The following is a 57,671-nucleotide window of genomic DNA, read 5'->3' on the forward strand; positions in this document are numbered from 1 at the left end:
GTTCATAAGCGTTCATAAGCTCCCCAAAAAGCACAAAGTGCTCATCATCGGCTTCCTATCTGCGATGGTCGGAATTGCCCTGATCCCTTCTGAAAAAGCAACCGCTTCTAAAGATAATGACGAAAAAGCCTTAGAAGTTGGAAAACGTTATGAGTTACCGGTAAAAATATCTGAAAAAACAGAGCAACTTACTGAATTAGATGCAGCACCAGCCGTCGCACCTGAATCTGTATCTCAACAGCCTGAATTTGAATTTAAAGATCACAAAGTAAAGAGTGGTGACAGTCTCGCTGTTATTTTTAAACGTGCTGGTTATTCGGCTCAAACGTTACATAATCTGGTCAATACCAACGCCGAAACTCGAAAGCTGACTAAAATACACCCAGGTGAAGTGCTTAGCTTTGCCAGTAATGAAAGTGGTGAATTAGCTCAATTAAAATACATTTTATCTAAAACTGATACCTTGCTGGTTACGCTAAACGGCGAAGGTAGCTACGAAACAAAAATCGAAAGCAAAGAAATTGAAACACGCGAAAAATCAGCGGGTGGTAAAATCAATTCTAGTTTTTGGAGCGCGGGTATCTCAGCGGGGCTTAGCGAACGCCAGATAATGAACTTCGCTGATATTTTTGGTTGGGATGTCGATTTTGCAAACGACATTCGTAAGGGCGATTCTTTCGCTCTGGTATTTGAAAAACACTATGTGGATGGTGAAGAGATCGGTAATGGTAAAATAATTGCCGCGGAGTTTATCAATCAGGGCGAACGCTACAGTGCTGTTCGCCATACTGATGACGAATTCTATACCGCTGAAGGGCGCAGCATGAAAAAAGCCTTCTTAAGAGCGCCTGTAAACTTCAAGTACATTAGCTCGAGCTTCAATCCTCGCCGCCTCCACCCTGTAACAGGCAGAGTGTCTTCTCATAATGGCATAGACTACGCTGCACGTGTTGGTACACCGGTTGTCTCAGCGGGTAACGGTAAGGTACTAAAGTCTGGTTATAACAGACTCAATGGTAACTACGTATTCATTCAACACGGTAGTAAATACGTAACAAAATACCTCCACCTGAATAAGCGCGCAGTAAAAACAGGTCAGAAAGTAAAGCAAGGCCAAAAAATTGGTACTGTAGGCGCAACAGGACGAGTCACCGGACCACATTTGCATTATGAATTCTTGGTAAATGGTGTTCACCGTAATCCTAGGACTGTGAAATTACCAAAATCAGAGCCTCTCCCGCAAGTTGAGCTAGCTAAATTCAAGCCTGTAGCTGAAATGATGTTAGCCAAGCTTGAACGTAATCGAGAGCTCATGCTTGCAGCGACAAGCAAAGACTAGCTACAGCTTGTTCTCTAGCAGCTATTATATCTTGCTACAGTGTTTAAGTTGTTTGCAATAGACCAAAAAAGGTAGCTAAGGCTACCTTTTTAGTATGTAGGAAGCAGTTTTATTTTTGCGAAAACAAAGCCAGTGCACTATTGGTCATTGCCCGAACGCCTGTGGCAATGGCGATAGGATAGTCTGGAGCAAATTTACTAGAGTGCAAAGAAGGTAAAGGCTCACCACTTTTTTGCGCGGCATCGAATACCGCTTGATTCACACCGCCTAGCCAAAAAATGGTGATGGGTATATTCTCATCTGTACGGCCAAACAATCCAAAGTCCTCGCCTGCCATTACCGGCTGAGATAAATCGACATTTTCTGCACCAATTTCCTGCTTAATCGCCGCCGTCACAAATTTCGCTAATTCCGGGTTATTATACGTAGAAGGAATACTTTCGCTGTCATGTACAATCACCTCAGGTAACAATTCGTCAGTTAAACCAGCGCTGTGAGCCACACCAGCCGTAAGACGTTTTATTGCGGCTATTTGCTGGTTACGAACATCTGGATTATAAGAGCGTAATGTAAGCTGTAACTTAACTTCATTTGAAATGATATTATGTTTGGCACCACCGTGAATAGAACCTACTGTGATCACAGAAGGCTCTAAAGGAGATACTTCCCGTGAGGTAATGGTTTGCAAGCCCAGTACAATGCGAGAAGCTAACACAATAGGATCCACTGTTGTATGCGGATAGGCACCATGCCCTCCTTTTCCTTTAACAATAATGTCAACCGAGTCCACATTTGCTAATGCGTATCCTGGTGCAATGGCCACTTTGCCCGCGGCAAGACTGGCACTCACATGCAATGCTAAGATATGATCTGGAGTGACAAAATCATCATATAAGCCTGCTTTTAACATGGCTTTTGCTCCGCCTCCTACCTCTTCTGCGGGCTGAGCGACTAACATCAGCGTCCCTTGCCACTTATCTCTATTGAGCATGAGCTGCTGCGCTGTGCCTATCAAGCTTGTCATATGAATATCATGGCCACAGCCATGCATCACCCCAACCGTTTGACCCGCCTCATCTTTTACTTTTACTTTTGATGCGTATGCTTTTCCAGTCTCTTCAACTATTGGCAAAGCATCGGTGTCAGCTCGTATCATTACCGTTGGTCCTTCACCGTTTCTCAATAAACCAACAACCCCAAAACCACCGATATTTTCTGTCACGTCAAAGCCTAAGGCACGCATCTCTTTTGCAAGGCGGTGCGCTGTTTTTTCTTCTTTGTAAGACAGCTCTGGGTGTTGATGCAAATGCAAATATAAAGATTCAAGTCTCGGCATTGCCTCAGCAACCTGCTGTTTTAAGCTAGCATCAGCATGCCAAGACAGCGTCGTCATAAGACTCAAAGCCAGGGTGGATAAGCGCATAAAGTAAGCTCCATATTGTTTTTTTAAGGATGCGATTTTGCTGGGCAAAAATCAATCATATTTATCTTTCTCTCTTCCTATTTGGATAAGTTTTGCTACCTTTAAAGAGTAGACCATAGGAATCACCATGCCAGAGATAAATATTAATATCAATGAGTTAGAGCCAGGCATGTTTGTTGTCAACGTGACTAAACAGACAGGCTCTGTGGCAATCAAAACAAAAGGTTGGGTGAGAACCCAAACCAGCATTGATAAACTGCAAAGAAGTGGCGTTTTGGAAGTGTCTGTTGATCCCAGCAAACGACTAAGTGACCATACTCCTCATGACGAACCTGCACAAGATAACAGTATTATCACTCCTCAAGTATGCTCACATGATCCTTGGCATACAAAATGTAGCGTTGAAGCTGAAATGAAACAAGCTGTGAAATTGTATGACGAAGCCAAAGCGATACAAAGCAAAGCATTTGAAGATATCAGAGCAGGAAGGGCGATTGAAGTAGACGCCTTCAAAGCAACTGCCAATCACTTTTTCGATTCAGTGTTCCGTAATCAGGATGCCTTAGCGTGTATTGCTCGGATCAGGGAAAAAGATGCGTATCTGTTAGAGCACTCTATAAACGTTTCTATTTTGATGGCTATATTTTGTAAGCATTTGGGATACTCTCGTTCACAAACCGAAGAAATGACAACTGGTGCCCTTTTGCATGATATTGGCAAAATTGAAGTGCCAGATGAAATATTAAATAAGCCAGATAAGTTGAGTTTGGATGAATATCACATCATGAAATCTCACGCAAAGTACAGCTTTGACATCCTACTTAACGCAGGGCTTAGCAAAATCGCCTGCGAAATTGCAGGGTATCACCATGAACGCTTGGACGGCTCGGGATACCCATACGGTAAAGCCGCTGATGAATTGCCTCAACATGTTAGAATGGCAGCCATCATAGATGTGTATGATGCCTTGACAGCTGAACGAGTTTATAAGGAAGGAATGACCCCTATCCGCGCTTTTAAATTGATGCGAGAAGGATGCCCGCACCACTTTGACGAGGTTTTACTCAACCGTTTCATAGGTTGTGTCGGCGTGTACCCTGTTGGTACTTTAGTTAAGCTAACCAGTGGTAAAGTTGGGGTTATTGCTCAAAGTAACCCTAATGCTCCTTTAAAGCCTACTGTTAAGGTGTTCTATCATGCTAAGTACATGCATTACATCGAAGTACAGGATATCGACTTAAATGCCAAAAAAGTCAGTGATGAGTTAGAGTCGGCCGTCAAACCAGAAGAATTTAAACTTGATCTCATCAGGTTTTTTCGGCACTCAATGCTGCCTTAACGCTAAGGCAGCCAATCTTCCATTGCCTCCAAGCTAAACTCGATACCATCGAAATCAAAGCGAGTTTGCTCTGGGGTTATTTCCAAAACAGTCAACGCCCCCAAACTATCTCCCTCATAAAGCGGCCTGTTATTTATTTTAATCCACCTTTCTTGTACGTCAGTCGCATAAATATGCGCTTGATAACGAAGGCTTGGAATACTATTTTGCAATTGTGTGGGCAATAAGCTTATGGGGGTCACTGATGCAGATTCTTTGGTTGTCGACAGCACAGCAGCTTCATCCCGAAGCTCAGTCTCTTTGACAGCCTGTGCGAACGCTTTTTTGAGCTCTTCAGACACACCTGCTAAGTCAGCGCTTTGCGCCTTGGGCTCTGAGCCGAATACTCGATAACCTGCATATTCGCCTTCAGTTTGTATCTCACCTGGGGCGTCGTCTTGTCTGACTGTTTCAAGAGCTTTGGGTTGTACTATTTGCGGTGCAGCCGTTAGCGCATCTACAGGGACTAGTTGCTGCTGATATACCGGTTGGCCTTGATTATCAACGCCAATTTGCACTGACACCCACTGAAAATGCTTATCAGAAGTTATGCTTAGAGAAACTTGAGCAGGGGCTGGCGCGACCTCAGCCGAAGCTGCGTCTGCGACCACATCTAAAGCAGTCTCAGTACGATTAACTTGTATCGTATCACTGTCTTGTGCTTGCTCTGCTAACACTGGTTTATCTGACAACGTAGGCATATTGTTGGTTTGTGGCTGAGCGTTGCTAGAAGCAATATTCTCTGGCATGTTTGCACTATTGGTTGTCTGACCAACAAAGTAGCCCGCACCAAGTGACGCTAATGATAAAAGACTAAACCCAGCGTATGTGACAAGGCGCTTATACAACATCAGCTGCGCTCCTTGTTTTTGGTTTAAATAATCTTGCTCGACATCGCTGCCTTGTTGCGATTGCTTCATTGCGCTCGTTAAATAAGACATACTTCCCTCTATACCAATTTTGCCAAACCAAAACCTGCAACAAACAACATACCTAACCATGCTGTAAACAATAACGGGGCTCGGTTGGTTACTTTATCCGTTGATGGCACTAGGTTAGTTGGCAATGCTTCTTTTGCGGCTTGAATTGTAATTGCTTTGGTGACTTGAGTTTGTGAAGCGGAGTAAGCACCTAACAGGCACCTATCAGCTAATAAATTAATCAGCCTTGGGATCCCCGCTGTTACTTGGTGCATATAGGCAACCGCATCGTGGTGAAATAACGCCTGTTGACATCCTGCTTTTTGCAAGCGGTGCTGAATATAAGCAAACACTTGAGACTCGGTTAATGGCAGTAGATGATAACGAGCCGTGATCCGCTGTGCCAACTGCCTTAATTCATTACGTTGTAGTAACTGCTGCAATTCAGGCTGACCAACAAGTACAATCTGTAATAGCTTTTTGTGGTCAGTTTCTAGATTTGTTAATAACCTAAGCTGCTCGAGTACTTCTGGTGCAAGGTGCTGAGCTTCGTCGATAATCAGCATAGTATGACCACCGCTTTGATGGTTTTGTAGCAATCTGTGCTTGATGACATCTGTCAGTGACTTTAAGGTCGCATTATTTGCTTCATACTCAATATCAAGTTCATCACAAATAGTAGCCAGCAGTTCAAGTTCTGATAATGAAGGGTTCAAAATGAAAGCCACTTGCGTAGACTCAGGTAGCTGGGCAAGCATACTGCGGGTAACGGTCGTTTTGCCTGTTCCTACCTCCCCAGTTAACAGTACAAATCCACCGGCATCGCCCAACCCATAAGTTAAATGGGCAAGTGCTTCCTTGTGACGTTCGCTCAAAAATAAAAATTCAGGATTTGGTGCGATCGAGAAGGGTTTTTCTGTTAACCCAAAATAGCGTAAATACACGACTTGTCTCTTTATTGTTATGATGGTGTCTATAATGGCAAAATCCGATTCAAGATAAAACCTCGAATCACAGAAAATGGTGTATAACAAATGAAAACCTACCTTGTTGGTGGTGCGGTCAGAGATGAGTTGCTTGGTCGACCAATAAAAGAAAGAGATTACGTTGTTGTTGGTAGCACTATCGCTGAAATGAATAAGCTGGGATACCAACAAGTTGGGAGTGACTTTCCCGTATTCTTACACCCTGTCTCAAAAGATGAACATGCACTCGCACGAACCGAGCGAAAAAGTGGACAAGGTTACACTGGATTTATATGTGACTTTGGCCCGCAAACTACCTTGGAAGAAGACTTGCTCCGTCGTGACCTTACGGTCAATGCTATCGCAAAAGATACAGATGGTACGCTTATCGACCCATTTGGCGGCCAGCAAGATATCACAAACAGAGTTTTGCGCCATGTTAGTGCGGCATTTAGCGAAGATCCTTTACGAGTGCTACGTGTTGCTCGGTTTGCAGCTAGATATCAAGATTATGGCTTCACCATTGCTGATGAGACGTGGCAACTTATGAAGCGTATGGTAATAGAAGGCGAGTTACAGACCTTAACCAAAGAGCGGATTTGGCTAGAAATAGAAAAAACGTTAGATGACCGTGGGTTTGGCCACTTTTTATCCACCATTGCAACATTGGGGGCGTTAGCTAATGTTGCGCCTTATATACCAAAATGGAACAACTCGATACACGAGCAATATCAGGCAGCACTTACACAATTCAAGAGTGACAAAACACAAGATCAGTTGGCGCAATTTTGTCTTGCTCTGCACTTTTCAGGAACTAGCATTGCGCAATTAGCCGATGCAAAGTCGCTCAAAGTACCCAATAACTATATTGAAAGCACCAAAGAGCTACTCCTAAATCTCCCCAAAATCGAGAAAAAAAATAAAAAACCTGATGACTGGCTAGAAATTTTACAAAATTTAGATGCTTGGCGTAGACCGGAGAAACTAACACGCTTTTGTTATATTTGTAGCAAGGTAAGTGATAATTTACAGGCGCTTTGTGACAAACTTAGATTGAATTTTTTAGCAACTAGCAACATAGATGTGCAACAGATCATCCACGAAGGGTATCAGGGTAAAGAGATTCAAGCGCAGCTTAAACAGCGCCGTTTAAAAGCTATACAAAATTAGTATGTACACATCAAGAGATAGGCTAAGTTTTAGCCTATCTGAAAAAGTTCCGTCAAAAATGCCCTCCCAAAAACTGTTTGGCTATTTTTAAAACAGCACGAATTACACTTGAGTTACAAATCAGACTACAAAACCGAGTAAATTCCCCTCAAAAACTTGTACCTTTTTCATCAAATTTAAATAAATTGTTTTCAAAATAATAATGACATTTGTAAGCACACACTTACCGTAAAAAAAGCATTACACAAAGAAAGACCTTAACACAATGATTAATATAGCAAAAACCAAAATAGGAACACTAAAATCACAGATTAAACCTTTTATAAACACCTGACACATACACACAAACCCCATGTTTAACAAATATTTATGGTAAAAACGCAGCACCTATATTGTGACATTGCCTCTTTGCAAATGAGAAAGAGTGCAGCGTTCGCTATAAACAAAGTAAATAAGGGTCAAAATGTTGAAGAAGTTAAATCTAGTTACTGCTAGCATCCAAACGGCACTGGTTGCCGGTGCACTAAGCAGTTCAGTAGCTGTTGCTAACGAGCAAACAGAAGCTAAATCTGTTGAGCGTATTCAAGTTACAGGTTCTCGTATTAAGCGTGTAAACCTGACTTCCCCAACTCCAGTTACTGTGATCGGTGGCGTAGAGCTTGAAAACCAAGGTATTACTAACGTAAACGATCTGCTAGCTGAGATGCCTCAAGCAACTGTTGGCTTGTCACCAGAAAATACAACCAGCTATATCTACGCATCAGGCTTAAACACGACTGACTTACGTGGTTTAGGTTCAGAGCGTACCCTAGTGCTTGTTAACGGTCGCCGTTTTGTACCGGGTTCTGTTGGTGATACTGCGGTAGATTTAAACAACATCCCTACTTCAATCATCGAGCGTGTTGAAATTGCAACGGGTGGCGCAGCTGCAGTATACGGTGCAGATGCCGTTGCCGGTGTAGTAAACATTATTACTAAAAAATCATTTGATGGCCTGGAGATCGATGTATCAACAGTTAAGCCAGAACAAAGCGGTGGTGAAGAGTACTTTTTCTCAATTACTGGTGGTCAAGAGCTAGACAAACTATCGTTCATTACCTCATTAAACTATACCAAGAATGAAAGTTACGCGAAAATGGACCGTGACTTCTTCAAACGCGGCATGAGATCTATCTCTAACCCAGCAAATACTGGCGGTAGTGATGGCGTTCCTGCGGATATCCAGTTTAACCACCCAACCGCGTTAGGTTACTACTCAGAGCGTGGTGACTTCTTTGCATGGACTGGTACAAAGACGCGTGAAGCGTTTGAAAACAATCACTACACCTTCGATGCTGATGGCACAATGCGTCCATTCGATTACGGTCTAGGTCTGATTGATGATCCTAATCCTCTTATCTCTGAGCGCGCTGCAGGCCGTTATACGTTTGACGAAGCTAACCCAGGTGATGCTGTATTCAGACACGGTTATAAAGACTACTTCCGCACACCACTTGAGCGTGTAATTGGTACTCTATACGGTACTTACGAACTAAACGATGAGCATGCGCTTACGTTTGATGCAACTTACTCAAAAACTGAAGCAACGACAGAAAGTAGCCCTGCATTCTTCTCACACACTATTCGTCGTGACAGTGCATTTGTAAATGATGCTATGGGTAAGGTAATGGATGATGCTGGCCTTGATTCAGTCACACTTTACCAAGCCAACGAGCACTTGTGGGGTGATCGTGAATATAACCAAGAGCGTGAAGTATTCCGTTCGTCTATCGGTGCCGAAGGTATTATTAATGACGATTGGGGCTATAGCACGTACTTCCAGTTTGGTCGTATTGAGCAAGATACTTTATGGACTGGTGAAGTTTACAAAAATAACCTTGCTTACGCGATTGACTCTGTAGTAGATAGCTCAGGCCAAGTTGTATGTGCACTTCGCGATGCTGATGGCAACGTAACAGGCGCACGTGAAGGCTGTGTACCATTCAACCCAATGGGCGCAACAGGTACCACTCAGGCACAACTTGATTACATTTCAACAACAGCCACACGTTTTGCAAGACATGACCAAGCAGTATTTGGCGCAACGGTTGATGGTGTATTATTCGAGCTTCCAGCAGGTTACGTAAGCGCGGCATTCACAGCAGAACACCGTCGTGAAGTTGCAAAGATCCGTCCATCTGAAAACATGGAAAAGGGCTTAATCAAAGGTAACTCTAGCCTACCAATGGATGGCGAAATTGAAGTGAAAGAATTCTCTGCAGAGATCTCCGTACCACTTCTTATGGATGAATTCCTTGCAACTGACCTAACTCTTGAAGGTGCATACCGTTACATGGATTACTCTGTAACAGGTGGCGATGATGCTTGGAAACTAGCATTAAACTGGGGGGTAACAGACGAACTTCGTATTCGCCTTAACCGTTCTAAATCAGTGCGTGCACCAAACTTAGGTGACCTATACACGCCAAACTCTAAAACATTTAGTTCAGGCCGTGCGGACGTCTGTCGCGCAGACTCAATTGCTGAACTTAGCAGCGATTACAAGTACAGAGATAACATCATCAATAACTGTCAAGCGGCTGGCCTAGCAGCAGGCTGGATGCCTTCAGATGAATGGTTATCTGGCGGCAGCCTACCTGGCTACATACAGGGTAATACTGACCTTGACAATGAAGTATCAAATGACTACACAGTTGGTGTAATTTACACACCAGAGTTCGTTGATGGTTTAGATCTCACGGTTGATTACTGGTCATTTGAAATTGACGGTGCAATTGAATACTTTGGGCGTAACAGCGTTAAGCTATGTTACGAAGCATCTTCTTTAGACAATCCTTTCTGTGGTAACTTTGTGCGTAACAAAGAGACAGGTGAAATCGAAAACTACTATGCGCGTCCAATTAACGCCGCTCAGATCACGAAAAAAGGCATGGACTTTGAATCTGCATACAAGTTTGACGCACTTAACGGAGAGTTCGCCCTTAAGTTAACTGCAACTTACTTAATTGAAGATAATCAGAACTCAACTGGCCGTGAAGAAGACTTCCGCAATTATATGGGTGAAACTGATGATGCACCACGTTGGAAAGGTCGTTTTAGCGCACTATACAGCCATGATGATTCAGCGTATGTAGTTACAGTTAACTACCGTCACAGCACAGTTGATGACAACGAGTGGACGCCAGAAGATAACAACTTCAATGACGTTTCATCATATACAACTGTAGACTTTATGTATAAAACTTACCTACTTGAAGCGCTGCAACTACGTGTTGGTGTAAATAACGTATTCGATAGAGAGCCACCACGTACTCCTGAAACGTACGATAACGGTGAATTCTTTGATGTGAAAGGCCGTCGTCTATCACTGGGTATGAAATATAACTTCTAATCAGTCGTTATTTATACTGTAAAAGCCTCCAACTGGAGGCTTTTGTCTTTTATCGTATTTTCAAGCGATTTAAACAAACTTGAGTATTCACCTCTCCCCGCTTATGATTTAATACTCCTAACAAATTTTCTGACGATAACATTGTGTGGCAGGGCAGCTAAGTATCCATGAAAACAAGCAAGTTAAGTATTCGACTCCTTTGGTATATCACCCCGTTGGTGATCTTACCCTTGCTATTTCTTGGTGGATTCACTCTCACAAACGTCACCAGTTCAACGCAACAACAAGCAAAGCTTATTGTTAGTCGCTTCGTCGAGCAACAACAACAAAAGATGTTCAATTATATTGAGATCTATCAATCTACAACCAAGCTGCTTTCAACCTCTCCTGTACTCAGCGACTTTTTAAATTCAAGCCACCTTGAAAGGATGGAAAAAACCAAACGCTTGGGGGCATTGATGGATGTTTTTGCCAGTTACAGTGAAGCGTATCCCGATATCATCAGCATAAACTTGTTGGCTCCCAGCGGTCAAAGTGCCGCGTTTTATTCTAGCAACTTGGGGGAAGCGCCTCATGCTTATCCTTTCGCAAAACAAATCTTACAAAGCAACTTGCGCCAGCATCAATTTATGGTGGCCTCAAGCGCTGGTACCCAACTGTACTTTGTCCAACAAGTTTATGGTGTTGACTACGAGTTAAAACAGCCGCGGCAACAAGGTTATATTGTTGTTCAAGTTTCTCCCACTTTACTCAGCACCAGTATTCTTGAAGCGCCGTATGATAATACCTTAAACTTACTAGTCGGTATTGACGGTGAAATATTATTTAGCTCCGACACCCACCTTATTGGTAGCTATTTAAGCGCAACGGAAATAAATGAAATCAGCAATATCGCAGATTTAGGTCGGCTAGACTCGATGCAAATCAGCAGCATCGATAACTCTGAACGAATGACTTATAGCGCTCAGCTAAGTGGCGGCTACTTTTATATCTCTACGATCCCCAAATCTTTACTGTACCGTTCTGGCAAAACGATTAGCCTTATCACTGCACTTATCGTCATCTTATCCGTTGTCACTTTACCAATATTAATTTTTATCGTTGTACGCAACTTACTCCTCAACCCTATTGAATTACTTGGTGAAGCCAGTCACCGAGTTGGTGATGGTGATTTAATGGTCGCGCTGCCAGAACACAACTCTGATGAAGTAGGTATTTTGTTTAAAGACTTCAATCACATGATTTATCAGATCCGTACCTTTCAGCGCGAATTAGAAGACTACAAAGAACATCTAGAGGAAAAAGTTGAGAACCGTACCAAGGAGCTAGAAAAAACAAACAGCAAACTTGAAGCTGCCATTATTGAAGCCGAGCAAGCTAATCAGCTAAAAAGCCGATTTTTAGCTAATATGAGTCATGAAATACGCACGCCATTGACCGCCATCATGGGATTTACCGAGCAACTCATACAACACCCGGACTCTCCTACAGCAAAGCAGCATCTCAACACCATATTAAGAAACTCCAAACACTTACTAGAGCTAATTAATAACATTTTAGACCTATCAAAAATAGAGGCTGAAAAACTGGATGTTGAGGAATCAGAAGTGCAACTGATGCCACTTATCAGTGATGTTGAATCTATTATTGAACCGATGACAAATGAAAAATTACTCAGCTTCTCAACAGAGTTTGCTCTGCCTCTTCCGGATAAGCTGTACACTGATATCACGCGCCTCAAACAAATTTTATTAAATATTGCCACTAATGCGGTAAAGTTTACGGAGTATGGTGGCGTGCATCTAAAAGTTGAGTTTGAGCCAACAGCAGAAAAGTTTATTTTCAGTATTAGAGATACCGGGATTGGCATGTCCCGTAGTGAACTAGAACGCGCTTTTAAGCCCTTTGAACAAGCAGATACCACCACAACCCGGCGCTTTGGTGGCACCGGTCTTGGGCTTTGTATCTCTAAAAACTTAGCGCAATTGCTCGGTGGTGATGTCCGTGTGCGTAGTCAACAAGGTAGTGGTAGCTTGTTTGCCATAGAAGTAGCCGGCAACTTTCATGGTAGAAGCTATGATTGGCTTGATGCGCTTGAACGCACTCAACCACAAGAGCTAGATAAGACCCAAGTGGCTGCGGTAAAAGAAATCGATGCAAAAGTCTTAGTTGCAGAGGATAACCCTGATAATCAAGAGTTAATTACCCTACTCCTGTCGAATTGGGGGATCATCCCTGATATCGCCAGTAATGGAGCTGAAGCGGTAGAAATGGCGCTTGTAGAGGACTACCAACTTATTTTAATGGACATGCAAATGCCTGTAATGGGAGGAGAAGAAGCTACACAGATGCTCCGACATGCCGCCTATGATGGCCCAATCATCGCCTTAACGGCTAACGTCATGAAGCATGATATTGATAATCACGTTGAGGCAGGGTGTGATGCTACCCTTGGTAAACCAATAGATAAAGATCAGCTAGGTAAATTATTAATCCAGTACCTAGAAATTCAAAATGATAAAGCCTCTTCTTGGGATGCGTTACTACAAACAGAAAAGTTTTTACAGATCAATCGTAACTATGTAGAAAAGCTCCCTGCACAGCTTACAGAGCTGCAAGCGCTCTACGATGAGCATGAATGGGAATCGTTAAGAGCCTTAGCTCATAGTATTAAGGGCAGTGCGGGCTGTTTTGGTTTTATGAATATTCATGAGGCGGCAGGAGAGCTTGAAAGCAGCCTAAAAAATGTTAAAAGCGGTGATCATCACTATTACTTGCTCAAGCTAACGGAAGCCATACGTTATACATTGCTAATGGATAAAGCCACCAGTAACGGTTAAAGGGTTAGCATTGGTAACGCCATTAATACAGCATCCTCACGACCATCTGTGCTTGGGTAGTAGTGCTTTCTCAACCCCATCTCAACAAAGCCAAAGTGTTGATATAGAGAAATCGCAGCAACATTCGATGCCCTCACCTCAAGAAAGATATTTTCGGCTTGTAATGCGTCAGCTCGCGCTAATAGCGCTTCCATCAATAATTTCGCATAACCACGACCTTGATGCTCGGGATGAATACAAATGTCCATTAAAGTGAGATCTGGTCCTGCTCGTTCAGCAATATAAAAACCAATCAATGTGCTCTCATTGGCAAGGCAAGCATTAAAGTAACGACCATGAAGACAAGACTGCATCGTCTTTTCAGTCCAAGGAAACGCGTGACAGGCGCGCTCAACCTGCATGATTTTCTCAAGCGGAAACTGTAATAACCCACCTTGCTCAATTTGCATTCTGTTGGTTCCAAATTAATTGCCACAATACACGCTTTTGTGCACTACTAAGCTGCGTGCTTGGCAGGCTCAGACACCCTTCAGTAAACTGAATATCTTCTCCCACAACCACTTCCACCGTAGCACCAACAGCAGTTTCAATATCTTGCAAAAGCCTTGCTGAGATTTTGAGCTGCTCTACACCTATAGAGGTATTTAGTTCAGACTGTTTAGCGTCTAAATGGGCAAATGCTGAATTTAACTTAAGTGGTACTATATCGAGAATATCTGCGTAAATTGGATTCATTGCTGTGCAGTTTACTTTTTAAATGGAGTTTACTTTGAAAGTGTACGAAGTGCAAAATAAGAAGTGGCAGGGGCGGCAGGACTCGAACCCGCAACCATCGGTTTTGGAGACCGCTGTTCTACCAATTGGAACTACGCCCCTGCAATGTCGACGCATTATAATGAGCTTTTTAAAAAGGTAAAGTGAAAAAACCACTTTTTTGGTTCAACTGCTTCTAAAATAAGCAAAAGGGCGAATATTTACTATATTCGCCCTTTCCTTTGGCTAAGTGTTAGCTCATTGTGGAAACATTATTCCCACTCGATTGTCGCTGGCGGCTTACCAGAAACATCGTAAACCACGCGAGAAATACCATCAATTTCGTTAATGATACGGTTTGAAACGTGGCCTAATAGCTCGTATGGTAAATGCGACCAACGTGCTGTCATAAAGTCGATAGTTTCAACACAACGTAGTGAGATCACCCAGTCGTATTTACGTGCATCACCCATCACGCCAACAGAGCGTACCGGTAGGAATACGGCGAATGCTTGAGACACTTTGTGATATAGATCTGCTTTATGTAGCTCTTCAATGAAGATAGCGTCAGCACGGCGCAGTAAGTCGCAGTATTCTTTCTTGATTTCGCCAAGTACACGAACACCAAGACCTGGACCTGGGAACGGGTGACGATAAAGCATGTCATACGGTAGACCAAGCTCTAGGCCAATCTTGCGAACTTCATCTTTAAATAGTTCACGCAGTGGCTCAACCAGACCAAGCTCCATATCTTCAGGTAACCCACCGACATTGTGGTGAGATTTGATCACATGCGCTTTACCTGTTTTAGATGCTGCCGATTCGATAACATCAGGGTAAATCGTACCTTGTGCTAACCATTTCGCGTTTACGCGCTGGCTGGCTTGCTCATCGAATACTTCAATAAAGGTGTGGCCAATTGCTTTACGTTTGTCTTCAGGGTCATTTAAACCGTTAAGCGCGTTAAGGAAACGCTCTTCAGCTTCGACCTTGATGATGTTCAGACCAAACTTATCACCGAACATATCCATTACTTGCTGGCCTTCATTCAAACGCAGTAGGCCATTATCAACAAATACACAGGTTAGCTTGTCGCCAATTGCACGGTGAATAAGCATCGCAACCACTGATGAATCAACACCACCAGATAGACCAAGGATAACTTCGTCATCCCCTACTTTCTCTTTGATACGCTCAATTGCATCTTCAATGATTTGCTCAGGAGTCCATAACTTTTCACAACCACAGATATCAATTGCAAAACGCTCAAGTAAACGCAGACCTTGCTGAGTATGTGTCACCTCAGGGTGGAACTGTACACCGTAAAAACGCTTTTCTTCCCAAGACATTGCCGCATGTGGGCAAGTATCCGTTCTCGCTGAAGTTTTGAATGTATCTGGGATTTTAGCAACCTTATCGCCGTGGCTCATCCACACGTCTAGATAACCTGCACCATCTTCGATATGATCCTCAATCGCTTCAAATAGCTTACAGTCACCCACTTTCTCTACTTTTGCGTAGCCGAATTCTTTTTTATCTGAGCTATGTACTTGACCACCAAGCTGCATTGCCATGGTCTGCATACCATAACAGATACCCAGTACTGGCACGCCCGCCTCGAATACGTAATCTGGTGCTTTCGGGCTACCTTCTAGTGTCGTTGACTCTGGGCCGCCTGAAAGAATGATACCTTGCGGGTTAAACTCACGGATCTGCTCTTCTGTCACATCCCAAGCCCACAGCTCACAGTAAACACCAATTTCACGTACACGACGTGCGATTAACTGAGTGTATTGTGAACCAAAGTCTAAGATCAAAATTCGGGAATCGTGGATATCTTTGCTCATTGATAATCTCGTTAGTTAGGAACTAAACAGGATAAAGCCGCATTGCGTCTCTATCAAAAGTAATAAGGGCTAGCAACTTGCTAGCCCAGAAACACGCCTTAAGGCTTAACCCATACGGTAGTTAGGTGCCTCTTTGGTGATCTGCACGTCATGTACGTGAGATTCACCCATACCCGCAGAAGTAACACGTACAAACTGCGGCTTAGTATTTAATTCAGTGATGGTTGCACAACCTGTTAGACCCATTGCACTGCGAATACCACCGATTTGCTGATGGATAATCGTTGCGATTGGTCCTTTATAAGCAACACGACCTTCGATACCTTCTGGTACCAGTTTGTCTGCTTCATTTGATTTTTGGAAGTAACGGTCAGAAGACCCTTCTTTTTGGTTCATCGCACCCAAGCTACCCATACCGCGGTAAGACTTGTAGTAACGGCCTTGGTATAGTTCAACTTCGCCAGGAGATTCTTCTGTACCCGCTAGCATTGAACCCACCATTACACATGCAGCACCAGCTACTAGCGCTTTTACGATGTCACCAGAGAAACGGATACCACCATCAGCAATAACAGGAATGTCACGGCCTTTTAAGCCTTCAACTGCATCAGAGATAGCAGTAATTTGCGGCACACCACAACCAGTCACAATGCGCGTGGTACAGATTGAGCCCGGACCAATACCCACTTTGACAGCGTCAGCACCAGCATCAGCAAGCGCTATTGCACCTTCCGCTGTTGCTACGTTACCTGCAACGATTTGTAGCTCAGGGTAAGCTTCACGGGTTGCTTTAACACGGTCAATTACACCTTGAGAATGGCCGTGAGAAGTATCGATTAGTAGTACATCAACACCCGCTTCAACCAAAGCTGCGATACGCTCGTCAGTACCAGCGCCAACACCTACCGCAGCACCCACGCGAAGACGACCTTGCTCATCTTTACACGCGTTTGGTTTCTCTTGTGCTTTTTGGTAGTCCTTAACAGTGATCATGCCTTTTAGTGCAAATGCGTCATCAACCACAAGGATCTTTTCGATACGGTGTTCGTGCATTAGACCAAGGATCTCTTCGCGAGATGCCCCTTCTTTTACCGTAACTAAGTCATCTTTTTTCGTCATGACCGTTGAAACCGCTTTTTCAAGTTTAGTTTCAAAACGCATATCACGACTCGTCACGATGCCTTCAAGTTGATTGTTGGCACCAACGACAGGGAAACCTGAGAATCCTTTATCCTGAGCAAGCTCCATTGCTTCTGCAATTGTAAGATCAGAAGTTACTGTCACAGGGAAAGAGATAATACCCGCTTCATACGTTTTTACTTTACGTACGTTACGAGCTTGCTCTTCGATAGTCATGTTTTTGTGGATAAAACCAATACCACCTTCTTGTGCCAGAGCGATCGCTAAGCGTGCTTCTGTCACCGTATCCATTGAAGCGGAAACAAGCGGTAGATTTAATTCAATCCCACGAGTCAAACGCGTTTTCAGGTTTGCTGTGTGAGGAAGAACAGTTGAATGAGCTGGTACTAAAAGTACGTCGTCAAAGGTAAGGGCTTCTTTTGCAATTCTTAGCATGTTCGCGGCTTCTCTCAAGTGAACTGAGTATAAGGAATTGCGTGCGAATTTTATCAGCGTTCCTTATGCGAGTAAATAAAATTTAGCAAAAAATATGATAAAGTAACTGTGAATTTTTTATGGAGGCCAACATGGGATACCCCAATAATAATAAAACCTATTCTGTATCAAGACTTAACAGAGAAATACGCTCACTCTTAGAGCAAGGTTTTGCCTCTGTACAACTCACCGGAGAAATTTCAAACTTTGTTGCTCCGGCCTCAGGGCATTGGTATTTTTCTCTGAAAGATGAAAAAGCACAGATAAAAGCGGCCATGTGGAGAGGGAATAATCGCTATTGTAACCACCGCCCAAGCAACGGTCAGCAAGTAGTCGTGCAAGCAAGAGTCTCCGTCTATGAGCCTCGAGGTGATTACCAATTAATTGTTGAACAGCTCGCGCCTGCTGGTGAAGGACTGTTAAAACAGCAGTTTGATGCACTTAAAATGCAGCTTGCTGCACAGGGACTATTTTCAGCCAGTCACAAAAAGCCACTACCCAATATTATCAATCGCGTAGGTGTCATCACCTCTGCCACGGGTGCGGCCATTAAAGATATTTTAACGGTACTAAAACGCAGAGCGCCACAATTACAAGTTGTCATCTACCCAGCACTTGTACAAGGCGAGGAAGCCAAGCAACAAATTTGCAAACAAATTGCGCAAGCCAATGCAAGGCGCGAAGTCGATGTCTTGATAGTTGGCCGTGGTGGTGGCTCATTGGAAGACTTGTGGAGCTTTAACGAGGAATCCGTCGCACAAGCTATTTTTACCAGTTCACTCCCCATAATCAGTGCGGTAGGCCATGAAATAGATACGACAATTAGCGACTATGTTGCGGATGTAAGGGCACCGACCCCATCTGCAGCAGCTGAACTGGTAAGCCCTGACTCAGAAGCGCTTAAGCAGCGTGCTCTACAATTACTACAATACTTACAGCAAGCCTTTGATCGCCGACTTGAGCAAGCATCACAGCGATTAGCAAACTTCGAAGCGCGACTACAATTGCAGCACCCCAAAAATCAGCTGATGCAGCAAGCACAGCGTATTGATGAATTAGAGCAGCGGTTGACCCGTGCGCAAAGTAACCTGCTGCGCCAAAAGCAATCCCAGTATCATTTACTCCAGCACCGTTTCGATAGGCTGCATCCGGAACAAAAAATTACTCACTACAAACAAGTGGTGGATTCGCTGAGTGACAAGCTTTATTCCGCTATGGAGCAAAAGCTTAACCTGCAAAGGCATCGACTTGCCGTTAGTAGCGCCAAGCTTGATAGCGTCAGCCCATTGGCCGTACTTGCTCGTGGTTACAGCATAGCTAAACAAGCTGATACGGTCATAAAATCAGTAAAAGATGTCGACCCAGATAAGCCAATTACCACTCAGTTGGCTGATGGTGAAGTGATATCGCTGGTAAAAAAAATTAAATAAGCAGAGCGCAAGATGGGGAAATAACTCCCCATTTTATCGTGTGATAACCTTACAACATTGCTGAGGTGATTGACTCATTTTCGAGCCGGTCTTCATCTTCAAGGAAATTCTGATTCATACTTTCAGCAGGACATGGGCAAGAAGGCTTGCCAACAACCTTAGCAGGAATACCCACCACTGTTGTATGTGGTGCTACCGGACTTAATACTACAGAGCCTGCGCCAATGCGGGCCCCCTCTCCCACTTCGATATTGCCAAGCACTTTGGCACCTGCACCAATCAGTACACCTGCACGGATTTTAGGGTGACGATCACCTTGTTCGTTCCCCGTTCCCCCTAAGGTTACAGATTGAAGAATAGACACATTATCTTCAATAACCGCAGTTTCACCAATAACTATACCAGTCGCATGGTCAAACATAATACCATGACCGACTTTACAAGCAGGATGGATGTCAACACCGAATACTTCAGAAGTTCTGCTTTGGATAAAACGAGCAAGTTCTTTTCTGTCTTGGCGCCAGAGGCAGTATGCAAGTCGATGTGCTTGGATTGCATGAAAACCTTTCAAATTTAAAATTACGTTGAGATAACTATCGGCAGCAGGGTCACGATCTTTAACTGCTTTTATGTCATGCGCAACATGAGTCAACATGGTATCGCAGTGTACAAATGCCTGATCGAACAACTCTCGGATAGTAAACGCAGATACGACGGCATCGGCAAGTTTATTTGCAACAATAAAACTTAACGCTGCGCCAAGACACTCATGGTTTAAAATACTCGAGTATACGTGGCTTGCCAGTAATGGCTCTCGCGCAACTAGCTCATTGGCTTCTTCGCGTAACTTGTTCCAGATCTCATGTCTCATGTAATGTACTTCCGATAATACTGATGCTTAATATAGTGTAACGCTTAGATTGATTCAGTGTCATGTATTATAAAAAATCAGGCTTCAAACACTTGGTTATATCTAATAACCAATATATTAAAATACGGTTTAGATATACCAAGTAGACCATAGATTCTTACAATTTAGTACTGTCGAGCTAGACAGTTCTTCGTATAATACGCCCCATTGCATACTACCAACGCAGGATCGAGAATATGTCGATAAAGATCAAGACCACAGATAGCAACAAACCAAATGGCACAGGGCTTGCTCGACTTATCAAAGCAACCCATTGCTCAGTGAAAGGGATGAAAGCGGCGTACAAAGAAGAGTCTGCATTTAGACAAGAAACTTGGTTGCTAATAGTGAGTATTCCTTTATCCATTGTGCTAGCGCAAAGCATTGCTCAATGGGCACTGTTAGTCGGTAGTGTGCTGTTAATATTAGTGATTGAACTTATCAACTCAGCAATTGAAGCACTTACAGACAGAGTGAGTACCGAACATCACTTATTATCTGGTCGTGCAAAAGATATGGCTTCAGCTGCCGTGACACTAACATTACTAATTGCATTTCTAATTTGGGTAACCGCAGCGATAGAGTGGTTCAACACCATTACCTAAAATTGTCCGTGACTTTGACACAAAAAATGGCGGCTAAAAACTTAGCCGCCATTTTCATTACTCAGTGCACTGATTATTTAAACACTTTTTCTACATCTAGCGTTTTAATATTCTGACTTGGAATATTCAGTGGATACGTGGCAATTTCAGCATCTTCTGCCAACAGTGCTTCTGGCTTTTTCGTGTTATAGGTCATAGGTGATGACTGCTTATCACTTAAACGTTTTGCCATGTCTTTAGCGTCACCCGTGATAAATACATAGTGAATATTATCGGTCTGCAAATTCTCTTTGATAACACGGTTGATGTCATCAACAGATAGAGACTGCAACTGCTCAGTCACATACTTCACAAATTCATCGGTATTGTAAAATTGACTATCTAACGCATAGCCTAGCTGTCTATCTTGGCTCRCCACCATTTGCGGCACAAAGTTAATTAAGAAGTTACGTGTCGCCTCAAAATCGGCTTTGCTCATCCCTTCTTTGATCAGCTTATCTAGCTCAAATAAGGCAGTACGTGTTGCAAAGTGTGCGTCATTATTAGAGCGCAGTGGGCGTAACCATACTTGGAAGATCTGCTCACTACGGCCTAAGTTTGCGTCTGGCTTGGTTTGGAACATCCCGCGAGGGAAGTATTCAATATACGCATAATCGCCATAGTTCATGCCACGAACTTGACGAATGCGTTGGTACAAGTGGCTGTTAGCACTGCGGTGCTCACCAAAGTATGAGCGCACCAACCAAAGTGCAGCCCAGTCTTTGTTACTACGAGTAGTGTCAATTGGGAAACCAAAAGAGACTGCTGTCGACTTGGCATTTTTCTCTACAATCGTCGCATGACGCCCTAACAATGTTGGCGCATCAGGCACTTGTAAACGTGCTTCTTGGCCTTTTGGCAGTGTTGCAAGATCACTAAACATCTCTTCTTTTAGCTGTTTATCAAGCGCACCTGTAATACCCACGTTAAGTTTTGCTTGGGTAAACTGCTGAGCATAAAACGCTTTCACATCATCCAATGTAATCGCTTCTAGGTCAGATAAATCACCAAAATTGTAGCTTTCGTATGGGTGACCTTGATACAACTCATGATATAGCACTTCTTTACCTAACTCTTCGTCATTCGACGCTTTTAGGCCAGCTTTGATGCTATCAATAAGCTCTTTTTTCAGTCGATTAAAGTCGTCCTCTCTAAAACCTGGTGCCAGCAACTGCTGACTCACAATGCCATACCACTGCTCTGCATTGTCTTTGTGAATACGGCCTCGTAGAGAAATCATTTCTTTATCAATTTGATAGCCAAAACTACCCGCAATTGGATAAAGCGCTTTTTGAATCTCTTTGTAAGATTGTGATTCACTACCACCTTTGGCTATCATTGCAGCCGTCAACGCAGCAAGCCCTTTTTTGCCTTCAGGATCAGCGGCAGCACCGGTATAAAACAGGAAGTTTACATCCACCAGTGGAGAGTTATTGGTTTTATCTAGTACATTAAAATGACGTGTTGCAGGCTTGTCCATTTTTGCAACTAACTTGTCTAGTTCGACTTCTTTATCAAAGCCTGATACGGACTCAAGCGCCGACATAGTCACCGTAGTACGGCTACTATCGACAAAGTATTTATTGGCAATATCACGTATATCTTTTGCAGTTACTTGGTCAGCTGTCGCATACAGCTCATTGATAACCTCAGGATCTCGCTCAAAATGCACATAACGTGCAAGTGTAGAAGCAATTGCTTGCGATGAGTCAAGGCCGTTAATAAAGCTATACTTTGAGTTAGATTTAAGCGCTGCCAGCTTATTTTCGTCGACTAATTCTGTGCGAGCTTTTGCATATGTGTTGTTAATCGCATCACGTACTGTCGCTAAATCTTTTTCGTTTTCCACTTTAACAAATACGTGCAAAAGCCCAGGATCTTTAGTCTCAGGGTTGTAGGTAAACATTTGACTTGCCAGCTGCTTGTCTACTACCAACTCTTGGTATAACTCAGAGTTACTAGAGAAATAAAGCTGCGAGATCAGATCAAGTGCTGCACGATCTTTTTTCTTTGGCTCCCATGCTGCACCTTTATAAGAAACTAGCAACCAGTGCCCTGGCAAGCCGTCATATTTCTCGTGCACATAACGTGCTTGCTCTTGCTTTGGCTCAACTGGAATATCTGCTTGGTAATCACCTCTTTTCCAATTGCCCCAATGCTTTTTCACCATCGCTATGGTTGCTTTAGGGTCAACATCGCCCACGATCACCAGTGATACATATTCAGGCTTATAGAAGCGCTCAAAGAATGTTTTACCATAGGCCATTTGATCAGGCATTGCCTCAATGTCTTCAAAAAAGCCCATCGTGGTATGCTTATAAGTATGTTTGTCGAATGCTTCTTTTCTTACCGCAGAAAGTAACTTACGCACAGGACTTGCATTGTTTTTAAGGTACTCTCCTTTGACAGTGAGCGCCTCGGTACGGAACTGCTCCTCACTGTACGTCAGGTTTTGGAAAATATCGGCTTCGATTTCCAATACTTTATCTAAGTGCTGTTTAGAGAAGTTTAAATGATAGTTAGTAAAGTCATTGGTTGTATAAGCGCGATTATCGACACCTGAATTTTTCAAAATATCTGAGTACACATCTTGAGGATATTTTTCTGAGCCTTTAAACATCATGTGCTCAAAGAAATGAGCAAAGCCTGTTTTGCCGGCTTCAACTTCATTGCGTGAGCCAACTGATACTGGAATTTGTAGTGATACGACATCAGGGTAATTGGTTTTTACTACCATAACACGAAGGCCATTTTCTAACTCTTCGAGTACGTAATCTTGGGCAAATACTTTATTTGACTGAGCGGCTTGAGCACCAGCAGCTGCATTCTGTGTACTATCGGCATTAGTCATTGCACAACCACTAAGCGCTAGGCTCACGGCAAAACTAGTTGCTAGTAATTTGAATTTCATGGATTGGTTCCTAATCATATTTTTATTCTAAATAAGTAGTGATCACTTACTTCAGCAAACTTCTTGATTATGCCCCAAAGCGATACTCGCTTTTGTGGACGCAGATTATGGCTTTAACGCTTCAAGAGAAAATCATTGACCCTAACCAAGGGGTATATTTAATTGGTACCACACCACCAAAGATAGGCACCACACCCGAGCAACTCAAAGCAATCGCAGCTAAGTTGCTAGGACGTTTACATGAAATCGAATACGATGGTGTGATAATTTACGATATTCAAGATGAAAGCAGCCGCACGCAAGTGCCGCGCCCATTCCCATTCAAACACACTGTTGACCCTTGTGAATATAGTCAGTTGATCMGTGAATTATCACACCTTGATGTTATTACCTATAAAAGCGTAGCACAGCGTGACGGTGAAGCATTTAGCAACTGGCTTAGCAGCACTAAACAACAATATGGATTGGACAATCTGGTGTTAGTTGGAAGCCCTTCTTCAACAGGCGATATTAAGCTACCATTATCAGAAGCCTATAAGGTGTTAAAGCACCATCAAGAGGAGTTTTTCTTAGGTGGTGTAACCATCGCGGAGCGTCATGCTAGTAAGCGTAATGAGCACGAAAGATTGATTGATAAAACAGTCCAAGGCTGCCAGTTTTTTGTCTCCCAAGCTGTCTATGATGCCCAAGCAACCATAGATCTGATCACAAGCTATGCTCGTACTTGCAAGCAACAGGGCACGACACCAAAACGTATTATTTTAACTTTTACTCCTTGTGGTGGAGAGAAGACTTTACAGTTTATGCAGTGGCTGGGTATATCCGTGCCGGAGGCGACTAAGTGGCGTATGTTAGATGCAGAAAATACGCTGAGCGAGTCCATTAGAATTTGTAGAGAAAATCTAGATCAAATCTTAAAAAGTTGTTCACACTTAGATATTTCTCTTGGTTTGAATATTGAGAGTTTAACGAACCGTAAAGAAGAAATTGATGCCTCTATCAACCTGTATCGCCTACTCAAAGCAACCATGGAATTGAGCCTTGCAGAAAAACAAATTGCTTAATCATTGTATAAATGAAAAAGCCAGCTTGACTCCACAAACTGGCTTTTACCTAACCGGACTAGAAAGATTAGCTAAAACTTAAGAAAGCGATTAGCCCTACTCCAAGTAATAAACGATATATAACAAATGGCATCATACCCATACGTTCGATAATTTTTAGAAAGAAGAATATACACGCATAAGCTGAAACAAACGACAATACCGCGCCACTTAGCAGGGCATTCCAATCAACCACTTCATCGCCCACTGCCAATTCTAAACTATAGTAAAGCCCCATCATCGAAATCACAGGAATAGACATCAAAAACGAAAATCTTGCGGCACTTTTCTTATCAAGCCCTAGCAATAATCCAGCTGTAATTGTGATCCCAGATCGCGATGTTCCAGGAATAACCGCAGTAATTTGCGCCAGTCCAAGTATCAATGCGCTTTTCCAATTTAGCGCAAACTCGTCTTTGATCTGTTTTGCTTTCACATCGGCATACCACAGCAATAAACCAAAAACGATAGTAGAGATTGCAATAACCCACGCACTGCGTAAGTAGATTTCGACAATATCTTTTAATAGAGGCGCCAGTAATACAAATGGAATTGTCGCAACAACAATACACCATGTCAGGCGGCTCTCTTTTGAATGCTGACCTGAAAACGATTTAAACCAGCCAGATAATAAGCTTACTATGTCGCGCCAAAAATAAATAACGACGGCAAGCAGGGTTCCTACATGAACAGCAACATCAAAAGCCAACCCCTGATCTTGCCATCCTAGTACCTGTGAAGGCAGTAATAAGTGTGCTGAACTAGAAATAGGTAAAAACTCAGTGAGACCCTGAATGATTGCAAGGACAACAATCTCGATAAAACTCATAACTTGGGAAACTCCACTTTCCATAATTTTTGACTTGGGTTGTGATATTCCTGCCACAACTGAGCGATTGATTTCCCCTCAACAGGGTGAATAAAATCAGCGGCAAGTTCAGCTAATGGCTGAAGCACAAAAGCATTTTTGGTTATTTCATCCCTTGGCAGCTGAGCTGGTGATGAACAAATAAGGTGATCATAAAAAAGAATATCGAGATCTAAGGTACGCGGGCTAAACTTTTTTTCGTTGCAGCGACGACCATGATCGTACTCTATCGACTTAAGCCGTGTATAAACCTCATTTAAAGACATTGGCGTGTGTGCAGCAAATACTGAGTTATAAAAATTACTACCGGTAAAACCGACAGCCTCACTCTCAAATACACTTGAATGTCGGTAATTTGGAAAATGCTTTATGAGTGTTTGTAAACCACTTAGTAAGTTTTTTTCTTTCTCAATATTGGAGCCAAGGCTGATAAAAATTTGTGCCATGATAATGCTACTTCTTACGCACAATTTCTACACCCACCGTTTGTGCTTGCGCCACGGCTGCGGGTTTGCTTACTTTTATAAGTACTTGCTGTACATTAAATTCATTTAAAATCATTGCCGCTAGCTGCTCGACTAAAGTTTCGAGTAATTCTACTGGCTTGGCTTGAGTATGCGCGCTAATACGTTCACTGACTTTGGCATAATCCACGGCCAAATTAATGTCGTCGAGGCGCGCTGCGGCGCTAATATCGGTCAACATCTCAACATCAAAGTAAAGGCTTTGTTTACTTTCTTTTTCAAAGTCGTACACTCCTATTATGGCTTCGACGTGTAGCTGTGAGATATAGACTTTATCCATGTAAACTCCAAACATGTTTATCGCTTTTATCTTCCCGCATTAAATAAAGCGCAAGTGCGCTAAATTGCAGGACTTAAGACCGCCGATCATAGCCCAAAACAACGCAATAAAAAATAAGGAAGACAGTGTTAATCAGTTTAATGTGCGTATGTGCTTATTTATTAGGATCGATTTCCTCCGCAATTCTGGTGTGTCGACTGTTCAAGCTTCCAGATCCGCGCTTTAGTGGCTCCAACAATCCAGGGGCGACCAATGTATTGCGGTTAGGAGGAAAGGTCCCTGCTGTGCTAGTGCTTATCTTTGATATTTTAAAGGGCACCATTCCAGTATGGGGTGCCTACTTCTTAAATATCGAGCCTCTTTGGTTAGGCGCTATTGCAGTAAGTGCATGCCTTGGACACATTTACCCTGTGTTTTTTCATTTTAATGGCGGTAAAGCAGTGGCAACAGCGTTTGGGGCACTCTTACCTATTGGTTTATCACTTGGTGGATTGTTGATAAGTACTTGGCTTGTAGTACTGGCGCTAACGCGTTACTCGTCATTGGCAGCAATCGTCGCGGTCGCTGCTGCGCCACTTTATACTTGGTGGATAAAACCATTATATACGTTACCGGTGAGCTTTTTGACCGTCGTCATTATCTTTCGTCACCGAGCTAATATCAAAAGGCTCCTTGCAGGTAAGGAGCCAAAGGTGGGTAAAAAGTCTAAAGATTAACGTAAGATAGCCTACACTTTTTCAAGGCTATCTAGCGGCCAGCGCGGCTTAGTTTTCATATCAAGCGGCGCATACTGCCCGGCCTTTAAGCGCTGCATACCAGCATAAGCAATCATAGCTCCGTTATCCGTGCAAAACTCAGTTCGAGGATAATACACACGACCTTTCATCCCCAGCATCATACGTTCAAGCTTTTGTCTTAGCTCGGTGTTAGCACTAACACCACCAGCAATCACAAGGCTTTTAATGCCCGTTTCTTTTAAAGCACGCTTACATTTTATCGCTAGCGTCTCGACCACAGCAGTCTGAAAGGCATGAGCAATATCCGCTTTGGTTTGCTCATCATCTCCTTCGTTACGAATGGTATTTGCAGCCGCTGTTTTTAAGCCACTAAAACTAAAATCTAATCCGGGTCTATCGGTCATCGGTTTTGGAAAGGTAAAACGCCCCGGCTGACCTTGCGTCGCCATTTTAGCCAGCATAGGCCCCCCCGGATAATCAAGACCCAGTAATTTGGCTGTTTTATCAAATGCTTCGCCAGCAGCATCATCCACTGACTCACCAAGCACTTCATATTCACCAATACCAGACACCTTAACCATCATCGTGTGACCACCAGATACAAGTAGCGCAACAAACGGAAACTCCGGCTTATCATCTTCGAGCATAGGTGCCAGCAAATGACCTTCCATATGATGAACAGCAACAGCTGGTACTCCCCAACCAAACGCTAACGAGCGACCGATTGAAGTACCCACCAGCAATGCCCCGACTAAACCAGGACCTGCGGTATAAGCAATCCCATCTAGATCTTCAGGGCCACAACCTGCCTCTGCAAAAGCAGCTTCAATAAGCGGGATAGTCTTGCGCACGTGATCGCGAGAAGCAAGCTCTGGTACCACCCCACCATAATCTGCATGCACCTTCACCTGAGAATATAATTGATGTGCTAATAGCCCTTGCTCATCATCATAGATAGCAATACCAGTCTCATCACACGAGGACTCTATACCTAAAATACGCAAGTTACTTTCTCCAAACTCTTTACTGCAATCGCTGATTATACGAAATCAGTTACTCAAGTTCCAAACCTATATTAGTTTGTCCGTCAGCAAGAGCTAATTCCTTCAATGACTTCACTGAATCGCTGCTAATTCGCCCCATTTTCTCTACATGCTCAATAAGCTCTGCCAGTATTTCAATTTCGTATTGCATTTGTGGATGTTCGCGTATCAATTCATTTGTCGGTAATACATCCTCAGCCATCAACATAAACTCTATATATTTTGCTACTGTGGCTTGTGAGATTTTAGCGACACTAACAAACTCGTGTTCATCTTTAGCCATTAAGCCTTGCAACATGCCAAGCAGCGCTGTCGCAACATCAATCGCGGGATAGGTACCAAACATATCAAAGTCGCTCAGCTCAGGTACATTTGGCTCAACCTTTTCGACTAGCTTCTCCAAACTGATTTTACTTTTTGGGATCAGAATTTTTTCCCAGATCAAATTCAGCGTATTTCGTAAGACTTGCTCATCGCCAAAGCCTGTTGCTTCGCTAAAAAGCGAGTAATTAGGCAACATTCGCTCAATAATTGCAGCGCCTAACACTGCTTTTTGAAGATAATTTAACTCTCTAATACGTTGAAAGTTATTTGCTTTACTCATGCTTACTTCCACATTGCCAGCAGTATTCAAATGCCGGTCCATTTATTTCAGTACAATGATGACACTGCCAGTCGGCCTGTTTCACAGCACTGTGACGACGTAATTTGTTATAGTTTACCAATAATTTCTCAGCCTCGGGTAACTTTATTGCATAAACAAGCAGCTTGATTGCAGCCTGCTCTAAGGGGATCTCCCCCATAGCGCCAGATAAATGTTCACCTTGTAGGCGCACTTGAATATTCGCTTGCTCTAACATCCCTTTGAGCAAATGCGCTTCAACAAAATCAGTGGTCGAATACACCTGCTGCCAACGAAAAGATGCTACGCTCATATCGCTATACTCATATCGCTATACTCATGCTAAAACCTCACCCTACTTATTTGTTGCTTGATAAAATAGCTTATTATCATCACACTTAGTTACTCTGTTATTCAAAATCAGTACTATTATGACGTTAACCACACCTGGCTTGTTATTTCCGGCCATTTCACTACTACTGCTTGCTTACACCAACCGGTTTTTAGTACTAGCACAGCTTATTAGAGAATTAAATGCCAGAGAAGGCGATACCATAAGACCCTTAGTAAAAGCACAAATTGAAAATTTAAGAAAACGAATAAGACTGATAAGACGCATGCAAGTTTGGGGAGTAATTGCATTTTTATTATGTACACTATCAATGTTTGCGCTATTTCTTGAGGTGTCTTTACTGGGCGTCACGCTATTTGGAGCAAGCCTTTGCAGTTTAACGCTATCGCTTTTGTTATCTCTTTATGAGATCCATATCTCGTGCGATGCAATAGAATTAGAACTGCGAAATATCGAGAAAAAGCCACAACAAGATTAGCACCCTCAATACTGCCGACTATACTAACGTTGAGTCAGCATAAAAAGAGGAGCAATCTGTGAGCGGATTTTTGTTCTCAGATGAAGTGCCAGAAAGCCCTACAAACAATATCGTCGATACCTATTGGGATATACTCGTGGTAGATGATGAAGAGGATATTCATCAAGTCACAAAGTTAGTATTATCTGGCTTTAAATTTGAAGATAAAGCACTTCGTTTTCATCACGCTTACTCTGCACAAGAAGCAAAAGAAATTTTGGCATCACAGCAAAACATTTCAGTAGGGCTGATAGATGTTGTGATGGAAAGCAACCATGCAGGGTTAGACCTGATCCGGTATATCCGTAATGACTTAGAGAACTTTGATATCCGACTCGTTTTACGAACGGGGCAACCTGGCGAAGCACCTGAAGAGTCAGTGATCCGCGATTATGATATTAATGACTACAAAAATAAAACCGAGCTAACTGCTGTTAAGTTAAAAACACTACTTTATTCTGCTTTAAGAGCACATAGGGATATTCAAACCATAGAAAAGCATAAAATGGGACTTGAACGCATTATTGATGCGTCATCCAATTTTTTACAGTGTAGCAATATTCAAGATTTTGCATCAACCATATTATCTCATGTATCCGCAGTAATGGGATTATCAGACTCAGAAATTTATTGTGCCGCAGCCGTTAACCACCAAGCGAATGCCCCGACAAAATTTAAGTTATTGGCCGCGTCCGGTGAGGGGGTTGAACCACACAGTGGATCAATACCTGATAATGTACAAAAGCTCTTTGTAAAAATACATAACAACAAAACTTCACTCAAAACGCGTAATGAATATATAGGTTACTTTCCCTCTCAAGAGGGTAACGAAACAATGATTTATGTGAGTAAAGAAAGTGACTTACATACAATGGACTTTCAGTTACTAGAGTTCTTTGCTAACAATATCGCACTGGCTTACGACAATCTGAAATTGCGCGAGACCGTTAAAGATTCTCAAAAAGAGCTTTCTTATATTCTTGGCGAAGCAGTGGAAAAGCGCTCTAAGGAAACCGGCTCACATGTCAAACGAGTCGCACATTATAGTATGTTGTTGGGGCAGCTATATGGGCTCTCTCATTACCACGCTGAAATCATTAAACTCGCCTCTCCCCTACATGACATTGGTAAAATTAGCATACCTGATCACATACTCAATAAACCTGGAAAGCTTACCGATGAAGAATGGTTAATAATGCAGACCCACGCCCAGCAAGGCTACGAAATCTTGAAAAATTCAACAAATGAGATTTTGCAATGTGGTGCACTAATTGCACATCAGCATCACGAAAAATGGGATGGTTCTGGGTACCCACAAGGGCTAAAAGGTGAACAAATTAACATTGTTGGCAGGATCACGGCATTGGCTGATGTGTTTGATGCATTGGGCAGCGAACGCTGCTACAAGCCAGCTTGGCCGCTCGAGAAAATAATTGAGTTAGTCAACAATGAAAAAGGAAAACAATTTGATCCCAAGTTGGTTGACCTTTTTCTAAATAATCTGGAACAATTTATTGAGATACGTGATAGGTATCCTGACTAACTTTGTAATCAGAATGTAAAAACTTCACTTTCCTTTTCCCGTTTTGTGTATTATTATTGGGAAAAGACGTAATAAATGTGTTTTAGTTGAAATTAAAAGGAATTTCACATGAGATTTGAACAACTCGAGCAGTTCGTTGCATTAGGCAATTTAAGACATTTTAGACAAGCTGCGGAACAAACCCAGATCAGTACCTCAGCCTTAACGAGGAGCATCCAAACTCTTGAAGATGAGATAGGGTGTGAACTTGTGAAGCGCTCCACTCGCTCCGTCAAGTTGACCGAACAAGGTGAACTCTTCTTAAAATATTGTAAAACGACGCTTTCAGAATTGGAGTTGACCAAGAAAACGATTAAGCAAAGTTTATTTGGTCGTGACAACCAAAAGTTAATTATTGGTTACACAAACCAAGCAAGCAGTATTGTCCCGGTTTCTTGTGGTCAGTTTCTAGCGCAATACCCTAACGTCAAAATTGAAATGCAATTGCAAGACGAGCTAGAACTCACTCGTAAGCTACAACTTGGTGAAATTGACATCAGTGTATACCTTCAAAGCGCTAACAGCATCGTGAGTGACATACATTTACCAGATCAGTTAGTTCTATTTGTTTCTAGAAGTCACCCACTTGCTAATCAAGATAGTATTCGTAAAGCAGAGTTAACTCAGTATCCAATGTACGGCTGTTTTTCTCAGTCGAAACAAGTACAAAGCATGCTAAATGAAGCTGTTGAGTCGCTGAATAAATCGACTGGGGTGAAAATAGGTAGTATTGAACAAGTTATTGCTGGCCTGAAAACAAGCAATAGTTTCGCTATCGCGAGTATTGAACATTCAAAATCGATAGCACAAGACCCAAATCTAGTGTTACYGAAGACAAATAAGGCATTAGATAGGGAGCAATTGATCGTACAAACTAATCACCAAATTGGTACCAACGATCATATTAATCATTTGCTTGAATTGATTGAAGATGCTGCATCCTCAAAGAGTAAGCAAACAATCACTTACTAATAAGTATTTAACCTTAAACTTGAATAAGAGGTGGGCTAGCTTGTTTTTAAGTCCATCTTGGATGATTTCTCAATCTATAGCTGTCACGCGATAGACGCGCATTACCTATCCATATTTCAAGTTTTTTAATCTAATGAATACTTGAGCTAGGGTGAGCCAAATTACTTTGTTTAAAGCTCGCCCTTAATTGCCCTTTGTATAGGTTGAGCGTGTTTAAGAAACCACCTCCACCACTTTATGCTTTCAAAGAGCCAACGCCCTACCCGCCAAAACTGACAGAGAAAAGATATCCATTAGTAAAAACCTACCTTCCAGTGCTCACTCATATTAGCGCTCTACAGTGGCATAAAACCAAAGACGACACCTGCAAAAATAGCTAATCCAACATAGTTGTTATTAAGAAAGGCCCAAAAACACGCATCACGCTCTCGGTTTCTTATCACATATAGCTGCCTAATTAGCAACGCGATAGCAACGCTTAAACCAAGCCAAAATAAGTAATTCAATTCATATGCGTAACCAATCGCAGCCATTATTGCTATAAAAAGTACGTTTAACATAGCAATGATATGTCTGTCCCATTGACCAAATAGAATAGCTGTAGACTTAACGCCAATTTTTACATCATCATCCCTATCTACCATTGCATACATAGTGTCATACGCGACAGTCCAAATTAGGTTAGCAGCGAAAAGTATCCAAGCAAGCACAGGGACGTGCTCATTAGCAGCCATGAAGGTCATTGGGATCCCCCAACTAAATGCAGCACCGAGAACAAATTGTGGCAAATTTGTATAGCGCTTCATCAGCGGATAAACCGACGCTAATGCTAAGGCACCCAAAGATAGCGCGACCGTTTGCCAATTTAGCAATAAAACAAGTGCAAAAGCTAACACAATCAATGCAAAAAATAGTAATAACGCTTCTTTACTTGTGACAGCGCCTGTTGCAAGCGGTCTTTGTGACGTCCGCTTGACCGCACCATCCACCTTGCGATCCGCAAAGTCATTAATCACGCAACCGGCGCTACGCATGATAAAAACGCCGAGTGCAAAAATCACAATTAAAGACAGCGTAGGAACACCTTCGGCAGCAAACCATAACGACCATAATGTTGGCCATAGTAAAAGGAGCGTACCAATGGGTTTATCCAAGCGCATTAGCTGGCTGTACGCTTGCCACTTTTGTTTATTAATCATAAAAACTTTCCGATATAAACACTTCGCAAACTAGAATTTTGGCGTTGCCATTTTTAAACCAGCTCTTTCTGGCAAAAAGCTCAGTTGGGGAAGAGAGCGAAGCTCCCATTAAGCCAGCCAGTGATAAATACTCAGATGCTCTAAGTCGTATGTATTCAAGTTCACCTCTGTGCCAGTTTAAGTCCGAAAAAAGGATTTCTCCCAACGGAGTATCTCCTATCAGGTGGACGCCAGTATTACAAGCTTGTTCGTTAAGCCAACTTTGACCATATATTGCCGCTCTACCGTTGCAATTAAGTGTGACTTCACGGCACCAAGCGACGCTTGAAAGATCAGCTTTCAACGTATCTGGCACATCTTTTAATTCATCACTCAAAACTGAAACCGAAAAGCTATCACAGCTACTTTTTAGCTTTGCAGTAAGCGAATGGGTTTCATATAAGTAAGGTGCCAATGCAGCCTCTACATTCACTAACTGAGTATTTTTATGCCAAGGAAGTTCTAAAGGTAATTGCAAAAGCAATGTTCTATATCCATTTTAAAAATTCGCCGCCATCATAGCAGAGCGAGCGCTATCTAAAAAGTTTATGTTTGTGTACAAGCCAGCTGTAAAAGCAACGCAATTATGTATAAACTAAGTAAAAAGTAATTTGCACTAGGATACCTAACCAAATATGAGAATGTTAGCTGTTGTACTTACTGTATGCTTAGCACTATCTGCGGCTTTCCCCGCTAAAGCGGACTCGAATATTGGGTATTTTGGGTTTGAGCCAGATATTATTACTAACTATATCGGCCAATCTAATAAGAAGCTGGGCTATGTTCGTGTTACAGTGGATCTGATGCTGAATGATGTGTCGAATATTGCAGTTGTCGAGCACCACACCCCCCTACTCAGAGATGCAATAGTTCAAATATTAAGTAAAGAGAATGAAGAAACGGTCAAATCATTAACAGGTCGAGAAGAAATCAGAAAGCGTTGTGCCGAAAAGTTAAAAACCCTATTAAAAGAAGAAACTGGACAAGAAATTGTCCGTGATGTGCTATTTACTAAGTACTTATATCACTGATTTTAATACCAATTTGCTTAATTAAGTGGTCTATTTGGAGGCGAGAAAATCTTGTCGATAACTCCGCTACCGCGTCCTGCTATCGCTAAGGTACCTACATCCATATAGGCAAGGCAAAAATTTTGCTATTTAGTTGTTCTAAATGAGAAATTTTTAACACTGTTAGCGTCGATATTAACGCTTCCATGTTGAACACTGTCAGCGCCATCATACGCCCCTCATCATACAAAGAGACAACATCTTTTTATGCTTCCCTTTTATTTTGATTATTCGGCCAGCACGCAGCAATAAACATACCTGATAACAAACCAAACAAATGAGCCCAATTAGCCATACTAATGAAAAATGTATCGGTGAAGCCAAACAACATCCACAGCAGCATAAAGCCGACAATTGGCTTGGATACCAATGGTAGTTGTTGCGGGTTTTTATGACCAATAATCCAGCAAAAGCCCAGTAGCCCATAAACCACGCCACTTAAACCACCAAAATTAGCATCTACAAATACAAACTGCATAAAGTTACTGGTTATACCGGTCACAAAATAAATACAGATTAAAGACCAAAGCCCAAAACGTTTGCTAACTTGAGCGCCAAGGTGTAACCACCAGCTTAAATTAAAAATGAGATGTATTGCACTAAAGTGGATCAGCGTAGGAGTTATCCAAGCCCATGGTTTATCCAAAGAAAAGCGAAATAATGAAAAGATATGGTTAGCATCACCAAACAGCATAGTGATGAACACTATGATACTGACAGCAAATACCCCTTGAAGTAACCAGTTGAGAGTTAAAAAACGCTGGACTAGGTTAAGCTTTTGTCCTTGATAATTAAATAGCCCTGCAGTACTGCCCGTTTGCCAAGACGCGGCTTGATACCGTTTAGCCTCAGGGTTGGCTATAAATTGCTGCCATAAATATATCGCTTGCTGCTCATCGCCACGCTCAAGCCACACTTCAACTTGTTGCCCATCATGACTACGTAAAATACACTCAATCCCCTGAGTCTTTATATAGTCAACAGCCCCTTGAGCAAGTCGAGGGTTGTGATAATGGGCAATTAATTTCACTTTTCGATCTCGTTAGGCAGTTCACTTGCCCACTGTGTGAAGCCACCGTCCATGCTATAGACTTCCTCAAAACCTTGTTCTACCAAATAGTTTGCAGCGCCTTGTGATGAAATGCCATGGTAACAAACCACTATTATTGGCTGATCGAACTCTTTTTCCTGCATAAAGTGTGCAAGGTTGGCATTTGATAAATGCTCAGAGCCAGGAATATGCCCCTGAGTAAAAGTGTTTTCATCGCGTATATCTGCAATAACCACTTCTTCATTACTTAAGAGTGCATGTGTGTCTGCTACTGAAATATGTTTAAAGGACATGTGCTACCTATTTTAATACCTAAAAAGTAAAAGACGACTGAACCCAATGTGGGCTTAGCCGTCTTTGTATTATAACTGCTCATTGATGCTGGGAGCAAAGGTCAACAGACCCTAATCCCAGTTCAAAATAACTTTACCCGATTGGCCAGAAATCATCGTATCAAAGCCTGTTTGGTATTCATCAATGTGGAATTGATGTGTGATAATTGGGTCAAGGTTCAAGCCAGATTGGATCAAACTTGCCATTTTATACCAAGTTTCGAACATTTCACGACCATAGATACCCTTGATAACCAAACCTTTGAAAATCACTTGATTCCAATCTACAGCCATATCCGAAGGTGGAATACCTAACATGGCAATTTTACCACCGTGGTTCATGCTATTTAGCATACCTTTAAAAGCAGAAGGCACCCCCGACATTTCAAGACCCACATCAAAGCCCTCGGTCATACCAAGGTCTTTCATTACTGTCTCTAAGCTTTCATTGGCAACATTTACTGCCCTTGTCGCTCCCATCTTAGTTGCAAGCTCAAGGCGGTATTCGTTTACATCGGTGATCACCACATGACGCGCGCCAACATGTTTAGCAACCGCGGCGGCCATAATACCTATTGGGCCAGCACCTGTAATTAATACGTCTTCACCCACTAAGTCAAATGACAATGCCGTGTGTACTGCATTACCGAATGGGTCAAAGATAGACGCTAGCTCGTCAGAGATATTGTCTGGGATTTTAAACGCATTATAAGCAGGAATAACGAGATACTCCGCAAATGACCCTTCGCGGTTTACGCCTACCCCAATGGTATTTCGGCATAGGTGTACACGTCCTGCACGACAGTTGCGACAATGGCCACAGGTAATATGGCCTTCGCCAGATACCCGGTCGCCAATGCTAAAACCTCGCACTTCTTGTCCCATATCGACGACTTCACCAACATATTCATGACCAACTACCATTGGAGTTGGAATCGTATTTTGCGCCCACTCATCCCACTTATAGATGTGTACATCGGTACCACAAATGGCCGTTTTACGGATTTTGATCAAAAGATCATTGTGCCCAACTTCTGGTTTTGGCACATCCGTCATCCAAATTCCTTCTTCTGCTTTCAACTTGGATAATGCTTTCATAGTATTCGCTCGTTAGCTGCCCCAATTAAAAACTGGGTGCAAAATTAAATTACGCCTAAGTCTTTACCGATACGGGTGAAGGCTTCGATTGCTTTGTTTAGCTGCTCAGTGGTGTGTGCAGCTGAAATTTGTGTACGGATCCTTGCCTGACCTTTAGGTACTACTGGATACGAAAACCCGATAACATAAATACCTTCATTTAATAATCTGTCAGCCATTTCTGACGCTACTTTTGCATCTCCTAGCATAACTGGAATAATGGCATGATCCTTACCTGCACAAGTGAACCCAGCAGCTTCCATTTTGGTGCGGAAGTAAGCGGCATTATCCCAGAGTTTAGCACGCAGTGCGTCGCCCTCTTTCATCATATCTAATACTTTGATTGAAGCGGTAACGATTGAAGGAGCTAAAGAGTTTGAGAATAAATAAGGACGTGAGCGTTGACGTAACCACTCTACGATTTCTTTTTTACCTGAGGTGTAACCGCCAGACGCGCCACCAAGCGCTTTACCAAGTGTTCCAGTAATAATATCTACTCGCTCTAGAACACCACAGTACTCAGGAGTACCACGACCATTTTCACCCACAAAACCGACTGCATGCGAGTCATCAACCATCACAAGTGCATTGTATTTATCAGCCAAATCACAAACAGCTTCTAAATCACAGATAACCCCATCCATTGAAAAAACACCATCTGTCGCGATGAGTTTCGTTTTTGCACCAGCAGCATCCGCAGCAATAAGTTGCTGCTCTAAATCTGCCATATCATTATTAGCGTAGCGGAAGCGTTTAGCTTTACAAAGGCGAACACCATCAATGATTGAGGCATGATTCAGTGAATCTGAAATAATAGCGTCTTCAGGGCCTAAGATGGTTTCAAATAAACCCGCATTGGCGTCAAAACATGAAGAGTAAAGGATCGTGTCTTCTGTTTTTAGAAATTCGCTGATCTTCGCTTCAAGCGTTTTATGAATATCTTGTGTACCACAGATAAAGCGCACAGAAGCAACACCAAAACCATGATCTTCTAGGCCGTGTTGTGCCGCTTTGATAAGCTCGGGGTGGTTAGCTAGACCAAGGTAATTATTTGCACAAAAGTTAATAACACTTTCGCCTGTAGATACCGCGATCTCAGCTTGTTGCTGTGAAGTAATAACACGCTCTTTTTTATATAATCCTTCAGCTTTTACTTCTTCAATTTGTTGCTGAAGCTGGCTGTAGAAGGCCGATGCTCTCATCTGGGAGTCTCCATTGTTTGCACGGTGATAGTCAATTGTATACTGCTTGTACAGAATAGCGCTTAACTATCAGAAGTTTACGCTTGAATGCTGTTATTAACGCCTTCAAGTTTTTGGCAAGCAGCAGCCAGTGTATGGCAGCTACTCAAAAGATACCTGTATTTTAAAAGGTTCACACAATAAATGCACGATTTGCGACGGTTAGCAGCAAAGTTTCTTTACTATAAGATAGATAATGCTTGCGGCACTGATCCCAACGATTTGCACACATAATCAGCTAACTGTTTTTGCGTATCGGTGAAGTGCTGTCCTGATTCGACTAACACTGTGGTAGCCAGCCCCGCAGCATGGGCAGCTTGAATATCTGAAACTTTATCTCCTACCATGATGCTTTGTGCTGGGTCTAAATTGTGCTCTGCAATCGCTTGATGCAACATCCCAGGCTCTGGCTTCCTGCAATTACACTCAACGTTATAAGGTACGTTGGCTTTCTCAGGGTGATGAGGGCAAAAGTACACCCCTGTGATTTCTATACCACGAGCCATAAATTGTGCACACATCCAATCACTTAATAGGTGAAACTGTGCTTCATCATAATAACCTCTACCAATACCCGACTGGTTGGTCACTACTACGATTTTATAACCGGCTTGAACAAACTGTTTGCACGCATCGAATACTCCATCGATAAATTCAAAATCAGCGATTTGGTGCACATACGCATGATCTTTGTTAATCACACCGTCTCTATCTAAAAAGATTGCTTTGTGCATTATGAATTAAGCTCCTGCTCTTTAACCACGCGGTCGAACATTGCGATAACGTCTGCCACTTCTATCTGCGACATTAACTCGCGCCCTTTTACACGCGTTCCCCAAGGTAATTCATCAGCAGTTTTCCCTTTTTGCGCCACTAAGTTTTTGTGATAAACCTCAACCACATAATCTTGGTACAAGTAAGGGCCTGTTCGCTTGGGATTTGAATGTGCATACAAACCAATAACGGGAGTATTTACGGTCACAGCCATATGCGCAGGGCCTGTATCCGGCGCTAACACTACATCAGCTTGCTCAAGTATACATAAGAGCGTTTTTAAGTCTGTTTTCCCAACAAGATTTAACAGTGCGGATTGAGTATGCTTTTGAATGTCAGCTGCTAAGTTCTGCTCCAACTCAGTAGGCCCACCCGTTATAACGACGTTGAAGCCGCTTTTCATTGCATGATCTGCAAGCGCAGCATACCGCTCAGGTAACCAGTTGCGCTCAGCTTTACTCGCTGCAGGAGAAATAACAAAGATTTTCCCCTCTGGCAGTAATGCTTTGGCAGACGCTTTATGATCATCGGTGACAGGCATATTCCAGCTTGGTTTCTCGCACTCAGCACCGATTGCACGAGCAAAATTTTGAAAGCCCTCTAACACATGAGGCGACTGTTGTGCAGCGATACGTTTATTAATAAACAAACTATGAAGCTCTTTTGAGCGCCCCTTATCAAATCCAATTTTTTGCTTTGCAGGGATAACACGAGCAACGAGGTTAGCTCTTAATGCGACCTGCATATGTAGCAAAACATCAAATTTTTGTCCTTTAAACTTCGCTTTCAAAGCTTTGAGCGCAGCTTTCCCCTGTTTTTTGTCAAATACCACTAACTCAACACCTGGTAAACCGGCTAGCAACATGGCTTCTACCTTTCCTATTACCCAGGTAATTTTGGCCTGTGGGTGCGCTCGTTGAATTGCTTGCACCGCGCTAACAGCATGGCAAACATCACCAATCGCTGACAGTCGCAAAATACAAATAGAGGATAAGGAGTTGCTCAAAATATTTGCTCTCATGGAAAGTAATAGGCGCTTGATCTTAAATTAATCAAACAAGTTTGCAAGTTTCACTGACCGAGAAAAGTCGTTAGAATAAAACAATTAGTCACCAAGAACTCTGACACTGTGCAAATCTCTAAGCAATCACATTATTTTTTACTTACCCCCACTCACTCAGCGCTGACGGTGTCAGCAGAAATGTTTGAACCGGAATATTGGCAAAAAAATAATGCGATTGTCGGCTCTAAACAAGGTAGAGCGACTGCTTGGTTTGTAAAGCTTGATGATAAGGTTGTCGTGCTCAAGCATTATTATCGTGGTGGCTTAATTGGTAAATTACTAAGCGACCAGTATTTGTTTTTTGGTTTGAAAGATACCCGAGTATATCAAGAGTTTGAATTACTTGAGCACCTAAAACAACAGGACTTACCTGTGCCCGCTCCAATCGCAGCCAGAGTCTCAGCTAGGTTTGGTGTTTACCGTGGAGATATCATCACTGAAGCGGTAGAAGATGCGATTAGTGTTTGTGAAATTCTACAATCCCGCGCTCTTCAAAACATCGAATTAGAGAAAATAGGTCAAACAATCGCTAAATTTCATCAAGCAGGTGCGTACCATGATGATTTAAATATCAACAATATTTTGTTTAGTGGTGATGGCGAAGTCTTTCTCATTGATTTTGATAAAGGTAAAATTCTGGCACCGGCAACGCCATGGCAACAGGCAAATATCGAACGCTTGCAGCGCTCTTTTAAAAAAGAGGCCGGCAAATGGCCGACCTTTCATTTTGACGATAATCAGTGGCAAGCACTGCTTCAAGCGTACCGCACGTCCGTTTAACTTTTTTGCAGCTGTGCTTTTTTAATCACGTTCGAAGTCGAACATCCATCCAGAAATGGCAACACCTCGACTTTACCGCCTTGATTAAGAACATGCCCAGCTCCTGCAATATCTTCTACTTTGTAATCACCCCCTTTGACTAAAATATCGGGACTGATCATCTCTATGAGCTTGGCTGGCGTATCATTTTCTTCAATACTGCCAAATGGAATAACCCAATCTACCGAGGCGAGGGCTGACAGCACCATAGCGCGCTCCTGTAGCGGGTTTATTGGACGCTCAGGCCCTTTTAGACGAGCTATAGACTCATCGTTATTCAGACCGACAACCAATCTGTCACCCATTGCTTTTGCTTGTGCTAAGTAACGAACGTGTCCGGCATGGAGAATATCAAAGCAACCATTGGTGAAAACAATCGTTTCACCATTTTGTTTCGCAAAAGAAATATGCTTCAACACTTCCTCAAATGGTGTTTGATAATGTTCGCCTGTTTCGCGTAGATATTGACCTAGCTTGCGGCTTAGCTCTTCTGGTGATACTGTCGCAGCGCCAAGCTTACTCACGGCAATCCCAGCTGCAATATTCGCCACTTCTACCGCATCTTTAGCAGGCATACCAGCCCCAAGCATAGTCGTAAGTGTGGCGATCACCGTGTCACCCGCGCCCGTTACATCACTTACTTCTTGCACTTGAGCTGGAAAGTCATGCTTCTGCGTTGCTGTGATCAAAGACATGCCCTGCTCTGAACGCGTCAGTAACATCGCACCAATCCCAGCAGTTTTAAGCAACTTACGGGCACTTGTGGTTAATGCTTCTTCTGAGCTTGCATCGCCGCCAGCTAACTTAAATTCGTTTAAATTGGGTGTTATAAAGTCAGCGCCTCGATATAAGCTTAAGTCACTATTTTTGGGATCAATAAGCACAGTTTTACCTGCAGCTTTTGCTACTGCTATCATCTCTGAAATAGCGGATAATGCGCCTTTGTTATAATCACTGAACAGAACGAAGTCGTAGTTGTCGATTTCTTGCTTTAAGCGCGCAAGCAATAATTGGCTATGTGACAACTGAAAAGGTTCTTCCAAATCTAGTCTCACCACCTGTTGATGACGGCTAATCACGCGCATTTTGGCAATCGTTGGACACTCAATCACACTGACCAAACTCGATGCTATGTTGTCCTGTTTTAGAATAGCTTCTAGCGTCTTACCGTTGTCATCTTCACCAATGAGTCCAAGTAATCCAACCTTGCCATCAAGGTGGGCGATATTTTTCGCAACGTTTGCAGCGCCGCCCGCCTTATCTTCCAACGCACTCACTTTAACCACAGGTACCGGTGCTTCAGGAGATATTCTGCCTGTATCGCCATGCCAATAACGGTCAAGCATCACATCGCCTACGACTAACACGCTGGCTTGGTTAAGTTGCTGTAGTGCCGCTAGGTTCATGCTTGTTGCTCCGCTTCAACTAGCATATCTACAGCTTCACACAGCCAATGACCAATGAACATATGTGCCTCTTGAATACGTGCAGTTTCATCATTAGCGATAATGATAGGTAACTTAGCGATATCCTTCACTTTGCCACCGGTTCGACCGGTTAGCGCAACAGTATAAGCACCTATATCATTGGCCGCTTGTAGCGCTAAATTAATATTTGGACTGGTGCCTGAAGTGGTTAAGCCAATCACCATATCTTCCGGCTTACACAATGCTTGTACCTGACGCTCAAATACCGAGTCAAAATGGTAGTCATTACTATGTGCGGTAAGAATAGACGTATCTGTAGTTAGGGCAATTGATGCTAAAGGTCCACGCTCAAGTTTATAACGCACGACAAACTCCGCCGCCAGGTGCTGTGCATCCGCAGCGCTACCACCATTACCAAGCCATATAACCTTTCCTCCAGCTGCCAATGTACTCTGGCATGCTTCTAGTAATGCTATACATTCTTGATGGTAGTTAGCCATAGTTTCGAACACGTCGACATGACGCTGTAAACTCGCTAAGTAACTTTGTGCTACTCGTTCATTCAATGACATATTTTTTCCTAAACTCTTCTTTGCTCAGCCCGTGTATACCTACCAGTATACATGTACTGATAACCAAGTGTAATTCTCACCAAAGACATCTTTACCTAAGGTTAATTTGGTTTCGATTTGCTTATTGTATGCTTCACCGATGTGGGCAAGCTCTAGTTCATACCCTCGCTCATACTCAGCGCCTGTTTCACCTAGCTCATTAAAATAATTGCTTTCATTATCAATCACAGAAAGCTTAGCACGCCACAGTGAGCTATAGTCGGCTTGATAGGTACCTTCTAAAACATGAACTTGAGTGGGTGCACCATCATCAAACTGGCGATGATTACCTGCAAAGTGACCGACAACGAAACCATCAATACTATTTCCTTGTGTTTCGTATATTTCATTCACATACCATAGACTTTCCATGTCGGTATATTCATACCGTAACGAAGTGGTGGATGTTAGTTGTGGCAAATACACGCCAAAGCTAGTCGCAGTGTTACCAAATAAGTAGTTTTTGTGGTTGTTTGTATCCTCACCACCATACTCTAAATACCACTGCGCTCGCGTGCCATAATTGGTAGTAAAGCTTGTCGTAATTGTGGCCCACTGATCTCCAAGCTCATCGTCTTGTGTTAAATCATCGGTTTTATTATCACTTCCTGCTGGATCTATATACGCTTTTATAAAATCCTTAAAGTCGACCTTTCTAGGGCCGCCACCAAATTGCAAAACACGATTTAGCCCTATTTTCCAACCATCAATCGGCTCTATGCTAAAGTGAGTACCCGCTACTTTTGGCGTTCCATCATGTAAGATACCTTGGTATTTGATCCCCTTATCGACACTTTCTAGTTCCGAATAAAACAGCTCAAAATCAAAATTCCACCAATTTTTTATCGGTACAACCAGCCCCAGAGAGACTGACAGTGGTGGTTTCGCATTATTTGAGTAAACCTGTGCTGAGTGTTTAAATGGCGAGAACCAATGTTCTTTGTAACCTAAATTCAGTTGTAAGTTACCAAAAGACATACCGTAAAAAGTATTGTATGCCACCAGCTTGTTTGCTTCTGCGCGATACTCAGCGCCAATTTGCAAAATACTCGAGTCGCTTCCGCGCCAAACTCCAGCTATGCCTAGCTCAGCATATTCGCCACTCATGTTCCCTCTATCATTGGCAATTTGCTGCTCTTCACCACTATCTACTCGCAGTGTAATAGACTTTTGAGTGATCCCATCATCTTGCAGATACGTTGCAATACCTTGGCTAATACTGTGTTGTAAGGCCGGATCTATGTGCCTTAATTGCAGCAAATTCATCTGGATCTCACTAATACGGTAAGGCTTTGCCATAGGTGTTCCTACCGTCATTGCAAACATTTTGTCTATTTGGTATTCCAAAAGTGGGTCTTGACCAATTGGCAAATAAGCCGTAGGACTTGCTACAACCAGACTTGAAGCAAATATCCCACAACAAGCAAGTACTTGAGCTAAATTCATTTTTGTCATTCCATTACATTTAATAGATTAAATATTACCAAACCAAAGGCACAGAGGCATCTGTTGAACTGTGTAAAATTGTGTTGTTCATTCTAATTTAGGTGAGAACAAGGTAAAATCATGATTTTACAAACTGAAGCGATTTTCATGGCGCGCCAATTTTACTCCCTACTGTTGCTTGTATTAGCACCTATTCTATTAAGCTATTTATATTTCATTCGGGGTAAAAAAAACCTTGGCTATCGCGCCAACTTTACCGAGCGTCTTGGTTGTGGCCTTGCGAGCTTACCACCACACAGTATTGTGATCCATTGTGCCTCAGTTGGTGAAGTGCTTGCTGCAACCCCTCTCATCAAGTCGATATTGAAAACACGTGAGAGTACACCTGTTATTATTACGTGTAATACACCAACAGGCAGAGCGGAAATTGTAAAAGCATTCAACAATATTGCTCAAGTACATACCTGCTATCTTCCTATTGACTTTGCCTTTGCCACGAGACGGTTTTTTTCAATTCTAAGACCCCAACTCCTGATTGTGATGGAAACTGAGCTGTGGCCAAATCTTTTTCACTACGCCAAACAAAGTCAATGTAAAACCTTGGTCGTCAATGCCAGACTCTCAGAAAAATCATACCAAGGTTATAAAAAGCATGCTTGGTTAACAAAAGGCCTGATAAATAACATAGACGGACTCGCAGCCCATAATGAAGAAGACGGCGAGCGTTTCATCAAACTCGGGCTTGTTCAATCTAAACTTCACATTACCGGCTCAATCAAGTTTGATATCTCAATCACTGAAGAAGAAATTACAAAAGCAAGACAGTTTCAAGCAAATTACCCCAAGCGAGTAATTTGGCTTGCAGGATCTACACATCCTAAGGAACATGAGCAAATTATTGCTGCACATCAGCGAGTATTAAAGCAAGTAAGTAATGCCTTACTCATTATCGCGCCTCGTCATCCCGAGCAGTTTCAAGCAGTTGCTGACTACCTCAGTGAGCAAGAGATCACTTTTACCAGAAAGAGCAGCGACAACATAAACACAGAAGCCTCGGTCTTGTTAGCGGATACTTTAGGAGAATTAAAGTGGCTATTTGGCAGTGCCGATATCGCCTATATTGGTGGTAGCTTGATTGAGCGCGGCGGTCATAACCCACTAGAAGCCGCGGCTCACGGTGTGCCTATTTTAACCGGCCCACATACCTATAATTTTGCGCATATATATCCTCAACTTATCGCGCAACAAGGTGCCATCGTAGTCGATGATGAGGACAAGCTTGCCGCTGAGATTATTACGCTATTTAAAGATAAATCGCTTCGAACGCAAGCCGGTGCTAACGCTAAATCAGTACTAGTTGAAAATACCGGAGCTATTGCTAACACCATGAAACTAATAAATAAGAGCTTGGAATAATTCATGAATACAGTCACCTCTACAATGCAAAACTGGGTTAGCCAAGTCATTGTGAAATACAACTTTTGTCCATTCGCTCGAAAAGAAGTAGAAAGTAATGGCATTCATTATTTCGTGTCTCAAGCGATAAGTTATGACGATGCCGTAATGGATATGCTAGAGCAGTGCTCAGAGTTAAACCACCATCCAGAGCGAGAAACAACGTTAGTTATATTTGATAAAGGGTTTAGTAATTTTGACGACTTTTTGGATCTCGTCGACCTTGCCAACGCGTTATTAGTCGCGCAAGGGTTTGAGGGGACTTATCAAATTGCAAACTTTCACCCAAATTATGTGTTTGCTGATAGTGATGAAGATGATGCGGCAAATTACACGAACCGCGCACCATTCCCAACACTTCACTTGATCCGCGAAGAGAGCATGGCTCAAGCATTAGCTGAATATGACGACCCGGAGCAGATCCCTGAAAATAATATTCGTCTGGCAAGGCGAAAAGGGGAAGCGTTCTGGCAGCATTTGCTTCAGCAATGCCACAAGGGTAAATAATCTAAGCTCCGGATAAATAGTCAAAAGGCTGGCAAAGTCAGCCTTTCCTTATGAGACTTTGGGAGAATTACTTTTTCACCCAGCGGCCACTCACTTGAATATAGTGGCCTGATTGCGTTTTGTTATACGCTTTTTTAGCCGCTAAAGCCTCTACTTGCTCTAGGGTAATACCGTTCTTTTTCGCTAATTGTTGATATTTCTGTTTGCGCTTTTCATTCACTTCATTGACTAACTGCTGTACACCTTGGCCATTTTTTACCACACCAAGATAGCCTGATGTAGTTTCACCAACCAGACCCTGTGATTTAGCATCGTCAATAGAAATTGCGAATGCGGCGAAGCTCATACTGAGTCCAATAATTAGGGTAGAGATTGCTTTAAGCTTCATAAATCCTCCTTAGAATAGCTCACTGTCTTCGCTGAATAAGTTGTCGAGTTCTTTATCCACTTTCACACGGATCTCGTGATCGACTTTTACATTTAAGTTGATCGTTATGGGCTCTTTGGTTTCTACTTGCACCTTATGAGTACAAGCACTCAACACCAATAAAGCTGATATCACTAGCATCCATTTCATTCACTAACGCTCCTCTTTATTTAACGCATTTTCCACTTCGCGCGTGATCTCGTCGCTCAAGCGTAAGGCTCGTAATAAGGTAAACACATTTTCTGAGTGTGTATAGTTAAAGTTTACTGGTTGTTGTTGGCGTTTGTTAATTCCTGTAATTTTAACATCTAAATCCAACCAACCATCTTCACTTAAATTTACGCCACTGCTCAACTGTTCAATCGTTAATTCGTCAAGTACACCTATCACCGTTTGTAAGCTGGGCTGCTGCGCTTTTAACGCATTAATTGACGCATTATTTTCAACCTTTAATAGCCCCTCACTAACATTATGAATATGACCAGAATCAATGCGTACCCCAGATGAAGAAACTTGTACTGGTAGCTTGCCCGAGATCAGCCCTCTGAGCTCAACACCAGCATCATGTCCAGAGGCGGCAATAAGGTCTAAACTCAGTTTATCTAACGATACCTGAACCTCCTGCGGCGTTGGTATAAGCTTAACTTCTTCAATGTTGATGCTACCGGCAAAAACTTGTGCACCAATATCTTTGAGTTTTACTATGCCAGCTTCACTGAGAAGTTGAGCTTGTATTGCTTGGACAATAACCCCAGCTCTCAACTCTTCAACACTCAGTGTGGTTGGTTTGAGTTGAATATTAGCTGAACCCAATTGGGCGGAGACATCAACCGCTGCATTTTGAATAAGCCGCTCATTAAATAACGCAGAGCCGTTTTGAATGCCACTATCTAAGGTAAATATGCGTGTGGATAAATCCCCTTCGAGTGCTGCATAGAAGTTTCCATTCGTCATCTTTAATTCGGGTAAAAGGGCATCAATGTATGGCTGAAGCTGAGTGAGTTGCTGCGTGGGCACATATAATTGTGCTGGATGTTTTAAGTTTGAGTATTGATGCTCAAACAACGCCTTTACACCATCAATATTAATCACATGTGACGCCATTAATCCGCGACTTTGCTGCCCTTTACTTTCAATGCTCACATTTTTCAAATTAAGATCAGCTAAGTTAACTTCTGCTACCTTAGTATTGCCCGACAAGGTTGAAAAGATCTCACCTGTCGCGACAGAGCCTTGCCAACGGAGTGTCTGCGCTAACTCATTCAGTTTGTAATTCTGCTGTTGTATCTGTGCACTAATTAAGTTGAGGTTGATATCAAAATCGTGTGTAGGCTCTAACACCACTCGCCCGCTCAACGTACTCTGCTTTGCAGTGACATTTTCGACATTCAGGTTTTGCAGTGTTGAATCAAGCGTTATCGCAAAACTCATTCCCTCAGGTAAGACTCTGTGTAGACGATGTTCACTTTTGAGTTTTGGCACATCTAGCTGCGCATGTAAATCAAGCTTCAGAGATGGATTATCAATCATTAAACCTGATGTCGACAACTGGGTTGAGAATATAGTCGGCTGAGCTTCAACTTTAATTAGCTCGGTTGGATCACCCGATATTTTGAAGCGGCTATTGAGCTCAAGGTTCTCAGCAATAACATCTTGCAGTGTAAGCTTTTGAAGGTCACTTGTGATTTCCCCGCTCATATCAACAAAATTTGGCCGCGCACTAAGCGCTCCCGCCAGTGTATGCGCGCCCCACTTTTCATCGGCAAATTCAAGGCGAATATCACCATTGATGAAAGGCTCAGTTAAGTCGACTGCCAACTCGTTCACTTCAAGCTGTAACGACTTATCTTCCCCTATTACTTCGAGCGAACCTGTCGAGGCTGCTTTCGCAGAAATAATAATTTCACTCGGTAAACGAAGCTGCCAAGTGCTAGGTAGCAGTTTGCGATATTCAGAATCAAAGCAATCAAGCGTTGATTTCGCTGAGATAGGCTCGGCAAGTGCTATCTTCCCCTGCTGGTTGGTTAAATCATACCGCCCTGACACAGCGCCAATATACGCAGCACTACCTTTACACTCAGCCTGTTCAAGCGCTAGTAAAGTCTCAAGCTCCATCTCTGCATCCAGAGCCAAGCCATTGAATACAAGTTGGCTAGTTCCTGAAAGGGCTTGGATCTGAGGAGGTAACAAAGTCCTAAGATACTCGCCACTTAGCTCAACATTTGCAGCAATACGCTCTGGCTGCAACGTAACTTCTGCAGCAATGTCACCTGAAACTACAAATTGATTCAGCTCGGTCTCTGAAATCGACACGACTAATGGCTTTGGTAATGGCTCACCAAGTATGGATAGTTTGGCAACACGTATTTTGGGTCTGGCGATATCGAGTGGCAAAACAAGGCGCTGTGGTTGAGCTGCATCTGACTTTTTGGGCGGAAGCAGTTGTATAGCAGCTTTTTTAATATTGACTTGCTGCATGCTTAGTTGCGCATCAAAAAGCTGGGCATTAAACGCCTCTGTCTGCACACACGCTTTTGTAATATGGATACGATTGAAGCCCGATAAGCGCCAGTCAAGACAGCTGATCTGAACTTCATTATCAGGCATAAAGTGTTTTATAGCCCAGAGCGACAAAGGAACTCTGGCAAGGTAAACACCCACTAAAACACTGAGTATCAACACTAAGCTCCAAAGCCACTTTTTCATTCGTATCCCTAAAATATAATTGCTATTTTCCTTTGAGTTTACCCGATAGAAAATTATCGAGCCATGAATAAAAAAGGCCACCGAAGTGACCTTTTCTAATTGCTGCGTTAGCCTACTAGCTTACGCGCATTGCGGAACATGCGCATCCAAGGACTATCTTCTTGCCACTCATCAGGGTGCCAAGAGTTTGCCACTGCTCTGAATACACGCTCAGGGTGCGGCATCATCACAGTTGCACGGCCGTCTGTTGAGGTCATACCCGTAATACCAGCAGGAGAGCCATTCGGGTTAGCTGGGTACTGAGTAGTTGGATTGCCGTAGTTATCAACAAACTTCACAGCAACTGAACCTGAATCCAATGCCGTTTGTACCGCTGCTTCACTTGCAAACTCAGCATGGCCTTCACCATGTGATACCGCGATTGGCATACGAGAACCAGCCATACCATCAAAGAAGATTGATGAACTTTGCTGCACTTCAACTAAGCTGAAACGCGCTTCAAAACGCTCTGATTTATTAGTAACAAAGCGTGGCCAGTTTTCCGTGCCAGGGATCAGCTCTTTCAATGTAGAAAGCATCTGACAGCCATTACACACACCTAAACTGAAGGTATCTTGGCGTTGGAAGAAACCTTGGAATTGCTCACGTGCAGAGTCATGGAATAGGATTGATTTAGCCCAGCCTTCACCAGCACCTAAAACGTCACCGTATGAGAAGCCACCACATGCCACTAGGCCTTTGAACTGCTCTAGTGTTAAGCGACCTTCAAGGATATCACTCATGTGTACGTCGATTGCCGCAAAGCCAGCACGGTTAAATGCTGCAGCCATTTCAAGATGCGAGTTCACCCCCTGCTCACGTAAGATAGCAACTTGCGGCTTCACCCCTTTTGCAATGTAAGGCGCTGCGATGTCTTCATTTAGATCAAAGCTTAATTTAACGTTAAGGCCCGGATCTTTGTTATCGAACTTAGCGTCAAACTCTTGCTTCGCGCAATCTGGGTTATCACGTAGTGCTTGCATCTGGTAAGTGGTTTCAGCCCAAATAGTACGAAGCTCAGTGCGAGTATTTTCAAGTACCGTTTGACCATCACGAGTAAAGATAATTTTATCTTCACTATTTAGCGTACCGATGCGATGTGCAATATCAGCAATACCGTGCTCGGCAAATACTGCTTCAACCGCTGCAATGTCATCATTGCGAACTTGTAATACCGCACCTAGCTCTTCATTGAATAGTACTTCTATGTCAGTACCTTGCAGCGTATCTAATTCAATGCTCACACCTGTGTGGCCAGCAAATGCCATTTCCGCGGCAGTGGTGAATAGACCACCGTCAGAGCGGTCGTGGTAAGCGATAAGCTTACCAGATTCAACCAACGCTTGTACTGCATTGTAGAAGCCTTTTAATAGCTCTGGGCTGTCAACATCAGGGGTCTTGTCGCCAAGTTGCTTGTACACTTGCGCTAAGCTTGACGCGCCAAGGCGGTTTTGACCAGCACCTAAGTCAAGTAGGAATAGGCTGGTTTCACCCTTATCAGTACGAAGCTCAGGCGTGACTGTTTTGCGAATATCTTCAACACGACCAAATGCAGTGATGATAAGTGACAACGGCGCAGTTACTGACTTTTCTTCGCCATTTTCATCCCACTTTGTCTTCATAGACATTGAGTCTTTACCAACTGGGATTGTAAGACCTAGCGCAGGACATAGCTCTTCACCAACCGCTTTAACTGCTTCGTAAAGACCTGCATCTTCGCCTGGGTGACCCGCAGCCGCCATCCAGTTTGCAGAAAGTTTAATGTTGTTGAGGCTACCGATATTAGCACCAGCGATATTGGTTAGCGCTTCTGCTACTGCTAGACGAGCCGATGCTCCATAGTTAAGTAGTGCCGCGGGGGTGCGCTCACCCATCGACATCGCTTCACCGTGGTAAGTATCGTAAGTTGCCGCCGTTACCGCACAGTTAGCCACTGGTACCTGCCAAGGGCCAACCATTTGGTCACGTGCAACCAAACCCGTTACGGTTCTGTCACCAATCGTGATAAGGAAGGTTTTCTCAGCAATCGTTGGTAGGCGAAGTAAACGCTTAGCTGCATCGTCAAGTTCAATACCTGCGGTATCTAATGCTTTACCTTCTACATGCTTTGACTCAACATCACGGTGCATTTTAGGCGGCTTACCAAGCAATACGTCTAGTGGTAAGTCAACAGGATTATTGTCAAAGTGGCTATCGGCGACGGTTAGGTGACGCTCTTCTGTCGCTTCACCAATCACCGCATATTGTGCGCGCTCACGCTTACAAATTGCTTCAAAGCGAGCAAAGTCTTCCGCTGCAACTGCCAATACATAACGCTCTTGTGACTCGTTACACCAGATTTCGTGTGGTGCCATGCCTGGCTCATCATTCGGGATATTACGCAGCTGGAATTTACCACCACGGCCGCCGTCGTCGACAAGTTCAGGGAATGCGTTTGATAAACCACCCGCGCCCACATCGTGAATAAACGCAATTGGGTTATCATCACCAAGCTGCCAACATTTGTCGATCACTTCCTGACAACGACGTTCCATCTCAGGGTTTTCACGCTGAACAGAAGCAAAGTCTAAATCTTCGTTTGATTGGCCAGATGCCATTGATGAAGCAGCCCCGCCGCCAAGGCCGATGTTCATTGCAGGACCACCAAGTGCGATTAGCTTAGCACCTACAGGGATTGAGCCTTTTTGCACGTGATCTTCACGGATATTACCTAAACCACCTGCGATCATGATTGGCTTGTGGTAACCACGTACTTCAGCGCCGTTATGGCTCTCTACTTTTTCTTCGTAGGTACGGAAGTAACCCAAGAGGTTTGGACGACCAAATTCGTTGTTAAATGCTGCACCGCCAAGAGGGCCATCAAGCATGATGTCTAAAGCATTAACAATGCGTCCTGGTTTACCAAAGTTAGTTTCCCAAGGTTGCTCAAAACCTGGAATACGAAGGTTAGAAACGGTGAAACCAACTAAACCTGCTTTTGGCTTAGAACCTCGACCGGTTGCACCTTCATCGCGGATCTCACCACCGGAACCTGTTGATGCGCCAGAAAATGGCGCAATCGCCGTTGGGTGGTTGTGCGTTTCCACTTTCATCAGAATGTGGATATCTTCCTCGTGGTAAGCGTACTCTCCATCAGTATTTGGGAAGAAACGACCCGCTTTAGAGCCGGTCATAACCGCAGCGTTATCTTTATACGCCGACAATACATTGTCGCTATTGGTTTCGTATGTGTTTTTAATCATTTTAAACAGCGACTTAGGCTGCTCTACACCATCGATAGTCCAATCGGCGTTGAAAATTTTGTGACGACAGTGCTCAGAGTTCGCTTGAGCGAACATGAAAAGCTCAATGTCGTTAGGGTTACGACCAAGCTTTTCAAAGCTTTCGACTAAGTAATCAATTTCGTCATCAGCAAGTGCAAAGCCCTGCTCAACATTCGCAACCGCTAATGCTTCACGGCCGCCGCCAAGAATATCCACTGAAGACATTGGGCGAGGCGTTTCGGTACGGAATAATTTAGCTGCATCATCAAGTTCTGTATGAACCGATTCTGTCATGCGGTCATGAAGTAACTGCGCAACTTCTTCAAACTGAGTTTGTGTTAGTTCACCCTCAACATAATAAGCAATACCACGTTCAACACGGTGTACTTGCGTAAGACCACAGTTGTTTGCAATATCTGTCGCTTTAGAAGCCCAAGGAGAGATAGTGCCGACTCTTGGTGTGACCAAGATCAGTTTGCCCTCAGGCTTATGCTCCGTAATAGTCGGTCCGTACTTTAACAGGCTGTTTAGCTTGGTTAGTTCAGCCTCTGAAAGCTCAGCCGTTAAATCAGCAAAGTGCATGAACTCAGCATAAACATTGGTAACTGGTAATTGAGCTGCAGCGCAGGTTTTAAGGATCTTTTGGACTTTGAAATCTGAAAGTGCAGGTGCACCACGTAGGATTAACATAGGTATTTTCATCCGGGGTTAAGGATTGAACGATATCTTGGGCGCTCATTATAGTGGAAATAGCGCTTGGAATTAACACTAATTTGTCAAAACTAGAAAATATCATGCAAATCTATCATTACCTTAAGTTAATTCGGCTTTTGCAATTATGATTTTGCTGCGGTAAGTTGATAATTCGAGCGCACAAGAGATCTGGGCCATGTTAAAATACATCTTTATGTGCTTTGTTGTCCTCTTTTTAGTTGGGTGCGACAAAGCCCCACTTAATCAATTACAGCAGATAAAACAAAATAAAGTATTGCGTGTTGGTACCCTCGCGGGCCCGGGAAACTACTATCAAGGTACCGCTGGAGAGCAAGGCTTTGAGTATGAACTGACGAGTGAGTTTGCTAATGAGCTTGGCGTTGCATTACACATTGTCCCCTATTTTAGTTTAGATGAACTATTCGCAAGATTAGACGCTGGAGATCTCGATATCGTCGCTTCAGCGATTAGCTTTCACCCCTCAAGAACAGCGCAATATCGCTTTGGCCCAACCTACAGAACGATCAGTCAGAAGCTTGTCTACAAACAAGGCAGAGACTGGCCAAGAGACTTTGATGATATAAACACACCTATCACAGTACTGGCACATAGCAACCATGTCATTGCATTAGAGGAAGCCAAAATTCAATATCCTCATTTAACATGGGATGTTGTGTCTGATAAGGGAGAAGAAGAGTTACTACAAGCCATCATTGATGGAGAGATTGACTATACCATTACAGATTCTCACTCATTAGCTTTATTTCGTCGTTATCACCCAACAGTGAGCATTGCTTTTTCTGTTACCCAAGATGAGCACGTAGCATGGATGATGCGCAGTGAAAAAGATGACTCTCTTTATGCCTTGCTGCCCGCATTTTTTGCTCGTGCAAAAAAAAATAACTTATTAGCAACTTTAGAAGAAAAGTACTTTGGTCACGTTGAAGAATTTAATTATGTTAACACTCTAGCATTTGTAGAGGCTGTTCACAGCACCCTGCCCACCTATCTAAAGTGGTTCAAAGAATATTCTACACAACACAATATAGATTGGCGCCTGCTTGCGGCAGTAAGCTATCAGGAGTCGATGTGGGATCCAAAAGCAAAATCGCCCACAGGAGTCAGAGGGATCATGATGTTAACTCAACCGACAGCTAAACAAGTTGGAGTAACGAATCGCCTCAACGCCAAGCAAAATATAGAAGGTGGAGCAAAATATTTGCGTATTCTATTTAATCGTATGCCCGACGAAATACAGCAACCAGATAGCACTTGGCTCGCATTAGCCTCATACAATGTTGGCTGGGGACATGTCCGTGATGCGCGCGCTATCACAAAAGAGCAAGGGGGGGATCCAAATAACTGGGCTGACGTTAAAAAACGACTACCACTGCTTACTAAAAAGCGCTACTATCGAAATACAAAATATGGATATGCTCGTGGTGATGTTGCGGTTACGTATGTAGATAATATTCGCCGCTATTATGACGCGTTAGTATGGCTAGAGGAGAATGGCGCACTCCTTCCTGATGACAACATAACTTCTTCGCAAGCAATCCCCGAAACGAACCAAAAACAACCTCATGATGTCGCTAAAAAATAGTGACTAATAATTACTGTTGTGGCTTGATAAATGCACTAAGCGGTCATAAATCTGTCACAGACATCACGTATTAATACTAATTACTGTTGGGGAATAGCCCCATTTAATCTCTCACATTCGGAGGTTCTATGTTGAGAAGACGTCGGAATCATCAGTTTAAACGCAATACCAAGTACACGTCACCAAATCGCCGTCGTGTAATGATGAAAAATGCACACAGAAAAATGCTGCTTCGCCATCGTATTTTTGCTCTTATTCAAATGGAAGAACAAAGAGAAACAAGTACAGCATCGACGGTAGTACAACCCTAAGTACTACCTTGTCTCAACTTCTTTGCAGCCTTAATCTCTTTTCGTCTGCGCTTAAAAAAAGCAGACAGCTTGTTTCCACACACCTCTGCTAGCACCCCAGATGTCACCTCTATTTGGTGATTCAGTTTCTCATGCTGTAATAAATTCATAATTGAACCCGCAGCGCCGGTTTTCGCATCCGGGGCACCAAACACAACTCGCTTTAAACGGCTATGAACAAGCAAACCTGCACACATAGGACAAGGTTCAAGTGTCACGTATAACGTACAATCAATAAGTCGGTAGTTTTCGATGACTTTACCTGCTTCTCGAATAGCCACCATTTCAGCATGTGCAGAAGCATCATGGCAGGTGATGGAACGATTCCAGCCAGCAGCTATCATTTTCCCCTCTTTCACCACTACCGCCCCCACGGGGATTTCATTTTCCGCTTCAGCTTTGTCTGCATATTTAAGCGCTAACTGCATCCAATATTCATCGTCTTTTACTTCTGACATGATTTGCCTAACCGTCTATTCACTTAAAATCAGAGTATACCACCTTCAGCGTTGGCACGGTTAAGCTGCTATTCTTAAATAAACTTAGTCATAGATAAAGCTGCTTTTATAAGCAAACTCAAGATGTTACCAACATTTTTTTAATATTTTACGGAGTTTATTAGTAATTTTCGCAATTTTGCCGTGGCTCATAGGGTAGGATTTACGCTATAATTCGCCGCTTTTTTTATTTCGTAAGCTCAAAAACACACGGGTAGAATATGAAATTTCCGGGACGCCGTAGGCATAAACACTATTTTCCGGTGGAAGATAAAGATCCGCTTATTAACCAGTTACACGCTGATGATCGGCTAAAAAGGAGCTATATCTGCGGTATAGACCAAATCGTCGTTGATATTGAGGCCAAAGTGGATCAAGCATTTCTTGATGAGTTCCACTTACAGCGCGGTATGTCACAAGTGATAGACAATGATGTCACCAACGCCCTATACGATAGGCTAAAACGTGATGACATGATCGACTATGAATTTGCTGGCGGTACCATTGGTAATACCATGCACAACTATTCAGTTTTAGCGGACGACCGTTCTGTTTTGCTTGGGGTTATGAGTGAAAACATTAAAATTGGTAGCTACGCCTATAAATTTTTATGTAACACCTCAAGCCGAGTAGACTTGGACTACCTACAACCAGTAGATGGGCCTATAGGTCGCTGTTTTACACTGATCGATGACAGTGGCGAGCGTACTTTTGCTATCAGCGCAGGACTGATGAATCATCTACGTCCAGAATCTATCTGCCAAACGCTTATCCAAGAATCATCAGCGTTAGTGATCAGCGCTTATTTGATGCGCACCAGTGGCGATGAAACAATGACTCAAGCCACCATGCAAGCGGTTGAGTATGCAAACAAAGCAGGAGTTCCAGTAGTACTCACCTTAGGAACTAAATTTTTAATTGAACAAGATCCTGTTTGGTGGGCTGATTTTGTAGCGAAACATGTCGACATTTTGGCAATGAACGAAGAAGAAGGCGAAGCGATTACAGGGCATAGCGATCCGCTCCTTGCTGCTGATAAAGCACTAGATTGGGTTGATCTTGTCATTTGTACAGCAGGCCCTAAAGGATTGTTTATGGCAGGTTACGTCGATGATAGCTGTAAACGAGAAACTGAGTACCCACTTCTGCCAGGCGCAATTCCAGAGTTTAATCGTTACGAATTTTCTCGCGCAATGAAAAAGTCACTATGCCAACAGCCTATTAAGGCATACAGCCATACGGCACCATACATGGGTGGGCCGGACATTATCAAGAACACTAATGGTGCTGGCGATTGTGCACTTGCCGCAGTATTGCATGATATTTGTGCTAACGAATATCATAAATTAAATGTACCAAACTCAGCAAAGCATGAACAAAGCGCGATTACCTACTCATCCCTTGCACAGATCAGTAAATACGCTAACAGAGCAAGTTATGAGGTTTTGGTTCAGCATTCACCAAGGCTATCCAGAGGACTTCCCGAGCGAGAAGATTCACTAGAACAATCGTACTGGGAACAGTAACTCTCAAAATAAAAATGGCGACTCAGGTCGCTATTTTTATTTTGGCTTAGATTGGTAGCTAGCAAAATATGATTATTTGAAGCTTTATTTTTTACTTTAGCGACTTAAAAAATTGCAGTGCCAAGTTCATTGGATAAATATTCAAGTGCAGCAATCCCAGCTAATGAGTTACCAACTTTATCTAAACCAGGCGACCATACTGAGATAGTAAAGCGATTAGGCACTATTGCTATTATTGCT

At 42.9% G+C, this 57,671-nt stretch carries 51 protein-coding genes and 1 tRNA gene (1 of these 52 running past the window's edge); 19 read left to right on the forward strand and 33 right to left on the reverse strand.

Going from position 1 to position 57,671, the window contains the following annotated elements:
• The first annotated feature begins 4 nt into the window (after positions 1–4).
• Positions 5–1,339 (forward strand): peptidoglycan DD-metalloendopeptidase family protein, encoded by a 1,335-nt coding sequence (locus tag EAG18_RS15235; RefSeq protein WP_125253342.1) that lies wholly within the window; start codon positions 5–7, stop codon positions 1,337–1,339.
• Between the two features lie 109 nt (positions 1,340–1,448).
• Here the strand turns inward: EAG18_RS15235 and EAG18_RS15240 are convergent, their stop codons facing one another.
• Positions 1,449–2,762: an amidohydrolase gene (locus EAG18_RS15240; RefSeq protein ID WP_125253239.1), complete on the reverse strand. Its 1,314-nt coding sequence runs from the start codon at positions 2,760–2,762 to the stop codon at positions 1,449–1,451.
• A gap of 127 nt (positions 2,763–2,889) precedes the next feature.
• On the opposite strand from EAG18_RS15240, the gene EAG18_RS15245 reads away from it, so the two are divergent.
• Positions 2,890–4,101, forward strand: a complete 1,212-nt coding sequence (locus EAG18_RS15245) for an HD-GYP domain-containing protein (protein ID WP_125253240.1) — start codon at positions 2,890–2,892, stop codon at positions 4,099–4,101.
• A 2-nt stretch (positions 4,102–4,103) separates the two neighbouring features.
• Here EAG18_RS15245 and EAG18_RS15250 read toward each other — a convergent pair whose 3' ends face one another.
• The gene (locus EAG18_RS15250; RefSeq protein ID WP_125253241.1) at positions 4,104–5,081 is read right to left on the reverse strand and encodes a general secretion pathway protein GspB; all 978 of its coding nucleotides are present in this window, start codon (positions 5,079–5,081) and stop codon (positions 4,104–4,106) included.
• A gap of 8 nt (positions 5,082–5,089) precedes the next feature.
• On the reverse strand, positions 5,090–6,004 hold the full coding sequence (locus EAG18_RS15255; RefSeq protein ID WP_125253242.1) for an AAA family ATPase: 915 nt from the start codon (positions 6,002–6,004) through the stop codon (positions 5,090–5,092).
• Positions 6,005–6,094: 90 nt separating this feature from the next.
• On the opposite strand from EAG18_RS15255, the gene EAG18_RS15260 reads away from it, so the two are divergent.
• The 3 genes from EAG18_RS15260 (at position 6,095) to EAG18_RS15270 (ending at position 13,426) form a co-directional block, all read left to right on the forward strand.
• Entirely contained in the window at positions 6,095–7,195 is a 1,101-nt protein-coding gene (locus EAG18_RS15260; protein WP_125253243.1) for a tRNA nucleotidyltransferase, read from the forward strand.
• A 463-nt stretch (positions 7,196–7,658) separates the two neighbouring features.
• Positions 7,659–10,586 (forward strand): TonB-dependent receptor, encoded by a 2,928-nt coding sequence (locus EAG18_RS15265; RefSeq protein WP_125253244.1) that lies wholly within the window; start codon positions 7,659–7,661, stop codon positions 10,584–10,586.
• 167 nt (positions 10,587–10,753) lie between these two features.
• Positions 10,754–13,426: an ATP-binding protein gene (locus EAG18_RS15270; protein ID WP_125253245.1), complete on the forward strand. Its 2,673-nt coding sequence runs from the start codon at positions 10,754–10,756 to the stop codon at positions 13,424–13,426.
• On the opposite strand, the gene rimI is transcribed toward EAG18_RS15270, so the two are convergent.
• The 5 genes from rimI to guaB form a co-directional block, all read right to left on the reverse strand.
• Positions 13,423–13,875 carry a ribosomal protein S18-alanine N-acetyltransferase gene (gene rimI / locus EAG18_RS15275; protein ID WP_125253246.1) on the reverse strand — a complete coding sequence of 151 codons (453 nt, stop codon included), beginning with the start codon at positions 13,873–13,875 and terminating at the stop codon, positions 13,423–13,425. The genes EAG18_RS15270 and rimI overlap by 4 nt on opposite strands.
• Positions 13,865–14,161, reverse strand: a complete 297-nt coding sequence (locus EAG18_RS15280; protein WP_125253247.1) for a hypothetical protein — start codon at positions 14,159–14,161, stop codon at positions 13,865–13,867. Before EAG18_RS15280 ends, rimI begins: the two co-directional genes overlap by 11 nt.
• A 64-nt stretch (positions 14,162–14,225) precedes the next feature.
• Positions 14,226–14,302, reverse strand: a tRNA-Trp gene (locus EAG18_RS15285).
• Positions 14,303–14,451: 149 nt separating this feature from the next.
• Complete coding sequence (guaA, locus tag EAG18_RS15290; RefSeq protein ID WP_088529796.1) at positions 14,452–16,026, reverse strand: glutamine-hydrolyzing GMP synthase; 1,575 nt, start codon at positions 16,024–16,026, stop codon at positions 14,452–14,454.
• Positions 16,027–16,131: 105 nt separating this feature from the next.
• Complete coding sequence (guaB, locus tag EAG18_RS15295; protein ID WP_125253248.1) at positions 16,132–17,601, reverse strand: IMP dehydrogenase; 1,470 nt, start codon at positions 17,599–17,601, stop codon at positions 16,132–16,134.
• 131 nt (positions 17,602–17,732) lie between these two features.
• Here guaB and xseA point away from each other — a divergent pair, with 131 nt between their 5' ends.
• On the forward strand, positions 17,733–19,070 hold the full coding sequence (gene xseA / locus EAG18_RS15300; protein ID WP_125253249.1) for an exodeoxyribonuclease VII large subunit: 1,338 nt from the start codon (positions 17,733–17,735) through the stop codon (positions 19,068–19,070).
• A gap of 49 nt (positions 19,071–19,119) precedes the next feature.
• Here the strand turns inward: xseA and cysE are convergent, their stop codons facing one another.
• On the reverse strand, positions 19,120–19,941 hold the full coding sequence (cysE, locus tag EAG18_RS15305; RefSeq protein ID WP_125253250.1) for a serine O-acetyltransferase: 822 nt from the start codon (positions 19,939–19,941) through the stop codon (positions 19,120–19,122).
• 236 nt (positions 19,942–20,177) lie between these two features.
• On the opposite strand from cysE, the gene EAG18_RS15310 reads away from it, so the two are divergent.
• A complete protein-coding gene (locus EAG18_RS15310) occupies positions 20,178–20,585 on the forward strand; it encodes a diacylglycerol kinase (protein WP_125253251.1) in 408 nt (135 codons plus the stop codon).
• A 73-nt stretch (positions 20,586–20,658) separates the two neighbouring features.
• Here EAG18_RS15310 and EAG18_RS15315 read toward each other — a convergent pair whose 3' ends face one another.
• On the reverse strand, positions 20,659–23,535 hold the full coding sequence (locus EAG18_RS15315; protein WP_125253252.1) for a pitrilysin family protein: 2,877 nt from the start codon (positions 23,533–23,535) through the stop codon (positions 20,659–20,661).
• A gap of 107 nt (positions 23,536–23,642) precedes the next feature.
• On the opposite strand from EAG18_RS15315, the gene EAG18_RS15320 reads away from it, so the two are divergent.
• The gene (locus EAG18_RS15320; RefSeq protein WP_125253253.1) at positions 23,643–24,599 is read left to right on the forward strand and encodes a hypothetical protein; all 957 of its coding nucleotides are present in this window, start codon (positions 23,643–23,645) and stop codon (positions 24,597–24,599) included.
• 67 nt (positions 24,600–24,666) lie between these two features.
• On the opposite strand, the gene EAG18_RS15325 is transcribed toward EAG18_RS15320, so the two are convergent.
• From EAG18_RS15325 to folB, 3 genes are read right to left on the reverse strand one after another with little or no spacing between them, the layout of a single operon-like run.
• The gene (locus tag EAG18_RS15325; RefSeq protein ID WP_125253254.1) at positions 24,667–25,467 is read right to left on the reverse strand and encodes an undecaprenyl-diphosphate phosphatase; all 801 of its coding nucleotides are present in this window, start codon (positions 25,465–25,467) and stop codon (positions 24,667–24,669) included.
• On the reverse strand, positions 25,464–25,952 hold the full coding sequence (gene folK / locus EAG18_RS15330) for a 2-amino-4-hydroxy-6-hydroxymethyldihydropteridine diphosphokinase (protein WP_125253255.1): 489 nt from the start codon (positions 25,950–25,952) through the stop codon (positions 25,464–25,466). Before folK ends, EAG18_RS15325 begins: the two co-directional genes overlap by 4 nt.
• A gap of 7 nt (positions 25,953–25,959) precedes the next feature.
• Entirely contained in the window at positions 25,960–26,310 is a 351-nt protein-coding gene (folB, locus tag EAG18_RS15335; RefSeq protein WP_125253256.1) for a dihydroneopterin aldolase, read from the reverse strand.
• Between the two features lie 125 nt (positions 26,311–26,435).
• On the opposite strand from folB, the gene plsY reads away from it, so the two are divergent.
• Positions 26,436–27,026 (forward strand): glycerol-3-phosphate 1-O-acyltransferase PlsY, encoded by a 591-nt coding sequence (gene plsY, locus EAG18_RS15340; protein WP_125253257.1) that lies wholly within the window; start codon positions 26,436–26,438, stop codon positions 27,024–27,026.
• A gap of 11 nt (positions 27,027–27,037) precedes the next feature.
• On the opposite strand, the gene tsaD is transcribed toward plsY, so the two are convergent.
• The 3 genes from tsaD to EAG18_RS15355 are packed head-to-tail and all read right to left on the reverse strand — an operon-like array spanning position 27,038 to position 29,025.
• Positions 27,038–28,051 (reverse strand): tRNA (adenosine(37)-N6)-threonylcarbamoyltransferase complex transferase subunit TsaD, encoded by a 1,014-nt coding sequence (gene tsaD, locus EAG18_RS15345; RefSeq protein WP_125253258.1) that lies wholly within the window; start codon positions 28,049–28,051, stop codon positions 27,038–27,040.
• 49 nt (positions 28,052–28,100) lie between these two features.
• Positions 28,101–28,694, reverse strand: coding sequence for a YjaG family protein (locus tag EAG18_RS15350; protein ID WP_125253259.1), 594 nt, complete (start codon positions 28,692–28,694; stop codon positions 28,101–28,103).
• Positions 28,687–29,025 (reverse strand): DUF2007 domain-containing protein, encoded by a 339-nt coding sequence (locus EAG18_RS15355; protein ID WP_125253260.1) that lies wholly within the window; start codon positions 29,023–29,025, stop codon positions 28,687–28,689. The genes EAG18_RS15350 and EAG18_RS15355 overlap by 8 nt, the downstream gene beginning before the upstream one ends.
• A 118-nt stretch (positions 29,026–29,143) precedes the next feature.
• On the opposite strand from EAG18_RS15355, the gene EAG18_RS15360 reads away from it, so the two are divergent.
• The 3 genes from EAG18_RS15360 to EAG18_RS15370 all read left to right on the forward strand — a co-directional run bounded on the left by EAG18_RS15360 (position 29,144) and on the right by EAG18_RS15370 (position 32,135).
• On the forward strand, positions 29,144–29,542 hold the full coding sequence (locus EAG18_RS15360; RefSeq protein WP_125253261.1) for a DUF2721 domain-containing protein: 399 nt from the start codon (positions 29,144–29,146) through the stop codon (positions 29,540–29,542).
• Between the two features lie 58 nt (positions 29,543–29,600).
• Positions 29,601–31,124, forward strand: coding sequence for a DUF3369 domain-containing protein (locus tag EAG18_RS15365; protein WP_125253262.1), 1,524 nt, complete (start codon positions 29,601–29,603; stop codon positions 31,122–31,124).
• A 108-nt stretch (positions 31,125–31,232) separates the two neighbouring features.
• Positions 31,233–32,135 (forward strand): LysR family transcriptional regulator, encoded by a 903-nt coding sequence (locus EAG18_RS15370; RefSeq protein ID WP_125253263.1) that lies wholly within the window; start codon positions 31,233–31,235, stop codon positions 32,133–32,135.
• 335 nt (positions 32,136–32,470) lie between these two features.
• Here EAG18_RS15370 and ubiA read toward each other — a convergent pair whose 3' ends face one another.
• Entirely contained in the window at positions 32,471–33,334 is an 864-nt protein-coding gene (gene ubiA / locus EAG18_RS15375; RefSeq protein WP_125253264.1) for a 4-hydroxybenzoate octaprenyltransferase, read from the reverse strand.
• Positions 33,327–33,851, reverse strand: a complete 525-nt coding sequence (locus EAG18_RS15380) for a chorismate lyase (protein WP_241651564.1) — start codon at positions 33,849–33,851, stop codon at positions 33,327–33,329. Before EAG18_RS15380 ends, ubiA begins: the two co-directional genes overlap by 8 nt.
• A gap of 157 nt (positions 33,852–34,008) precedes the next feature.
• On the opposite strand from EAG18_RS15380, the gene EAG18_RS15385 reads away from it, so the two are divergent.
• Positions 34,009–34,404 carry a flagellar basal body-associated protein FliL gene (locus tag EAG18_RS15385; RefSeq protein ID WP_125253266.1) on the forward strand — a complete coding sequence of 132 codons (396 nt, stop codon included), beginning with the start codon at positions 34,009–34,011 and terminating at the stop codon, positions 34,402–34,404.
• Between the two features lie 244 nt (positions 34,405–34,648).
• On the opposite strand, the gene glpG is transcribed toward EAG18_RS15385, so the two are convergent.
• The 6 genes from glpG to EAG18_RS15415 form a co-directional block, all read right to left on the reverse strand.
• The gene (gene glpG, locus EAG18_RS15390) at positions 34,649–35,473 is read right to left on the reverse strand and encodes a rhomboid family intramembrane serine protease GlpG (protein WP_125253267.1); all 825 of its coding nucleotides are present in this window, start codon (positions 35,471–35,473) and stop codon (positions 34,649–34,651) included.
• A complete protein-coding gene (glpE, locus tag EAG18_RS15395; protein WP_125253268.1) occupies positions 35,470–35,787 on the reverse strand; it encodes a thiosulfate sulfurtransferase GlpE in 318 nt (105 codons plus the stop codon). The genes glpG and glpE overlap by 4 nt, the downstream gene beginning before the upstream one ends.
• Positions 35,788–35,898: 111 nt before the next feature.
• Complete coding sequence (gene tdh / locus EAG18_RS15400) at positions 35,899–36,924, reverse strand: L-threonine 3-dehydrogenase (RefSeq protein WP_125253269.1); 1,026 nt, start codon at positions 36,922–36,924, stop codon at positions 35,899–35,901.
• Positions 36,925–36,968: 44 nt separating this feature from the next.
• The gene (locus tag EAG18_RS15405; RefSeq protein ID WP_125253270.1) at positions 36,969–38,165 is read right to left on the reverse strand and encodes a glycine C-acetyltransferase; all 1,197 of its coding nucleotides are present in this window, start codon (positions 38,163–38,165) and stop codon (positions 36,969–36,971) included.
• Positions 38,166–38,386: 221 nt separating this feature from the next.
• On the reverse strand, positions 38,387–38,938 hold the full coding sequence (gmhB, locus tag EAG18_RS15410; protein ID WP_125253271.1) for a D-glycero-beta-D-manno-heptose 1,7-bisphosphate 7-phosphatase: 552 nt from the start codon (positions 38,936–38,938) through the stop codon (positions 38,387–38,389).
• The gene (locus tag EAG18_RS15415) at positions 38,938–39,999 is read right to left on the reverse strand and encodes a glycosyltransferase family 9 protein (RefSeq protein WP_125253272.1); all 1,062 of its coding nucleotides are present in this window, start codon (positions 39,997–39,999) and stop codon (positions 38,938–38,940) included. The genes gmhB and EAG18_RS15415 overlap by 1 nt, the downstream gene beginning before the upstream one ends.
• A 108-nt stretch (positions 40,000–40,107) precedes the next feature.
• Between EAG18_RS15415 and EAG18_RS15420 the strand changes: the two genes are divergently transcribed.
• The gene (locus tag EAG18_RS15420; protein WP_125253273.1) at positions 40,108–40,821 is read left to right on the forward strand and encodes a 3-deoxy-D-manno-octulosonic acid kinase; all 714 of its coding nucleotides are present in this window, start codon (positions 40,108–40,110) and stop codon (positions 40,819–40,821) included.
• Here the strand turns inward: EAG18_RS15420 and hldE are convergent.
• From hldE to EAG18_RS15435, 3 genes are read right to left on the reverse strand one after another with little or no spacing between them, the layout of a single operon-like run.
• The gene (hldE, locus tag EAG18_RS15425) at positions 40,818–42,266 is read right to left on the reverse strand and encodes a bifunctional D-glycero-beta-D-manno-heptose-7-phosphate kinase/D-glycero-beta-D-manno-heptose 1-phosphate adenylyltransferase HldE (protein ID WP_125253274.1); all 1,449 of its coding nucleotides are present in this window, start codon (positions 42,264–42,266) and stop codon (positions 40,818–40,820) included. The genes EAG18_RS15420 and hldE overlap by 4 nt on opposite strands.
• The gene (locus tag EAG18_RS15430; protein WP_125253275.1) at positions 42,263–42,859 is read right to left on the reverse strand and encodes an SIS domain-containing protein; all 597 of its coding nucleotides are present in this window, start codon (positions 42,857–42,859) and stop codon (positions 42,263–42,265) included. The genes hldE and EAG18_RS15430 overlap by 4 nt, the downstream gene beginning before the upstream one ends.
• 39 nt (positions 42,860–42,898) lie before the next feature.
• Complete coding sequence (locus EAG18_RS15435) at positions 42,899–44,344, reverse strand: capsule assembly Wzi family protein (protein ID WP_125253276.1); 1,446 nt, start codon at positions 44,342–44,344, stop codon at positions 42,899–42,901.
• A 147-nt stretch (positions 44,345–44,491) separates the two neighbouring features.
• Between EAG18_RS15435 and waaA the strand changes: the two genes are divergently transcribed.
• Both waaA and EAG18_RS15445 read left to right on the forward strand, forming a co-directional pair.
• Positions 44,492–45,760: a lipid IV(A) 3-deoxy-D-manno-octulosonic acid transferase gene (gene waaA / locus EAG18_RS15440; RefSeq protein ID WP_125253343.1), complete on the forward strand. Its 1,269-nt coding sequence runs from the start codon at positions 44,492–44,494 to the stop codon at positions 45,758–45,760.
• 3 nt (positions 45,761–45,763) lie between these two features.
• A complete protein-coding gene (locus EAG18_RS15445) occupies positions 45,764–46,306 on the forward strand; it encodes a DUF1415 domain-containing protein (protein ID WP_125253277.1) in 543 nt (180 codons plus the stop codon).
• A 67-nt stretch (positions 46,307–46,373) separates the two neighbouring features.
• Here EAG18_RS15445 and EAG18_RS15450 read toward each other — a convergent pair whose 3' ends face one another.
• From EAG18_RS15450 to purL, 4 genes are all read right to left on the reverse strand, one after another.
• Positions 46,374–46,694 (reverse strand): YdbL family protein, encoded by a 321-nt coding sequence (locus EAG18_RS15450; RefSeq protein WP_125253278.1) that lies wholly within the window; start codon positions 46,692–46,694, stop codon positions 46,374–46,376.
• A gap of 9 nt (positions 46,695–46,703) precedes the next feature.
• A complete protein-coding gene (locus tag EAG18_RS15455; protein ID WP_010374602.1) occupies positions 46,704–46,883 on the reverse strand; it encodes a YnbE family lipoprotein in 180 nt (59 codons plus the stop codon).
• Positions 46,884–46,886: 3 nt separating this feature from the next.
• Complete coding sequence (locus EAG18_RS15460; RefSeq protein WP_125253279.1) at positions 46,887–49,439, reverse strand: YdbH domain-containing protein; 2,553 nt, start codon at positions 49,437–49,439, stop codon at positions 46,887–46,889.
• A gap of 107 nt (positions 49,440–49,546) precedes the next feature.
• On the reverse strand, positions 49,547–53,431 hold the full coding sequence (gene purL, locus EAG18_RS15465) for a phosphoribosylformylglycinamidine synthase (RefSeq protein WP_125253280.1): 3,885 nt from the start codon (positions 53,429–53,431) through the stop codon (positions 49,547–49,549).
• Between the two features lie 199 nt (positions 53,432–53,630).
• Between purL and mltF the strand changes: the two genes are divergently transcribed.
• Both mltF and EAG18_RS15475 read left to right on the forward strand, forming a co-directional pair.
• On the forward strand, positions 53,631–55,058 hold the full coding sequence (gene mltF, locus EAG18_RS15470) for a membrane-bound lytic murein transglycosylase MltF (RefSeq protein WP_275557313.1): 1,428 nt from the start codon (positions 53,631–53,633) through the stop codon (positions 55,056–55,058).
• Between the two features lie 128 nt (positions 55,059–55,186).
• Positions 55,187–55,369 (forward strand): hypothetical protein, encoded by a 183-nt coding sequence (locus tag EAG18_RS15475; protein ID WP_125253281.1) that lies wholly within the window; start codon positions 55,187–55,189, stop codon positions 55,367–55,369.
• Here the strand turns inward: EAG18_RS15475 and tadA are convergent.
• Positions 55,366–55,866, reverse strand: coding sequence for a tRNA adenosine(34) deaminase TadA (tadA, locus tag EAG18_RS15480; protein ID WP_125253282.1), 501 nt, complete (start codon positions 55,864–55,866; stop codon positions 55,366–55,368). The genes EAG18_RS15475 and tadA overlap by 4 nt on opposite strands.
• A 260-nt stretch (positions 55,867–56,126) precedes the next feature.
• On the opposite strand from tadA, the gene EAG18_RS15485 reads away from it, so the two are divergent.
• A complete protein-coding gene (locus EAG18_RS15485; protein ID WP_125253283.1) occupies positions 56,127–57,431 on the forward strand; it encodes an inosine/guanosine kinase in 1,305 nt (434 codons plus the stop codon).
• Between the two features lie 104 nt (positions 57,432–57,535).
• Here the strand turns inward: EAG18_RS15485 and glsB are convergent, their stop codons facing one another.
• Positions 57,536–57,671 carry the final stretch of a glutaminase B gene (gene glsB, locus EAG18_RS15490; protein WP_125253284.1) on the reverse strand. It continues 782 nt past the right edge of the window, so 136 of the gene's 918 nt are visible here — the last part of the coding sequence; its start codon lies off the right edge, out of view; the stop codon is at positions 57,536–57,538.

Origin of the sequence: Pseudoalteromonas sp. J010, from assembly GCF_003934235.1 — a bacterium.
Classification (GTDB): Bacteria; Pseudomonadota; Gammaproteobacteria; order Enterobacterales; family Alteromonadaceae; genus Pseudoalteromonas; species Pseudoalteromonas peptidolytica.

Coding starts and splice junctions, on each gene's coding strand:
- EAG18_RS15355 (WP_125253260.1), bottom strand. CDS start 29,025: ATGAGCGTAGCATCTTTTCGTTGGCAGCAGGTGTATTCGACCACTGAT.
- ubiA (WP_125253264.1), bottom strand. CDS start 33,334: ATGATTAATAAACAAAAGTGGCAAGCGTACAGCCAGCTAATGCGCTTG.
- hldE (WP_125253274.1), bottom strand. CDS start 42,266: ATGAACCTAGCGGCACTACAGCAACTTAACCAAGCCAGCGTGTTAGTC.
- EAG18_RS15245 (WP_125253240.1), top strand. CDS start 2,890: ATGCCAGAGATAAATATTAATATCAATGAGTTAGAGCCAGGCATGTTT.
- EAG18_RS15415 (WP_125253272.1), bottom strand. CDS start 39,999: ATGAGAGCAAATATTTTGAGCAACTCCTTATCCTCTATTTGTATTTTG.
- folB (WP_125253256.1), bottom strand. CDS start 26,310: ATGGATAAAGTCTATATCTCACAGCTACACGTCGAAGCCATAATAGGA.
- EAG18_RS15310 (WP_125253251.1), top strand. CDS start 20,178: ATGTCGATAAAGATCAAGACCACAGATAGCAACAAACCAAATGGCACA.
- rimI (WP_125253246.1), bottom strand. CDS start 13,875: ATGCAAATTGAGCAAGGTGGGTTATTACAGTTTCCGCTTGAGAAAATC.
- EAG18_RS15435 (WP_125253276.1), bottom strand. CDS start 44,344: ATGAATTTAGCTCAAGTACTTGCTTGTTGTGGGATATTTGCTTCAAGT.
- EAG18_RS15260 (WP_125253243.1), top strand. CDS start 6,095: ATGAAAACCTACCTTGTTGGTGGTGCGGTCAGAGATGAGTTGCTTGGT.
- glpE (WP_125253268.1), bottom strand. CDS start 35,787: ATGTCCTTTAAACATATTTCAGTAGCAGACACACATGCACTCTTAAGT.
- mltF (WP_275557313.1), top strand. CDS start 53,631: ATGTTAAAATACATCTTTATGTGCTTTGTTGTCCTCTTTTTAGTTGGG.
- guaA (WP_088529796.1), bottom strand. CDS start 16,026: ATGAGCAAAGATATCCACGATTCCCGAATTTTGATCTTAGACTTTGGT.
- EAG18_RS15430 (WP_125253275.1), bottom strand. CDS start 42,859: ATGTCATTGAATGAACGAGTAGCACAAAGTTACTTAGCGAGTTTACAG.
- EAG18_RS15250 (WP_125253241.1), bottom strand. CDS start 5,081: ATGTCTTATTTAACGAGCGCAATGAAGCAATCGCAACAAGGCAGCGAT.
- EAG18_RS15360 (WP_125253261.1), top strand. CDS start 29,144: ATGACGTTAACCACACCTGGCTTGTTATTTCCGGCCATTTCACTACTA.
- EAG18_RS15385 (WP_125253266.1), top strand. CDS start 34,009: ATGAGAATGTTAGCTGTTGTACTTACTGTATGCTTAGCACTATCTGCG.
- tdh (WP_125253269.1), bottom strand. CDS start 36,924: ATGAAAGCATTATCCAAGTTGAAAGCAGAAGAAGGAATTTGGATGACG.
- gmhB (WP_125253271.1), bottom strand. CDS start 38,938: ATGCACAAAGCAATCTTTTTAGATAGAGACGGTGTGATTAACAAAGAT.
- EAG18_RS15405 (WP_125253270.1), bottom strand. CDS start 38,165: ATGAGAGCATCGGCCTTCTACAGCCAGCTTCAGCAACAAATTGAAGAA.
- EAG18_RS15475 (WP_125253281.1), top strand. CDS start 55,187: ATGTTGAGAAGACGTCGGAATCATCAGTTTAAACGCAATACCAAGTAC.
- EAG18_RS15240 (WP_125253239.1), bottom strand. CDS start 2,762: ATGCGCTTATCCACCCTGGCTTTGAGTCTTATGACGACGCTGTCTTGG.
- EAG18_RS15450 (WP_125253278.1), bottom strand. CDS start 46,694: ATGAAGCTTAAAGCAATCTCTACCCTAATTATTGGACTCAGTATGAGC.
- EAG18_RS15325 (WP_125253254.1), bottom strand. CDS start 25,467: ATGAGTTTTATCGAGATTGTTGTCCTTGCAATCATTCAGGGTCTCACT.
- guaB (WP_125253248.1), bottom strand. CDS start 17,601: ATGCTAAGAATTGCAAAAGAAGCCCTTACCTTTGACGACGTACTTTTA.
- EAG18_RS15265 (WP_125253244.1), top strand. CDS start 7,659: ATGTTGAAGAAGTTAAATCTAGTTACTGCTAGCATCCAAACGGCACTG.
- EAG18_RS15270 (WP_125253245.1), top strand. CDS start 10,754: ATGAAAACAAGCAAGTTAAGTATTCGACTCCTTTGGTATATCACCCCG.
- EAG18_RS15485 (WP_125253283.1), top strand. CDS start 56,127: ATGAAATTTCCGGGACGCCGTAGGCATAAACACTATTTTCCGGTGGAA.
- xseA (WP_125253249.1), top strand. CDS start 17,733: ATGGGATACCCCAATAATAATAAAACCTATTCTGTATCAAGACTTAAC.
- tadA (WP_125253282.1), bottom strand. CDS start 55,866: ATGTCAGAAGTAAAAGACGATGAATATTGGATGCAGTTAGCGCTTAAA.
- waaA (WP_125253343.1), top strand. CDS start 44,492: ATGGCGCGCCAATTTTACTCCCTACTGTTGCTTGTATTAGCACCTATT.
- EAG18_RS15445 (WP_125253277.1), top strand. CDS start 45,764: ATGAATACAGTCACCTCTACAATGCAAAACTGGGTTAGCCAAGTCATT.
- EAG18_RS15350 (WP_125253259.1), bottom strand. CDS start 28,694: ATGAGTAAAGCAAATAACTTTCAACGTATTAGAGAGTTAAATTATCTT.
- EAG18_RS15280 (WP_125253247.1), bottom strand. CDS start 14,161: ATGAATCCAATTTACGCAGATATTCTCGATATAGTACCACTTAAGTTA.
- folK (WP_125253255.1), bottom strand. CDS start 25,952: ATGGCACAAATTTTTATCAGCCTTGGCTCCAATATTGAGAAAGAAAAA.
- EAG18_RS15455 (WP_010374602.1), bottom strand. CDS start 46,883: ATGAAATGGATGCTAGTGATATCAGCTTTATTGGTGTTGAGTGCTTGT.
- cysE (WP_125253250.1), bottom strand. CDS start 19,941: ATGAGACATGAGATCTGGAACAAGTTACGCGAAGAAGCCAATGAGCTA.
- EAG18_RS15460 (WP_125253279.1), bottom strand. CDS start 49,439: ATGAAAAAGTGGCTTTGGAGCTTAGTGTTGATACTCAGTGTTTTAGTG.
- purL (WP_125253280.1), bottom strand. CDS start 53,431: ATGTTAATCCTACGTGGTGCACCTGCACTTTCAGATTTCAAAGTCCAA.